The sequence below is a fragment of the Halopseudomonas pelagia CL-AP6 genome (genome assembly GCF_000410875.1).
Taxonomy (GTDB): Bacteria; Pseudomonadota; Gammaproteobacteria; order Pseudomonadales; family Pseudomonadaceae; genus Halopseudomonas; species Halopseudomonas pelagia.
This window is the reverse complement of record NZ_AROI01000008.1, coordinates 55,339-113,009: the sequence shown is the minus strand read 5'-3', so window position 1 is coordinate 113,009 and position 57,671 is coordinate 55,339. Positions and strand designations below refer to the sequence as shown.

34 protein-coding genes (1 of these 34 running past the window's edge) are annotated in these 57,671 nt (G+C 59.3%); 17 read left to right on the top strand and 17 right to left on the bottom strand.

Annotated elements, in window-relative coordinates; translation table 11 throughout:
* On the bottom strand, window positions 1–334 hold the 5' portion of the coding sequence (locus tag K787_RS22460; RefSeq protein ID WP_022962072.1) for an SURF1 family protein. The gene continues 404 nt to the left of window position 1, outside the view; 334 of the gene's 738 nt are visible here — the first part of the coding sequence; it begins with the start codon at window positions 332–334; its stop codon lies off the left edge, out of view.
* Window positions 335–397: 63 nt separating this feature from the next.
* Between K787_RS22460 and K787_RS0106940 the strand changes: the two genes are divergently transcribed.
* Window positions 398–610 carry a twin transmembrane helix small protein gene (locus tag K787_RS0106940; protein WP_022962071.1) on the top strand — a complete coding sequence of 71 codons (213 nt, stop codon included), beginning with the start codon at window positions 398–400 and terminating at the stop codon, window positions 608–610.
* A 30-nt stretch (window positions 611–640) separates the two neighbouring features.
* Here the strand turns inward: K787_RS0106940 and K787_RS0106935 are convergent, their stop codons facing one another.
* Genes K787_RS0106935 through coxB form a run of 4 tightly spaced genes read right to left on the bottom strand, consistent with a single transcriptional unit; the run spans window position 641 to window position 4,863 of the window.
* Window positions 641–1,531: a cytochrome c oxidase subunit 3 gene (locus K787_RS0106935; RefSeq protein ID WP_022962070.1), complete on the bottom strand. Its 891-nt coding sequence runs from the start codon at window positions 1,529–1,531 to the stop codon at window positions 641–643.
* Window positions 1,532–1,561: 30 nt separating this feature from the next.
* Window positions 1,562–2,134, bottom strand: a complete 573-nt coding sequence (locus tag K787_RS0106930) for a cytochrome c oxidase assembly protein (RefSeq protein ID WP_022962069.1) — start codon at window positions 2,132–2,134, stop codon at window positions 1,562–1,564.
* A gap of 11 nt (window positions 2,135–2,145) precedes the next feature.
* On the bottom strand, window positions 2,146–3,729 hold the full coding sequence (gene ctaD / locus K787_RS0106925; RefSeq protein ID WP_022962068.1) for a cytochrome c oxidase subunit I: 1,584 nt from the start codon (window positions 3,727–3,729) through the stop codon (window positions 2,146–2,148).
* A gap of 9 nt (window positions 3,730–3,738) precedes the next feature.
* A complete protein-coding gene (gene coxB / locus K787_RS0106920; RefSeq protein WP_022962067.1) occupies window positions 3,739–4,863 on the bottom strand; it encodes a cytochrome c oxidase subunit II in 1,125 nt (374 codons plus the stop codon).
* A 462-nt stretch (window positions 4,864–5,325) separates the two neighbouring features.
* On the opposite strand from coxB, the gene K787_RS0106915 reads away from it, so the two are divergent.
* Window positions 5,326–5,970, top strand: a complete 645-nt coding sequence (locus tag K787_RS0106915; RefSeq protein WP_022962066.1) for a hypothetical protein — start codon at window positions 5,326–5,328, stop codon at window positions 5,968–5,970.
* Between the two features lie 21 nt (window positions 5,971–5,991).
* Here K787_RS0106915 and K787_RS0106910 read toward each other — a convergent pair whose 3' ends face one another.
* Both K787_RS0106910 and prlC read right to left on the bottom strand, forming a co-directional pair.
* Window positions 5,992–6,255 carry a YheV family putative zinc ribbon protein gene (locus K787_RS0106910; protein WP_022962065.1) on the bottom strand — a complete coding sequence of 88 codons (264 nt, stop codon included), beginning with the start codon at window positions 6,253–6,255 and terminating at the stop codon, window positions 5,992–5,994.
* Complete coding sequence (gene prlC / locus K787_RS0106905; RefSeq protein ID WP_022962064.1) at window positions 6,252–8,300, bottom strand: oligopeptidase A; 2,049 nt, start codon at window positions 8,298–8,300, stop codon at window positions 6,252–6,254. Before prlC ends, K787_RS0106910 begins: the two co-directional genes overlap by 4 nt.
* A 119-nt stretch (window positions 8,301–8,419) precedes the next feature.
* Here prlC and K787_RS0106900 point away from each other — a divergent pair, with 119 nt between their 5' ends.
* The 3 genes from K787_RS0106900 (at window position 8,420) to amt (ending at window position 13,740) form a co-directional block, all read left to right on the top strand.
* Window positions 8,420–8,953 (top strand): gamma carbonic anhydrase family protein, encoded by a 534-nt coding sequence (locus K787_RS0106900; protein WP_022962063.1) that lies wholly within the window; start codon window positions 8,420–8,422, stop codon window positions 8,951–8,953.
* A 157-nt stretch (window positions 8,954–9,110) separates the two neighbouring features.
* Window positions 9,111–10,133 (top strand): NADP-dependent oxidoreductase, encoded by a 1,023-nt coding sequence (locus K787_RS0106895; RefSeq protein WP_022962062.1) that lies wholly within the window; start codon window positions 9,111–9,113, stop codon window positions 10,131–10,133.
* A gap of 220 nt (window positions 10,134–10,353) precedes the next feature.
* Complete coding sequence (amt, locus tag K787_RS0106890; protein ID WP_022962061.1) at window positions 10,354–13,740, top strand: ammonium transporter; 3,387 nt, start codon at window positions 10,354–10,356, stop codon at window positions 13,738–13,740.
* 31 nt (window positions 13,741–13,771) lie between these two features.
* On the opposite strand, the gene K787_RS0106885 is transcribed toward amt, so the two are convergent.
* From K787_RS0106885 to K787_RS0106875, 3 genes are all read right to left on the bottom strand, one after another.
* Window positions 13,772–14,404, bottom strand: coding sequence for a sensor histidine kinase (locus K787_RS0106885; protein WP_052185331.1), 633 nt, complete (start codon window positions 14,402–14,404; stop codon window positions 13,772–13,774).
* A 68-nt stretch (window positions 14,405–14,472) separates the two neighbouring features.
* Entirely contained in the window at window positions 14,473–16,077 is a 1,605-nt protein-coding gene (locus tag K787_RS0106880) for a tetratricopeptide repeat-containing response regulator (RefSeq protein ID WP_022962059.1), read from the bottom strand.
* A gap of 130 nt (window positions 16,078–16,207) precedes the next feature.
* A complete protein-coding gene (locus K787_RS0106875; RefSeq protein WP_022962058.1) occupies window positions 16,208–16,861 on the bottom strand; it encodes a Rossmann-fold NAD(P)-binding domain-containing protein in 654 nt (217 codons plus the stop codon).
* A 131-nt stretch (window positions 16,862–16,992) separates the two neighbouring features.
* Between K787_RS0106875 and K787_RS0106870 the strand changes: the two genes are divergently transcribed.
* Complete coding sequence (locus tag K787_RS0106870) at window positions 16,993–17,703, top strand: tellurite resistance TerB family protein (protein ID WP_022962057.1); 711 nt, start codon at window positions 16,993–16,995, stop codon at window positions 17,701–17,703.
* Between the two features lie 162 nt (window positions 17,704–17,865).
* Entirely contained in the window at window positions 17,866–26,493 is an 8,628-nt protein-coding gene (locus K787_RS0106865) for a glycoside hydrolase family 94 protein (protein ID WP_022962056.1), read from the top strand.
* Between the two features lie 61 nt (window positions 26,494–26,554).
* On the opposite strand, the gene K787_RS0106860 is transcribed toward K787_RS0106865, so the two are convergent.
* From K787_RS0106860 to K787_RS0106850, 3 genes are read right to left on the bottom strand one after another with little or no spacing between them, the layout of a single operon-like run.
* The gene (locus K787_RS0106860) at window positions 26,555–27,958 is read right to left on the bottom strand and encodes an efflux transporter outer membrane subunit (RefSeq protein WP_169337533.1); all 1,404 of its coding nucleotides are present in this window, start codon (window positions 27,956–27,958) and stop codon (window positions 26,555–26,557) included.
* An 11-nt stretch (window positions 27,959–27,969) separates the two neighbouring features.
* Window positions 27,970–31,119, bottom strand: coding sequence for an efflux RND transporter permease subunit (locus K787_RS0106855; protein ID WP_022962054.1), 3,150 nt, complete (start codon window positions 31,117–31,119; stop codon window positions 27,970–27,972).
* A gap of 5 nt (window positions 31,120–31,124) precedes the next feature.
* The gene (locus K787_RS0106850; RefSeq protein WP_022962053.1) at window positions 31,125–32,273 is read right to left on the bottom strand and encodes an efflux RND transporter periplasmic adaptor subunit; all 1,149 of its coding nucleotides are present in this window, start codon (window positions 32,271–32,273) and stop codon (window positions 31,125–31,127) included.
* Window positions 32,274–32,470: 197 nt separating this feature from the next.
* On the opposite strand from K787_RS0106850, the gene K787_RS0106845 reads away from it, so the two are divergent.
* Window positions 32,471–33,106, top strand: a complete 636-nt coding sequence (locus tag K787_RS0106845; RefSeq protein ID WP_022962052.1) for a TetR family transcriptional regulator — start codon at window positions 32,471–32,473, stop codon at window positions 33,104–33,106.
* A 21-nt stretch (window positions 33,107–33,127) separates the two neighbouring features.
* Here K787_RS0106845 and K787_RS0106840 read toward each other — a convergent pair whose 3' ends face one another.
* Both K787_RS0106840 and K787_RS0106835 read right to left on the bottom strand, forming a co-directional pair.
* On the bottom strand, window positions 33,128–33,787 hold the full coding sequence (locus K787_RS0106840; protein WP_022962051.1) for a TetR/AcrR family transcriptional regulator: 660 nt from the start codon (window positions 33,785–33,787) through the stop codon (window positions 33,128–33,130).
* 142 nt (window positions 33,788–33,929) lie between these two features.
* Window positions 33,930–35,339, bottom strand: coding sequence for an APC family permease (locus K787_RS0106835; RefSeq protein ID WP_022962050.1), 1,410 nt, complete (start codon window positions 35,337–35,339; stop codon window positions 33,930–33,932).
* 204 nt (window positions 35,340–35,543) lie between these two features.
* Between K787_RS0106835 and K787_RS22455 the strand changes: the two genes are divergently transcribed.
* The 3 genes from K787_RS22455 to K787_RS22445 all read left to right on the top strand — a co-directional run bounded on the left by K787_RS22455 (window position 35,544) and on the right by K787_RS22445 (window position 39,462).
* On the top strand, window positions 35,544–36,143 hold the full coding sequence (locus K787_RS22455; RefSeq protein ID WP_022962049.1) for an SCO family protein: 600 nt from the start codon (window positions 35,544–35,546) through the stop codon (window positions 36,141–36,143).
* 15 nt (window positions 36,144–36,158) lie between these two features.
* Window positions 36,159–36,803 (top strand): cytochrome c oxidase assembly protein, encoded by a 645-nt coding sequence (locus K787_RS22450; protein WP_040640868.1) that lies wholly within the window; start codon window positions 36,159–36,161, stop codon window positions 36,801–36,803.
* 262 nt (window positions 36,804–37,065) lie between these two features.
* Window positions 37,066–39,462, top strand: a complete 2,397-nt coding sequence (locus tag K787_RS22445) for a hybrid sensor histidine kinase/response regulator (protein WP_235801908.1) — start codon at window positions 37,066–37,068, stop codon at window positions 39,460–39,462.
* Here the strand turns inward: K787_RS22445 and K787_RS0106815 are convergent.
* Window positions 39,459–40,355, bottom strand: coding sequence for a LysR family transcriptional regulator (locus K787_RS0106815; RefSeq protein ID WP_022962046.1), 897 nt, complete (start codon window positions 40,353–40,355; stop codon window positions 39,459–39,461). The two genes, K787_RS22445 and K787_RS0106815, sit on opposite strands and share 4 nt — an antisense overlap.
* 124 nt (window positions 40,356–40,479) lie before the next feature.
* Here K787_RS0106815 and K787_RS0106810 point away from each other — a divergent pair, with 124 nt between their 5' ends.
* The 6 genes from K787_RS0106810 to K787_RS25700 all read left to right on the top strand — a co-directional run bounded on the left by K787_RS0106810 (window position 40,480) and on the right by K787_RS25700 (window position 56,881).
* Window positions 40,480–41,250, top strand: a complete 771-nt coding sequence (locus K787_RS0106810; protein WP_022962045.1) for a response regulator transcription factor — start codon at window positions 40,480–40,482, stop codon at window positions 41,248–41,250.
* On the top strand, window positions 41,237–43,561 hold the full coding sequence (locus tag K787_RS22440; RefSeq protein ID WP_022962044.1) for a TonB-dependent receptor: 2,325 nt from the start codon (window positions 41,237–41,239) through the stop codon (window positions 43,559–43,561). Before K787_RS0106810 ends, K787_RS22440 begins: the two co-directional genes overlap by 14 nt.
* A gap of 440 nt (window positions 43,562–44,001) precedes the next feature.
* The gene (locus K787_RS0106800) at window positions 44,002–51,543 is read left to right on the top strand and encodes an OmpA family protein (protein ID WP_161785940.1); all 7,542 of its coding nucleotides are present in this window, start codon (window positions 44,002–44,004) and stop codon (window positions 51,541–51,543) included.
* On the top strand, window positions 51,543–55,250 hold the full coding sequence (locus tag K787_RS0106795) for a hypothetical protein (RefSeq protein ID WP_022962042.1): 3,708 nt from the start codon (window positions 51,543–51,545) through the stop codon (window positions 55,248–55,250). The genes K787_RS0106800 and K787_RS0106795 overlap by 1 nt, the downstream gene beginning before the upstream one ends.
* Before the next feature lie 144 nt (window positions 55,251–55,394).
* Window positions 55,395–56,420 (top strand): hypothetical protein, encoded by a 1,026-nt coding sequence (locus K787_RS24265; RefSeq protein WP_022962041.1) that lies wholly within the window; start codon window positions 55,395–55,397, stop codon window positions 56,418–56,420.
* Window positions 56,421–56,758: 338 nt separating this feature from the next.
* On the top strand, window positions 56,759–56,881 hold the full coding sequence (locus tag K787_RS25700) for a hypothetical protein (RefSeq protein ID WP_022962040.1): 123 nt from the start codon (window positions 56,759–56,761) through the stop codon (window positions 56,879–56,881).
* A 32-nt stretch (window positions 56,882–56,913) separates the two neighbouring features.
* On the opposite strand, the gene K787_RS22430 is transcribed toward K787_RS25700, so the two are convergent.
* On the bottom strand, window positions 56,914–57,630 hold the full coding sequence (locus K787_RS22430; protein ID WP_022962039.1) for a phosphatase domain-containing protein: 717 nt from the start codon (window positions 57,628–57,630) through the stop codon (window positions 56,914–56,916).
* Window positions 57,631–57,671: the final 41 nt, after the last annotated feature.

The following is a 57,671-nucleotide window of genomic DNA, read 5'->3' as shown; positions in this document are numbered from 1 at the left end:
TCAAGCTGAGCCCTGAGGCCTGATCATCAAAGATCTGCAGCACTTCCACACCGGCCTGGCCACCACGAATGCGGTTGTCCAATAGCCAGATGCGCTCGGGATCAAATTGGCCCTGCAGGTACAGAGGTCGCCAGCTGGGATCGGTTTGCTGTTGCAATTCCAGTAGCGTTTCGGCCACTGCACTGCGGTTGGCGTCCATCTGCGCCTGCATTTGGCGCTTTTCTTCGGCACGCTCAAGTTGCCAGAAGCCGAGGGTGACCAGCAACGGCAAAAAGGCCAGCAGGAATATCCAGAGTGGCCAGCCGGGGGCGAAACGTTTGGCGGAATGAGACATGGCAACCTTGATTAACAACAGGGTCTATAATGCACCAACCCCAACAAGCATGGATATTCAATTATGTGGTTGAAACTGGTCATCTTGGCCTTGCTACTGGCGATCGTCGTCAGCCTGTTCAGCGGCCTGTTCTTTCTGGTCAAGGATACCAACGGATCAGGTCGTCTGGTCACTGCACTGAGTGTGCGAATTGGTCTGACGGTTGCGATAATGCTGCTGATTGCCTACGGCTTCTGGTCCGGTCAGTTTGCCTGGAATACGCCCTGGCTGCACTAAAGCTGGCCCCGGGCGGGGCCAGCCAGTGGGTCAGAAAATATAGACAAAGATAAACAGGCCGACCCAGACTACATCGACGAAGTGCCAGTACCAACTGGCCGCTTCAAAACCGAAATGGTTTTCCGGGGTGAAATGCCCCTTGTGCACCCGCACCAGCATCACCGTGAGTATCAGTGTCCCCATAAACACGTGGGCGCCGTGGAAACCAGTAAGCATAAAGAAGGTCGCGCCATAAATGCCCGAGTTGAGCGTCAGCCCAAGATCCTTGTAGGCATGCACGTACTCGGCAATCTGCAGGCCGAGGAACACCACCGCCAGCACCACTGTCAGCAACAACCAGTTCTTCAGGGCGCCACGTTTGCCGGCACGCAGGGCGTGGTGGGCAAAGGTGACGGTGACACTGGAGCTGATCAGGATAATGGTATTGAGCAGCGGCAGCTGCCAAGGGCTGATGATTTCCTGTGGGCCGGGGAAGGCATTCGGGTCAGGGTTGGTCATCAGCGGCCAAGTATACTGAAAGCCTTCCCAGAGCATGTTGCTGATACCTTTGTCGCCTTCGCCCGACAACCAGGGGCCGGCGAAGGTACGCACATAAAACAGCGCACCAAAGAACGCAGCAAAGAACATCACTTCGGAAAAGATAAACCAGCCCATGCCCATGCGGAAGGAGCGATCCATCTGCGCGCTGTAGAGGCCCTGGTGACTCTCGGTAATAACGTTGCCAAACCAGCCAAAGAACATCCAGGTGATGATCAGTGCGCCGGCCAGCAGGATCAGCAGACCACTCTCGCCATTGGAGTTCATCAACGTGCCGGCACCGAAGACCGATGTCAGCAGGCCGATGGAGCCGACTATCGGCCATTTGCTCTGTGCCGGTACGTAATAGGCTTCATGCGTTGAAGATGTGTCGTGACTCGCCATCTGTTGTTCTCCTTATCAGGCAGTCAAAAGTCAGTTGCTGTGCAGCGCGGCCAGATCGAGATCGAAGCTCGCGGCCATGCGCTCAGTTACGTCAAACAGGGTGTAGGACAGCGTGAGTCTGTGCACCTCGCCGGGCAGGGCGCGGTCTACGATAAAACGCACAGGCATTTCCACGGTTTCACCCGGTTGCAGCATTTGCTGGGTAAAGCAGAAGCATTCGGTTTTGTGAAAATACGCGGCAGCTTTGGACGGCGAGACGCTGGGAATCGCCTGGGCGATCATCGGCTTGCTGGTCGGGTTGTGCGCAGTAAAGATCATCTCGTGGGTTTCGCCAGGGTGCAGTGTCAGCTCATTGGTCTGTGGACCAAATGACCAGACCATGCCTTCAGCGTTGGTAGAAATGAATTGCACACGTACCGATCGGTCGAGGTCGACGCCACCATCACCGCCCTGGTAGGCGCTGGAGTTGGTCTTGCCGTTGATGCCGAAGGCCTCGCACATCACGTCATAGATAGGCACCAGCAGAAAGCCGAAGCCGAACATGCCGACCACCAGAAACAGCAGACGGCTAACCAGACGTTTTGTGCTGATGCCTTCGCTCATGACCTGTCCTCCTACTTCACTTCAGGCGGTGTGCTGAAGGTGTGGTAAGGAGCAGGCGATGCGACTGTCCACTCCAGGCCTTCTGCGCCGTCCCATGGCTTGGCTGCTGCCTTGGGTCCGCCCTTGATGCACTTGATGACGATGAACAAAAACAGCAACTGCGTCGCGCCAAACATGAAGGCGCCGATCGACGAAATCATGTTGAAGTTGGCGAACATCATGTTGTAGTCCGGAATCCGCCGCGGCATGCCGGCCAGCCCGATAAAGTGCATCGGGAAGAACGCCAGGTTCATGCCGACAAAGCTCATCCAGAAATGCGTCTTGGCCAGTACTTCGTCATACATGTGGCCGGTCCATTTCGGCAGCCAGTAGTAGGCCGAGGCAAAGATGCCGAAGATCGCACCGGGCACCAGTACGTAGTGGAAGTGGGCGACCACGAAGTAGGTATCGTGATATTGGAAGTCTGCTGGGGCAATCGCCAGCATCAGCCCGGAGAAGCCACCGATGGTGAACAGAATCACGAAAGCGACGGCAAACAGCATCGGTGCTTCAAAGGTCAGCGAGCCGCGGAACATGGTGCTCACCCAGTTGAAGACCTTGACCCCGGTGGGTACGGCAATCAGCAGCGTGGCATACATGAAAAACAACTCGCCGGTCAGCGGGATGCCCACAGTAAACATGTGGTGAGCCCAGACCACAAAGGACAGGAACGCAATTGCTGCGGTGGCGTAGACCATCGAGGTATAACCGAACAGCGGCTTGCGGCTGAAGGCCGGGATGATCGCACTGACCGCGCCGAAGGCCGGCAGGATCATGATGTACACCTCGGGGTGACCGAAGAACCAGAAAATATGCTGGAACATTACCGGGTCACCACCGCCAGCGGCGCTGAAAAAGCTGGTGCCAAAGTGAATATCCATCAGCATCATGGTCACCACGCCTGCCAGCACCGGCATTACCGCGATTAGCAAGAAGGCAGTGATCAGCCAGGTCCAGACGAACAGCGGCATTTTCATCAGCGTCATACCGGGGGCACGCAGGTTGAGAATGGTCGCGATGATATTGATCGCGCCCATGATCGAGCTGATACCCGCCAAGTGAATGGCGAAAATGAAGAAAGTCACGCTCGGTGGTGCGTAGGTGGTCGACAGCGGTGCGTAGAAGGTCCAGCCGAAATTCGGGCCACCGCCTTCCATGAATAGCGTCGATACCAGCAGACCGAAGGCTGCGGGCAACAACCAGAAACTGAAGTTGTTCATGCGCGGCAGGGCCATATCCGGCGCGCCGATCATCATCGGAATCATCCAGTTGGCCAAGCCGACAAACGCCGGCATAACCGCACCGAAGACCATGATCAGGCCGTGCATGGTCGTCATCTGGTTAAAGAATTCCGGCTGCACCAACTGCAGGCCGGGCTGGAACAATTCGGCGCGGATAACCATGGCCATCGAGCCGCCAAGCAAAAACATGGCGAAACTGAACCACAGGTACATCGAGCCGATGTCCTTGTGGTTAGTGGTCAGTACCCAACGCATCAAACCTTTGGCCGGACCATGGGCATGGTCGGCGTGATGGTGATCGATCACTGCACTCATGATGGTCTCCTATTGGCCGTTTTTGAAGTTGAGGATGTCGAGCGGTGCGACGATCTCGCCGGTGTCATTGCCCCAGGCGTTACGTTCGTAGGTAATAACCGCAGCAATATCCGTTTCAGACAGCTGGGCGCCAAAGGCGGCCATGGATGTACCGGATTTGCCGTTAACGACGATATCGATATGCGCTGGCATATCGGTCAGCGCCATTTCGCTGCCCTTCAAGGCTGGGAACATGGGCGGCAGACCTTCGCCACCTGGTTGGTGACAGGCCGCACAGGCACGGGAATAAACCTGTTCGCCACGCACCATCAACTCTTCAAGCGTCCAATCCTTCTCGCGCAGCTCGGCTTCCTGAGCGGCGGCTTCTTTCTTCTCAGCCAGCCAGATGTCGTAATCTTCCTGGCTCTTGGCTTCCACAACCACCGGCATGAAGCCATGATCACGGCCACATAGCTCAGTGCACTGGCCGCGGAAAATGCCCGGCTCTTCAATGCGCGTCCAAGCTTCGTTGACGAAGCCGGGGATGGCGTCTTTTTTCACCGCCAGGGCCGGAACCCACCAGGAGTGAATGACGTCGGCGGCAGTCACCAGGAAGCGAATTTTCTTGCCCACAGGCACAACCAAAGGTTCATCTACCTCAAGCAGATAGTTTTCATTTTTGGTAGTGAGGTTGTTGATCTCTTCGCGAGGGGTAATCATGTTGCTCATAAAGGCAACATCTTCACCGAGATAGCTGTATTGCCAGCGCCATTGGTAGCCGGTGATCAGAATATCGATGTCCGCTTCTTCAGCGTCATAAATTTCGATCAGGGTTTTGGTCGCAGGGACTGCCATGCCGACAAGAATCAGCAGAGGTATGACGGTCCAGAGTACTTCGACGCCTACGTTCTCGTGGAACTTGGCTGGCACCGCACCTCTGGATTTGCGATGCATGAACATCGACCAGAACATGATGCCGAAGACGATGACGCCAATGACCACACATATCCAGAAGATCAGCATGTGCAGATCAAAGACCGAGCGACTGATCTCAGTCACTCCTCTGGGCATATTAAATGACCATCCGGCGCTTACGGTGCCACTGAGTGCTAGCATAAACAAACCACTCAGCCAGGCGCTTGCTTGTCGCAACATTCCCGGTTCCCCTTTATTTTTTTTATTCAGCACTGGTAGCGGGGGGAAAGGCATTTAAAAAGTCATCAGGACTGGATAAATACGTGGCAATAAGTCGCTTGGCTTGCCCTAACGCAGGCAGCTTCAAGCGCTACTGACCGGCCCCCCAAAAGACTGCCAGACGCTTCGAGTATAGACCTGACAGTTTCTAAGGCAATCCCTGGGAGTCTTTATTTTTTGATATCTGTCAAGACTGCACTTGTAGCCTTGTGTTATTGGGTGCTGCAGCAGAGGGCGGGCGAGGATGCTGGTGAGATCAACTGCATTTCATTTTATTGGCTCAGCCTGAGCCATTTTGACGATATCATAGTGCTCTGCTAGCGTGTGTTCGGGCATTGGTATCTTTGCCGGGGCATGCTTTGTGGCGATAGTTTGCGACGCTAGCTAGTGCTGATGGTTTCTGGCGAAATAGGGGAGTGTTTTATGAATATTGCAGCACTACGCGAGCGTATTCGCGTGGCCGAGTTTCAGGAGCACGAACAGGGCAGCCTGCGCGCGTGGTTAAGTCAGCAATTGCTGCAGCTGCATCCCGCTATTACGCCAGGTGATGATCCGCTGGATACACTGCAGCGGCTGGCTGAAGGTTATATCGCCGAGGTGCCGGATACCCTGGAGGCGGCGCAGGCGGTCGCCGATTCGGCCAATATGCGCGCCCAGCTGTTGCCGGTTCTAAAGGTGGCCGAGGCCTTTTTTTTGCAGCCACCTGATCTGCCCGCGGACCATCAGGGCATGCTCGCCCTGTTGGATGAGGCTTATCTTGTTCACCGGCTGGTCGAAGAAGTCAATGATCGCTACATCGCCCACGGCGGGGAGCCGCTGTTGCCGCTGGACACCACGCGGGCAAATGTCATCGTGCATCAGCTGTTGGGCGATACCTTTGCCAACCAATTGGATCTGGCTGTGAATACGGCGGTAGAAGGCTTGGCGCCGGAAAGCCTGTTCAGCAGCCAAACCTTCGATGATTTTCGCCAGATCATTGCCCAGCGCGGTCGCATAGCGCTGTGGCAGGATTGGCCTTGCCTGTCGCGGCAATTAGGCGTCGAAATACGTTTGCGCGAGACTAACTAGCCTGTCCCGTTGTGCAAGCCATTATTTCTTCTTCAGACGCGGGTTGGGAAAAAACTGCACGGTTTGTGAGGTGGCTGGTGCGGGCTGCTTGACCTTGGTCACCCTGGTCGGCACTTCGCGAGGGACCGAGTTGCCGCGCTCATCCAGCGTATCGGCATAACCGCAACTGACGCATTCACGATTCGGTACGCCATCGACCTCATACATCCGAATGGTGTCCATAGCGCTGCACGCCGGGCAGACAGCCCCGGCGATAAAGCGCTTGGTGGTCGGGGTGCTGGTCATGCGGCCTCCTCGGTCAACCCGCTGTGGCGTAGCAGCGCATCAATGCTTGGCTCGCGGCCACGGAAGGCCACGAACAGCTCCATCGGCTCACGGCTACCACCACGGGCCAGGATGTTGTCGCGGAAGGCTTTGCCGGTGTCAGCGTTCAGTACACCCTCCTCTTCGAAGCGCGAGAAGGCGTCAGCAGAGAGCACTTCAGCCCATTTGTAGCTGTAATAACCGGCCGCGTAACCGCCGGCGAAGATATGCCCGAAACCGTTCTGGAAGCGGTTGAATGCCGGCGGTGGGAATACCGACACTTCTGCACGCACCTGATCGAGTACTTCCTGCACCGTCTGACCGGGCTTTTCCCGCAGATGCAGCAAGAAATCAAACAGCGATAGTTCTACCTGGCGCAGCATGCCCATGCCGGACTGAAAGTTGCGCGCTGCGAGCATCTTGTCCAGCAGATCTTTCGGCAGCGGCTGACCGGATTCGTAATGAGCGGAAATCAGCGCCAGGCCCTCGGGCTCCCAGCACCAGTTTTCCATAAACTGGCTAGGCAGCTCGACCGCATCCCAGGCTACACCATTGATCCCTGATGCAGCCGGGTAGTCAACGCGAGTCAGCAGATGGTGCAGGCCATGGCCGAATTCGTGGAACAGCGTGGTCACTTCATCGTGGGTCAGCAGCGCCGGTTTGTTCCCAACTGCCGGAGTGAAGTTGCACACCAGATAGGCAATCGGTCGCTGCAACTCTCCGCTGGGCAGGCGTCGACGATCACGGCAGCCGTCCATCCAGGCACCGCCGTTCTTGTGGCTGCGGGCGTACAGATCGAGAAAGAAGCGGCCGATGACTTCGCCCTGTTCGATCACTTCAAACAGCCGTGCATCCTTGTGCCAGCGATCAAACTCGCTGACTTCGCGCAGCTGAATGCCATACAGATGCTCGACCACCGAGAACATACCGGTCAATACGGTATCGACCGGGAAGTAAGGTTTGAGCTCTTCCTGGGAGATGGCATAGCGATATTGTTGTAATTGCTCGCTGTAATAGCCGACATCCCAGCTCTGCAGATCATTGCAACCACGCTCGGCAGCGAACTCCCGCAGCGCGGCCAGGTCCTGGCCCGCGAAGTTCTTGCTGCGGCTGCCCAGGTCGCGCAGAAAGCTGACCACTTGATCGGTGCTCTCGGCCATTTTGGTGGCCAGAGACAGCTCGGCAAAATTGGCAAAGCCGAGCAGTTCGGCCAGTTCCTGGCGCAGGGCCAGGATTTCGGTGATCAGCGGGCCGTTATCATACTCGCCAGCCTGTGGGCCGAGTTCTGAGGCGCGCGTGCAATAGGCGGTGTACAGCTCTTCACGCAGGGCGCGGTCGCGCGCATAGGTCATGACGGCGTAGTAGCTAGGGAACTCCAGGGTGATCAGCCAGCCATCCAGCGCTTTGGCTTCGGCAGCCTGCTTGGCCTGGGCCAGTGCTGACTCTGGCAGGCCGTCAAGCTGGGCCACATCAGTGACCTGCTTGGTCCAGGCCTGGGTGGCATCCATCAATTGGTTGGAGAAGGTGCTCTGCAACTCTGACAGGCGCATTTGCAGCTCGCCATAGCGCTTTTGCTGCTCGGCAGGGAGCGCGATGCCGGACAAGCGGAAGTCCCGCAGCGCGTGTTCGATAATGGTCTGCTGTGCCTGATCCAGCTGCTTGAAGGTCTCACCTTCAGCTAATTGCTGATAGGCGGCAAACAGCTTCTGGTTCTGGCCCATCTCGGTGCTGAATTCACTCAGCAGCGGCAGGCAGCTGTTGTAAGCATCGCGCAGTTCGGGGCTGTTCATCACCGCATTCAGGTGCCGAACCGGCGACCAGGCCAGGTCGAGCTGCTCGCCCATGTCGTCCAGCGGTTCGATCAGGTTGGCCCAGCTCCATTGCGCAGGTGGATTGTCCAGCAGTTGGGCTAGCGTCGCGCGGCTGTCTGCCAGAACCTGCTCGATGGCGGGCTTGACGTGCTCGGCACGGATGCTGCTGAACGGAGGCAGGTCGTAGGGTTGCAGAAGCGGATTGGGCGAGGTCATGAAGTTTCCTGAAAAGGTTGACTGAGTCATAGTGTGTATCTTATTGAATATCGAGGCGCTTGGCACGGCCACTGGATTTTATTAATAGTGGCAAGAGCTTTCCTTAATGGAGACAGAGCATGAATGTACGCACCTTAAGCGGTAAGTCGCCGCAGTTGGGTCAGGCGGTATTTGTTGACCCGTCCGCGGTAGTGATCGGCGACGTGGAGCTGGGCGATGACTGCTCGGTCTGGCCGCTGACGGTTATCCGTGGCGACATGCACCATATTCGTATTGGCGCGCGTACCAGCGTGCAGGATGGCAGCGTACTGCACATTACCCACGCTGGGCCGTTCAATCCGGATGGCTATCCATTGCTGGTCGGTGAAGATGTGACCATCGGGCACAAGGTTTTGTTGCACGGCTGCACTATTGGCAGTCGGGTGTTGGTGGGCATGGGCAGTATCGTCATGGACGGCGCCGTGGTCGAAGACGAGGTGATCATCGGCGCAGGCAGCCTGGTGCCAGCGCAGCGCACACTGGAATCGGGCTATCTGTACATGGGTAGCCCAGCCCGGCAGGTCAGACCCTTGACCGATAAGGAGCGCAGCTTCTTTAGTTATACTGCAGCCAATTACGTAAGGCTCAAGAATGAGCATCTGGCCCAGGACTGAGCCGGCTGACCACCTGCGTTTCGGGCGCCCAACTGTCAGGTAATCAGCCCGATGAATAATACCCCGATGTTCCGTGACTTGGCGGCAGCCTGGTTTATGCTCTGTGGGTCAGGGTGTTCTTGCCCCCTTTTCTGTTTTCAACTATTCGAGGCTTTTCATGTCTGCCTACAGCAATCGCAAAGTAGTACTTAACCAACGCCCACAGGGCGAAATCAAGGATGGCGACCTGGTCATCAAGCAGGAGCCGGTGCGTGATCTGAAGGATGGCGAAGTACTGATCAAGACCTTGTGGCTATCTCTGGACCCGTACATGCGCCCGCGCATGAATGACAGCAAGGGCTATATGGATCCGATCGAAATCGGTGCGCCGATTGTTGGTGAAAGTGTCGGCCGTGTGGTCGAGTCCAAGTCGCCTAACTATGCCGTCGGCGATGTGGTCACCAGCTACTCCGGCTGGCAGGAATACAGCATCATCCCCGGCGATGCGCCGATGGTTTACAAAGTGCAAGATCACGGCATTCCGCTGCAGGCTTATCTTGGCGTGGCCGGTATGCCTGGCCGCACCGGCTATTGCGGCCTGACCTATGTCGGCAAGCCCAAGGCTGGCGAAACCGTCGTGGTTTCCGCGGCCTCAGGTCCGGTGGGTACGGTAGTAGGCCAGACCGCTAAACAGCTGGGTTGCCGTGTTGTCGGCGTCGCCGGTGGTGAAGAGAAGTGCCGTTATGTGGTCGAAGAGCTGGGCTTTGACGAGTGCGTCGATTACAAGGCCGGCAACCTCGAGCAGGACCTGAAAGATGCGTGCCCGAACGGTATCGATGTGTACTTCGAGAACGTCGGTGGCGCCGTAACCCGCGCCGTGGCCAAGCTGCTCAACAGCGGTTCGCGCGTACCGATCTGCGGTTACGTCTCGGCTTACAATGCCGAAGACGCGAGCAAGGTCGAGACGCCCTTCCATGTGTTTGGCGCGATGGAAGACAAGCCCGAGCACCGCTTCTTTCTGGTCACCGAGTGGCAGGACCAGCATCAGGAAATCACCGCGCATCTGGCCGAGCAGATCGCCTCGGGCAAGATCAAGTACCGCGAAACCATCGCTGAAGGCCTGGACAATGCAGTAGAGGCATTCAAGGGCATGCTTAAGGGCAAGAACTTTGGCAAGCAGTTGGTCCGCGTCGCCGAGTAATGCGTTGATCCGCCGCCATGCCTTTGTGGCATGGCGGCATCTTCTAGCTCCCGCAACAATCACCCTCCGTTTGGTATAGAAACTGCATCGGTCGCACTGTATTGAGCCGATGAGCCCCGCTTGTTTGTCTTAATGCACCTTTATGCAGCACAAAGGACGGCTTATTCACCGTGCCGCGCCATCATTGTGCCAGTTTGCTCATTGAGTCAGCAGGATGGCCATGCCCGTATCCATGATAGATGTGCTCTGGGTCGTACTTTGCGCCGGCTTGGTGTTTAACATGCAGCTGGGCTTTCTCTGCCTTGAGGCGGGTCTCACCCGCAGTAAGAACACCATCAACGTAGCGGTGAAGAACATGGCTGACCTGAGTGTCGCCATACTGCTTTACTGGCTATTTGGCTTCGGCATCATGTTCGGCGCCAGTGAGCATGGCTGGTTTGGCACGGGCTTTGTCATGCTGTCGTTTCTGGATACCTGGCAGTCGGCGTTCTTTCTGTTCCAGGCTATGTTCTGTACCACCGCCGCGACTATCGTCTCCGGCGCTGCCGCGGAGCGCATGCGCTTCAGCGGCTACCTGCTGGTTACCGTGCTGGCCGCCGGGCTGGTTTACCCCTTCTTCGGTCATTGGGCCTGGGGCGGCAGTTTCAGCGATGGTCAAGGCTGGCTGGCGGCGCAGGGCTTCGTCGATTTTGCCGGCTCCACGGTAGTCCACAGTATTGGTGGCTGGATCGCACTGGCGGTAGTGCTGGTGCTGGGGCCGCGCCAGGATCGTTATGAGCTGGGCCGCCATGGCCGCAGTATGCCCGGCTCCAATCTGCCGATGGCGATGCTTGGCGCCCTGTTGTTGATGTTTGGTTGGTTTGGCTTTAATGGCGGCAGCACCTTCAGTTTCGACAACACCGTGCCCGGCATTATTGCCAACACTGTGCTTGCCGGCGTCGCCGGGATTTTAGGGGGGATGGCGCTGTCCTGGTTGCGCTGGCGGCATGTTGACCCGGTCTACCCGCTTAATGGGCTGATCGCTGGCATGGTGGCCATCACTGCTAGTGCGCATGTGGTCGACTCCGGGGCCGCCTTGCTGATCGGCTTGACCGGCGCCGTGGTCATGTACTTGGCTGACCGGCTGATGTACCGCCTGAAGATCGATGATGCGGTCGGTGCGGTGCCGGTGCACCTGGCCAGTGGTATTTGGGGCACGCTGGCGCTGGCACTGTTTGCTGATATGGAATTGCTCGGGACCGGCTTGAGTCGCTGGCAGCAGTTTCTGGTGCAGGGTCAGGGGGTTCTGGTGGCGGGCCTTTGGGCCTTCGGTTTGACCTGGGCGGTGTTGCGCCTGCTTAACCGAGTAGTGCCGATCCGCGTGAGTCTGGAAGATGAAATGGTCGGTCTGAATGTCTCGGAACATGGCGCGCGCACCGAGCTGGTCGAGTTGCTTGGAGCTATGGCTACCCACCAGCGGGACGGGCATTTCGCCGAGGAGGTGCCTGTCGAGCCGTTTACCGAAGTGGGTCAAATCGCCGGGCAATACAACAAGGTGATCCGGGCGCTACAGGCAGCGGTGGGCACCACCCAGTCGATCATTCGTGACATTCGTGACGGCATTGTCACCTGCTCGCCCGAGGGTGTGCTGGCCAGCTGCAATCCAGGTGCCGAGCGGCTGTTTGGTCTGCAAGCGGCAGACTTGCTCGGTCTATCCCTACAGGGGCTGGTGGCAGAGGATAACTGGAAAGGCTTACCGCAGCCGCTTGCCGGGGGCGAACTGAAACAGGAAGTGGTGTTCAGTCGTCGTGGTCACGAGCAGTTCGTCGCCGAGCTGACGGTCAGTCGCGGGCACGAGGATGAGCAACTGCTGACCTGCATGATCCGCGACATCACTGAGCGCAGGCGCGTGGAGCAGCAATTGTTCCAGGAAAAGGTGCTGGCGCAAGTCACCCTGGCCTCGATTGGCGACGGGGTGATCACCACCGGGCCGGATAGCCGCATTAACTACCTGAATCCGGTCGCCGAAAAGCTGACTGGGTGGAGTGGTGATCAGGCGCGCGGTCGGCCGCTGGAAGATATCTACCGGCTGTTCGACGAGTTTACCGGCGTGTCGCTGGGTAATCCGGTCACCGCGTTGCTGCGCCGCTATCGTCAGGGAATGCAGGGGCGTGAAAGTAACGTGCTGTTGTTGCGCAGGCGCGACGGTAGCGATGTGGCGATTCAAGATGCAGTGGCGCCCATTCGCGATGCCGAAGGCCACATCATTGGTGCGGTGCTGACCTTTCGCGACGTGACCATCAATCGTCGGCTGGCCCGTGAGCTGTCGCATCAGGCCGCCCATGACACTTTGACCGGGCTGACCAATCGGGCCGAATTTGAGCGCCGTTTGCTCGCGCTCTTACTCACTCCCGCGGAGGAACGCGGCGATCAGGTGCTGTGCTATATGGACCTGGACCAGTTCAAGATCGTTAACGATACCTGTGGTCATGCGGCGGGTGACGAATTGCTCCGACAACTGGCCAAGTTGTTTCAAAGCCGCATTCGCAGCAGCGATGTGCTCGCCAGGCTGGGCGGTGATGAGTTCGGACTGCTGTTGGCTGGCTGCCCATTGGCGGAAGCGGTGCCGATTGTCGATGGCATGCGCGCATTGGTTGAGGCGTTTCGCTTCAGTTGGGAGGGCAAGACCTTTGCGGTTGGAGTGAGCATTGGCCTGGTACAGGTTGAGCAGGGCGAAACCTTGGGCAGCTTGCTCAGTGCCGCAGACAGCGCCTGTTACGCCGCCAAAGACGCAGGCCGTAACCGTATTCACATTTACCAGGCCGATGATCAACAGCTGCTCGAGCGGCGTGGCGAAATGCAGTGGGTCAATCGCTTGCGCCAGGCTCTGGACGGCGACTGGCTGCGCCTCTATGTGCAGCCCATCGTCTGCGTCCAGCAGCAGGACGCAACTCCCAGTTATGAAGTGCTGGTGCGCATGCTCACTGACGATGGTCGGATCATTCCACCTGGCGCCTTTATGCCGGCGGCCGAACGTTATGCACTGGCCACCGCCATCGACCGTTGGGTGGTAGGTAACTTTCTTGCCTGGGTCGGTGATTACTCGCGGCGTATGGCTGGCAACCCCGGCAACTATTCCATCAATCTGTCTGCCGCGTCGCTGGGCGAAGAAAGCTTTCTGGAGTTTGTGTTGGCCACCCTGGCGAGGCACCAGGTGCCCGCCGCGTGCATCTGTTTCGAGCTGACCGAAACCAGTGCTATTGCTAACTTGAGCCGTGCGGTGATTTTCATGCAACGGCTCAAAGCCATCGGCTGTCGCTTTGCGCTGGATGACTTTGGCTCGGGGTTATCGTCCTTCGCTTATCTGAAAACCCTGCCGGTAGACATGCTGAAAATCGATGGTGTGTTCGTCAAGGATATAGAAACCGACCCGATTGCCCGCGCGATGGTCGCGTCAATCAACACCATCGGTCATGAAATGGGCCTGATCACAGTGGCGGAGTTTGTTGAAAGTGCAGGGATACTCGAATGCCTGACCGAGATCGGTGTGGACTATGCTCAGGGCTATCATCTAGGCCATCCGCGGCCTTTAAGTGAGCTTGACGGCGTACGCATGATGCCGCGCTAAACCGGTTATGGCGGTTAGCGGCGGGCATTGGTTACGGCAAATAGATCCGAAACTCGCCGCCATCCAGTGGCCCGCCGTTAAGCAGTTGAATATGCCCATGCTGACCGTTGCGCTGGTGCAATTCGGCAATACGTTGGCCGAAATACAGGCCGAGCCCGGTGCTGCCGGTACTCATATTGATACCCAGCACATAATCGGATTGATCCTCGATCATGCTCGGCGGATAGCCCTGGCCGTCGTCGCTGATGGAAATGACCAATTGCTCGTCTTCGGTCCAGGCCTGCAGATGAATGGCCGAGCGGGCATAGCGGATCGAGTTGTTGATCACATTACCGACCACCGAGCCGACCAGTTCGGCATCAAAGAACGCCAATTGCCCGTCCTCCTCCACCTGGTAAGTGCCGATGATACGGCGTGAGGCGAGAATTTCGTCATGCCGGGCCAACTGCGCCTGGAGAAAGTCTTCCACTTCCATCCAGGCCGGGCGCATGGGCAATTGATTGACCCCCAGCTTGTACAGGCTGAGCATCTGCACCAGCATGCCGTTAAGGCGCAGGGATTCATACTCGATCACTCCACGCTCGCGGTTGTCGGTCACGTCGGGGGGCAGGTCGGCGGACCATTGCTGGTAGGCCTGCATCAACATGCCCAGCGAGTTCTTCATGTCGTGCACGGTCGATGCAATCACCGTGGAAAAATCCAGCCCCGCTGGCGAATCCTGAGGATCGTCGCTCACAGACCCGCTACCGTTTTACAGAGTTTTTGATAACGCTCATGCCGAGCATCGCTATCAGGCATGCTGCGCACCTGTTCGAGGCAGTGCAGGCATTGCGCTTTGAGTTCCGGGTCGGGTTGCGCCAGGAGCATGCGCAATAACGATTGGGCCGTGTTCAGAGCGAAGCTGATATTGCGTGGTTGTAACGTCTGAGCCTGGCGGAACAACGGCAGTGCATCGGCGAACTGTTGCTGCTGATAGAGGCGAATGCCCTGCCGGTTCAGCTCCTGCGCGGCCTTGCCACCATTCAGAATCGCCGGATCATCGGTCTGTTGGGCGATCGACGCCATGACGTTGGCGTCGTCACCGTACATTTCTGCGCAGGTGTGCAGGATGTTCTTGGCATGGTCTTCCTGCCCCAGGGCCTTGAGCTGCCCGGCAACCTCCAGTGCCACCTCGGCGGAAAAGAAGGTATCGAGTTCGCTGAACTGGGCCGCAGCCTGCTGGATCAGCTTGTCTGCGCCGAGCCGGTCACCGGTCTTGACCAGCGTGCTGGCTTCAGCCAGCTGCGCGCGTACCTGCAGGTTGGTATCGCCCTTCCAGCTTTTGCCCAAATCGCCGAGCGTCTTGCGAATTTCCAGCAGGGCGCGGGGGTTGGGAGCCTGGTCGCCGGCTTGATCATTCAGGCTTAAGGCCAGCCCAAGATGGCTCTCCGGGTTACGAAATTGCGAATTATGGCCCAGATCCACTGCCTGTCGGTAAGCTCGCACCGCGTTATCAAAGTCGCCGTTGGCCTTGGCCAGCTTGCCTAGGGATTGCTGGCGCTGCAGGCTGTTCGGCGAGATCTTGATGCCCTGCTCGATATACTCCTGCGCCTGTTTCGGCTCGCCCATGGCTTCGAGTACGGCGGCCAGCCCGTCGAACAGCGCTGGTAGCATCGGGAACTGGCTGATGGCCGAACGGAATAGCTCCAGCGCCTGATCCAGCTTGCCTTGCTCTAGCCACAGCTGGCCCAGGGCAATCAACGCCCAAGGCATGGGTCGGTCAGTCAACTGCGCCTGCAGCAGTTTTTCCAGCTCGGCCCGCTGGCCCAGCGCCTTGAGCGCGTTAGCTTGGTAACGCAGGCATTGCGGCGCGAAGCGCTTGTGCTCCAGCGTGACTTTTTCGCAGGCGGCCAGAACGCCGCGGTGATCTTCCCGGGCCAGGGCGTCGAGTATCGGCTTGAGCGCGGTCTTGCGCTCGACCAACTTATCCAGTCGCTGTTGTAGGCTAGCGCGGTTAAAGGGTTTGGTCAGGTAGGCGTCCGGTTCACATTCCAACGCACTCATCACCATCGCCTGACTGCTTTCGGCGGTACACATGACAAAAATGCAGTGCGGGCTGATCAGTTTTAAGTGATGTAGCTCTTCAAGCACCTGCTGGCCGTTCTTGCCAGCGCCCAGATTGTAGTCGTGCAAAATTACGTCGTATTTATTGTTGCGGCATAACGCTATCGCATCCTCGCCGCGTGGCGCGGAGTCCACCTGTTTCACCGCCATCATGCGTAGCATGCCAGCCACGGCTGTGCGGAATTCGGAAAAATCATCGACAACCAGAAAGCGTTTGTTGCTGTAATCAATCATAGAGAGCATCCGAGCAGGGCATGTACAAAAGGGCGAGTGCTAGGGGCAGTATAGCCGGGCATGGTCCGGCGACCCTTAAATACAACATTAAGGCAAAGTGCCACTATATGAAAGCAGGAGTACCGGGCCGTCAACGGATAATGTCATTGGATTCGACTGCGACTATGCCAGGTTTCGCTCCTAGCGCCTGAGCCAGCATGCATTCAGCTACCGCCTGCGTCGATACCGCGCGGTAGCGTGGCGGGATTACGCCTTTCAAGCGCCGCGCCAGCCAGAGTCCGGCGGCCTCGGCGGGGCGCGCGTCAGGTCGCACCCCGCCATCCAGCAGCGAGGGGCGGACGTAGCTCAACGACTGGAATCCCAGCCGCGCCAGGTCGCGCTCGGTTTCGCCCTTGGTGCGCAGGTAGAACGAGCGGGCATTGGCGTCCGCGCCCAAGGAAGAGTTCAGCACAAAGGTCGGTGTACCTGCTTGCCGCGCTAACCGCGCGGCGTCCAGCACATAGTGATAGTCGACTTCGCGGAAAGCCGCTTGGCTGCCCGCTAGCTTCAAGGTGGTGCCCAGCGCACAAAGGACCGCGTCGGTGCGCCACCAGAGCGCTTGCTCAGGCAGATGGGCATAGTCCACTTGCGGATTCAATAATCCGGCCCGTGCCCGCAGGGGGCGTCGCGTGGGGGCTACGACGGTGTCGACCAGCGGGTGATTCAGGGCCGCCTCGACCAATTGGCCGCCTACCAATCCGGTGCCACCCAATATCAATAGCGTGAGAGGCCTGCTGGCTGTCATGTTCTCTCCAGATCAATTCAGGTGGGCGGGAAATACCAAGGTCAAGGTTGAGTTAAGTTTGGGGTGGATAATCGAACTAATATTGTAAAAGTAGCATCTTATCTGGGGTTTTACTTTCGTTAGAGGCGTACATGATTACACGTGGCTTGCTTGACCAGTTGCTCAAATCCGGATCCGACCTGCTTCAAGGCAGCTCCGCCGCCCAGGGCGAAAACGCTCAGCGTCGATCGGCCGGGACAATGGCCGGCTCAACGCTCAGTGGCTTGCTCTCGGGAGCCGGTGGTGGTGCGCTTGGCGCGGGTGCTATTGGCTTGTTATTGGGCAGTAAGAAAGCCCGCAAAATGGGCGGTAAAGTGATTACCTATGGTGGGCTTGCTGCACTGGGCGTGGTTGCTTACAAAGCTTACAGCAACTGGCAAGAGCAAAATGGCTCTCAGCCGCAGCGGCAGATTGAGCCGCAAACCGTGGATCGTCTGCCACCGGCCCAGGCAGAAGAGCATAGCCAGGCAATTTTGCGGGCAGTGATAGGTGCGGCCAAGGCAGACGGACATATAGAAGATCGTGAGCGCGAACTGATCGATGGCGAGGTCGCCAAGCTGATTCAGGATACTGATTTGCAGCGCTGGTTTGATCAGGAGCTGAACAAGCCCCTGGAACCCAGGGATATCGCCAGTTCGGCGACCACGCCGGAAATGGCCGCAGAAATGTATCTGGCCAGCCTGTTGATGGTGGATGAGGAGAACTTTATGGAGCGCTCCTATCTGGAAGAGCTGGCCCGGCAATTGGCGCTGGATCCGGCGTTGAAAGTCGAGCTGGAGAAGCAGGCGCGCGCCACAGCCTGATTTATCACTTACCCGCCCGTGCAGCGGGCCTGCCGCAAACCCCTGACCATCTATACTCGTTGGCGGGGAATTGAATCCGGAACTTACCCAGGCCAGTTTGCGCCATGCCCCATGCAGATTTCTTTGGTCTGAATTATCCTCGCACTATATGGAATGAGTGCCATGTCGAGATTCCAGGACTTTCAGAAGAGCAGTGATGCGGAACTGTTGCGATCCGAACTGTTCAGCATTGAGCAGTTGAAGCGCCACGCATTAATCCTGGCCGGCCAGCATGAGATCGACCCCCGACCAGGAGCGGACAAGCTGTTGCCGCGCCTGAAAGATAACGAAGAGGTGTTGCTGGCCGCTTACGATGTGGTGACTGCTACGGCAACAACCGAGCGTTTTGTTCCCTCGGAAGCCTGGTTACTTGATAACTTCTACCTCATTGAGCAGCAGATCGGGTTGGCAAGAGGGCACTTGCCCCGGGGTTACAGCCAGCAGCTGCCACGCTTGAAAAACGGCCTGTCTGCCGGCTATCCCCGGGTTTATGATCTGGCGCTCGAGCTTATTTGCCACGGCGATGGGCGCCTGGATAGTGAAAACGCAACCCAGTTCCTTGCCTCCTATCAGACCATGACCCCCCTTAAGCTGGGTGAGCTGTGGGCCTTTCCGATCATGTTGCGCCTGGCACTGCTGGAAAATCTGCGTAGGGTTGGAGTCCAGATTGCTCGGCGGCATGAAGAGCGGGAAGTGGCTGTGTCCTGGGCCAATCGGATGCTGGTGACTGCAGAGCAGCAGCCAGGCAAGCTGGTTCATGTGCTGGCGGACTTCGTTCAGGCAGAGGTGCCCCTGACGGCGCCTTTTGTCGAAGAGTTCTACGCTCGGTTGCAGGCTCAGGGGCCAGCCATGGCCTTTGTCCAGACCTGGCTGGAGCACAAATTGTCTGAGCAGGGCGTCACCGCGGCCCAACTGACTGAGGTCGCGGCCCGGACGGCTGCCGCCAACCAGATTTCTATAGCCAACAGTATTGGTAGCCTTCGCTTTATCGGGTCCATGGACTGGAACACCTATGTCGAAACCCTGAGCCTGGTGGAGCAGGCGTTGCAGGGAGACCCGGCACGGACCTACAGGCTTCAGGATTTCGCTACCCGCGACCGGTATCGTCACGTAATCGAGGATGTTGCCCGCGGTAGCCGCTGTTCGGAAGTGAAAGTGGCGCAGACCGCCATCGCATTGGCCCGAACCGCTGCTGCAGAGCTGGGGCAAGAGCACCGCCGTGCCCATGTCGGTTATTACCTCAGGGACCAGGGGCGCCGGCTACTGAACGAAGCCACTGGTTGTGCCCTGCCCTTGCGAATACGACTGAGTCGGGTTCTCTGGCACTGTCGTTTGTGGCTTTACCTGGGCGTCATTTTTACCCTCACTGCTGCAGCCACTGCCGCAGTAGTGGCTTGGTCAGGTTGGGATGCGACGGCAGGCTGGAAGATTGGGCTGATTAGCGTACCGCTGTTCATCGGTTCGTCTGCGCTGGTGGTATCGCTGATTAATATGCTACTGACCTTGCTGTTGCCGCCAAGAGTCCTGCCAAGGCTGGATTTCTCCGAAGGTATTCCCGACGAACACCGGACCATGGTGGTCGTACCGACCCTGCTGGCGAAGGCCAGTGATATCGATGATCTTCTGGAGAATCTGGAGATCCGCTATCTCGGCAACCGCGATGCCAATGTTTTCTTCGCCCTGCTAACGGACTTTCCCGACGCTGACGCAGCCGTGTTGCCTGAAGACGGCGCGCTCATTGACCGTGCGCGGGCAGAAGTAGAGCGGCTCAACCGCACCTACCGTGGCAGTGGCTACGACCCTTTTTACCTGTTCCACCGGCCTCGGGTATGGAATTCTGTGGATCGGGTATGGATGGGCTATGAGCGTAAGCGTGGCAAGTTGGAGCAGTTCAATGCCCTGCTGAGGGGGCAGGCGGAGGGGGCCTTCTCTCACATGGTCGGCGACTGTTCGATTTTGCACTCCATTCGTTACGTCATTACCCTGGATACCGATACCCACCTGCCCCGTGATACGGCCCGTGCCCTGGTGGGTAACATGGCCCATCCCCTTAATCGTCCGGTTTATGATGCTGCCAGGGGGCGAATTGTCGAGGGCTATTCGATTCTTCAGCCGCGCGCTTCCATTAGTCTGAACAGCGCCGGGCGCTCGCGCTTCTCCCGGCTTTATGCCGGTGAATCAGGTATCGATCCGTACACCCGGGAGGTCTCGGATGTCTATCAGGATATTTTTGCGGAAGGCTCGTTTATCGGTAAAGGCATCTACGATGTGGATGCCTTTCGTCTGGCGGTGGACGGACGCTTTCCAGAGAACCTGATCCTCAGCCATGACCTGCTTGAGGGTGGTTACGCCCGGTCGGCACTGATCACCGACGTTGATCTGATTGAGGACTATCCGCCGACCTATGCGATGGATGCTAGCCGTCGCCACCGCTGGATTCGGGGGGACTGGCAACTGCTGTCCTGGCTGTTGCCTTGGGTGCCTGCGGGCGTCTCGGCAACCGGGGCAGATAACGCCGGGGTGCAATCAGGCAAGACGGCGAGCCGATGGCAGCCAAACCCGCTTACCGCTCTCTCGCGCTGGAAGCTACTCGACAACTTGCGGCGCAGTCTGGTTCCGCCTTCGTTGGTCGCCCTGCTTACCGCAGGGTGGGTTCTGGCTATCGGTACGCTCTGGTTGTGGCCACTGTTGATCTTGATGGTGGTGTACCTGCCAGCGGTTGTTCACGCCGCAATTGAACTTGCCCGTAAACCGCCTGAACGGGACTGGATGGTGCACCTGAAGCTGGCGAGCCAGTCGGCGCAGCGCCCTTTGGCCATGGCTGTACTGAATCTGATGCTGCTGCCCTACGAGGCATGGCTTTGCCTTGATGCAATTATGCGTTCCGGATTGAGGATGTTGTTCACCCGCAAGGGGTTACTGATATGGCAACTGCCGTATTACCGAACCCGGAATGCCTGCCAGACATTGACTGATTATGTCAAAGAGCTGTGGGTGGCTCCGGTGCTTGTCGCCGCACTCTGCAGCGTTATGCTTTTATCCGGCGTGACACTCACAGCCTGGTTTTACCTGACCCCGGTGTTCATTCTGTGGCTCTTGTCGCCCGTGGCGGTGTGGTGGGTCAGCCAGCCCGCGGGGTTGCTAGTGAGCGGAGTAAGTCTGCAGCAGCAGGCCTTTTTACGGACCGCAGCGCGAAGGACCTGGCGTTTTTTTGATGAGTTTGTCGGTCCGGCGGACAACTGGCTGCCGCCGGATAATTTTCAGGAATACCCTGAGCCGCTGATCGCGTCGCGAACCTCACCGACTAACATGGGCATGTCCCTGCTGGCAGACCTTGCAGCCAGTGATTTTGGCTACATCACTGCCGGGGAGTGTTTGCAGCGGGTGGGTGCCACGCTTTCATCCATGGAGCACCTGGAGCGTTATCGCGGTCATTTCTATAACTGGTACGACACCCGAACTCTTGAGCCCTTGCGACCGCAGTATGTGTCATCAGTGGACAGCGGCAATCTCATAGGCTGCCTGCTCACGCTGCAGGCCGGGCTGGCTGAGTTCAGGTGCCAGCCGGTGGTATCCATGTTGGCGTTTCAGGGCTTGCAGGATACCTTGCAGGTGCTTGCGGAATACCTGCCTGCGGCGGGTCCGACGGTTCTGGCTGACATTGTTGAGCAACTGCAGGGCAGGCTGACGTCGTCGATGCAGGACGAGACGGCCGTTACACCGGCGGGGGTTCGGGAAGCATTGAGTGTAGTCGCCCCCCTGGCTGCTACCTTGTTCGACGCCCTGCCGCCGGACAGTGAAGAAGAGCTCAGCTACTGGGCGCGCGCACTGGTTCAGCAATGCCGGGGTTTATCCGCGGAGCTCGACCTGTTGCTGCCAGACAATGAATCCTTCGACAGGGTGCCCTCGTTGCTGGAGGCGGCCGATGCGACGGGTGATGCAGGTAGTCAGGCAAGGCAGCGTCTAACGGTTATTAGTGACCTGATAGAGCGTTGTTGCCAGGTGGCGCTGATGGATTTTGACTTTCTTTACGACAGAGCCAGCGGCCTGTTGGCCATTGGCTATGACGTGGATGAGCGTCGCCGCGATCCGTCCTGCTATGACCTTTTGGCCTCCGAAGCCCGGCTGGCTAGTTTTCTGGTGATTGCCCAGGGCCAGGTTCCGCAAAAACACTGGTTCTCTCTGGGCCGCTTGCTCACTAGCCATGGTGCCAACATCAGCCTGATCTCCTGGAGCGGCTCGATGTTTGAGTACCTGATGCCCCAGTTGCTCCTGCCCGGCTTTACCGGCACGCTGCTGGATCAGGCCTGCAAGGCAGCGGTTGCCCGCCAGATTGAATATGGCCTGCAGCGCGAAGTGCCCTGGGGGATCTCAGAGTCCTGCTACAACGCGACCGACCTGCAGCAGGTCTATCAGTACCGGGCTTTTGGTGTGCCGGGGCTGGGTTTCAAGCGTGGCCTGGGCGACGATCTGGTGATAGCCCCCTATGCCAGCGCACTTGCGCTGACCGTCATGCCAGACGAAGCCAGTCGCAATCTACAGGTACTGGCCGACAGCGGTTTTCTCGGCGCATACGGGTTTTATGAGGCCATCGATTACACGCCTGCGCGGGTTCCTCGCGGCAAGACCTTTGCCATTGTCCGCTCCTATATGGCTCACCATCAGGGCATGAGCCTGCTCGCCTACGCTCACGCCCTGCTTAGGCAACCCATGCAGCGACGTTTCATGTCAGACCCCCAGGTCCGTGCCACTGAGTTGCTGTTACAGGAGCGGGTACCGAAACAGGGTGCAACCGTTCACCCCCATGCGGCAGAGGTGTCCGCAGCGGCCCGGCCGCCGGAATTGGATACGGAAGCCGTCATGCGGGTGTTTACCAACCCGCACATGGCGTTGCCAGAAGTTCACCTGTTGTCCAACGGTTCCTATCACCTCATGGTCACCCACAGCGGGGGCAGCTACAGTCGCTGGCGCGACCTTGCTATCACCCGCTGGCGTGAAGATGTCACGGCGGATAACTGGGGCACCTTTGTCTACCTGCGGGACCGGGACACCGGGCTGTACTGGTCCAACGCCTATCAGCCGACCCTGCGCAAAGCCGATCGTTACGAAGCTATATTTGTCCAGGAGCGGGCGGAATATCGGCGCACTGACCAGGATGTTGAAGCTCATACAGAGATCAGTGTGTCGCCGGAAGACGATGTTGAGATACGCCGGATAACGCTGACCAATCAGTCGTCCCGGCCCCGCCGCATTGAAATGACCAGTTATGCTGAAGTAGTACTGGCCCCGCTTAACGCCGACCTGGCCCATCGGGCCTTCAGTAACCTGTTTGTCCAGACTGAAATCCTGCCTGACCACCGAGCCATCCTCTGCACACGTCGGCGTCGGGTTCCGGAAGAATCGGTGCCCTGGATGTTCCACCTGTTTACCGCGCCGGAACGGGCGGCCGGCACGCCCTCCTACGAAACCGATCGCGCTCGTTTCATCGGGCGTGGCAGAACAGTGGCAAACCCCGCCATGCTGGATGCGTTGGCTAGCGCCGATCTCTCCAATAGCGAGGGCTCGGTGCTGGATCCGATCGTTGCTATCCGCAGGACCGTCCGTCTGCCCGCAGACGAGGCCGTTACTGTGCAAGTGATATCAGGGGCGGCAAATACCCGGGAGGAAGCCCTTGCCCTGATAGAAAAATATTCCGACTGGCACTTTGTCGACCGGGCGTTCGAGATGGCCTGGTTGCAGAGCCAGGAAGTGCTATGCCATCTCAACGCGAAAGAGGCGGAAATACAGGTATTTGGGCGCCTGGCTAACTCGGTTATCTATGGCACCGGCCTGCGCCGTGCGCTACCCGGTGTGATCGTGCGCAACCAGTTGGGACAGTCAGGCCTTTGGCGCTTTGGCATCTCGGGGGATCTGCCCATGGTGCTGTTGCAGATTGGAGATATCAACCGTATCGATCTGGTACGGCAAGTGCTTCAGGCGCATGCCTACTGGCGGCTCAAAGGGTTGGTCGTTGATCTGGTGATTATCAATGAAGATTTCTCTGGGTACCGGGCCGAACTGCAGGATCGGATTATCGGCTTGATCAACACCGGGCTGGAGGCTCATGTTCTGAACCGTCAGGGCGGGGTTTTTGTCCGTCGTTCCGAGGAGCTTTCTGAAGACGAACGGGTGCTGCTGCAAACGGTCGCCCGCATCGTCTTCAGTGACAGTACCGACACCCAGATTGAGCAGGTAGAGCGTCGGGCATCAACCCAGCGGATATCCGATCGCCTGCGACCGTTACGCAAACGGGAGCCTGAAACGATAGAACCATTGCCACCCCGTGATCTGCTCTTCGACAACGGGCTGGGTGGTTTTACCCCGGACGGCAGGGAGTACGTCATCAGACTGGAACCGGGTGAAACCACGCCCGCACCCTGGTCCAATGTGATTGCCAGCCCCTACATAGGTACGGTGGTCAGCGAAAGTGGCAGTGCCTATACCTGGGTCGAGAATGCCCACGAGTTCCGCTTGACCACCTGGCACAATGACCCTCTGAGTGATTCCAGTGGTGAGGCGTTTTATGTCCGTGATGAGGAGACGGGAGCCTATTGGTCGCCGACCCCGCTGCCAGCCCGCGGCCGGACCGGTTACATCTGCCGGCATGGCTTTGGCTACAGCGTGTTTGAGCACACAGAAGCCGGCATCAGCTCTGAACTGACCACTTATGTGGCCATGGATGCGCCAGTGAAGTGTGTGGTGGTCCGGTTGCATAATCAGTCGGACCGACCTCGCCATCTGTCCTTGTGCGGATATTGGGAACTGGTGATGGGCGAATGGCGACACACCAATCTGATGCATATTGTCACCGAAACGGACCCCCACAGTGGCGCGGTATTTGCTCGCAATGCCTATGGGCGCGAGTGCGCAGGGCGCGTGGTTTTTGCTCACGCCAGCGCGCGGGATCAAAGCCACTGTGGCAACCGCGGCGAGTTCATCGGGCGCAACGGCTCCCTGCGCAAGCCGGCGGCCATGCGCCGCACTCATTTGTCAGGCGGGACCGGGGCGGGCCTGGATCCCTGTGCGGCGATTCAGACCCGCGTCGATCTGCTGGCAGGTCAGGAAATAGAAATTGTATTTGTCTTCGGGGCAGCCGCAGATGCCGCCGAGGCCCGGGCTTATATCAAGCGCTTTGGTGGTCCCGCTGGCGCTGGCGATGCGCTAGAGGCCGTGAAGGACCATTGGGACCGGACCCTCGGCGCGGTGCAGGTCGAAACGCCGGATCCGGCCTTGAACATCATGGCGAACGGTTGGCTGGTGTACCAGACCCTGTCGTGCCGGTATTGGGGTCGGAGTGGTTATTATCAGTCCGGCGGGGCGTTTGGCTTCCGTGACCAGCTGCAGGACAGTCTGGCGCTGATGCACACCACCCCCTGGATTGTGCGCGAGCAGTTGCTGCGTTGCGCCGGGCACCAGTTTCTCAAAGGTGATGTGCAGCATTGGTGGCATCCACCGAAGGGACAGGGTGTGCGCACCCATTTCTCCGACGATTATCTCTGGCTGCCCTACGTCACTTGCCGCTATGTGGCCGCAACCGGCGATACCGGCGTCCTCGACGAGCAGGTGCACTTCATCGAGGGCCGTGAGCTGAATCTTGATGAAGAGGCCTACTATGACCAGCCGCAGCGCTCACCCATCGCCGCCAGTCTTTACCAGCACTGCGTCAGTGCGCTCAGGTACGGGCTGAAGTTTGGTCCTCACCGCTTGCCGTTGATGGGTTGTGGCGACTGGAATGACGGAATGAACCTGGTCGGCCCAGGGGGGCGGGGGGAGAGCGTCTGGCTGGCATGGTTCCTGTACGACAACCTGCAGGGCTTCGCGGCACTTGCACAGGCCCGCAGTGATGACGAATTTGCCGATGAGTGCCGTACGCAAGCCGAGACCCTGCGTGGCCATGTGGAGTCCAGCGCTTGGGACGGCGCATGGTACCGGCGGGCCTGGTTCGATGACGGGACCCCACTTGGTTCGAGCAGTAATGATGAGTGTCAAATTGACTCCATCAGCCAGAGCTGGTCGATCATTTCCGGGGGCGGCGACCCGATTCGGGCGCGTCAGGCCATGGAGGCGGTCAACACGCGGCTGGTCTGCCGTGAAGCACAGCTGATTCGGCTGCTGGATCCACCATTCGATCTGTCAAAGCTGGAGCCGGGCTACATCAAGGGCTATGTGCCCGGCGTGCGGGAAAATGGCGGCCAATACACCCATGCCGCCATCTGGACGACCATGGCCTTTGCGATGTTGGGCGACGCAGAGCGAGCCTGGGACCTCTATGGCATGCTCAATCCGATTAATCACGGACACACGCCTGAAACCGTCGCCCTGTACAAGGTTGAGCCCTATGTCATGTGTGCCGATATATACGGCTCCCAACCGCATACAGGGCGCGGCGGCTGGACTTGGTACACGGGCGCTTCGGGCTGGATGTACCGCCTTACCATAGAGACCCTGCTTGGCCTCCAACTCGACGTGGATTGCCTGAGGATCACCCCCTGCCTGCCTGCCGGGTGGCCGTCCTATAAAGTCAGTTACCGGTACCGGGAAACGGTTTATCAGATCACCATTCGCCGCACAGGAGAACGGTCACGGGACGTGACCCGGGTGATGCTGGACGGCCAGACCCTGGAACACGCCGGCAGGGCGGGGCCAGAGCGAGGGCGGATTCCCCTGGTGGATGATCTGCAACCTCATGAGGTGGATGTCGAGCTGGGCTGACTGTGCCGGGTTGCGCAGGGGGATGAGGCATTCCCGCGCAATCCGGACAGTAAACAGGCTGTCAGTCGTTTGCCGCTTGGGCTGTTTGACTCGTCCAACCTCCGCCTAATGCGCGAAACAGATCGACCTCGCTGGTCAGCTGATTCAATTGATCGGTGATCAATTGCTGGCGGGCGCTGAAGAGCTGGCGTTGGGCGTCGAGCAGGGTCAGGTAGCTGTCTACACCAATGCGGTAGCGGCGTTCGGCGATCTGGAAGTAGTCCTCGCTGGCATTCAGCAGGCGCTGCTGGGCAGCGACCTGATCCACGTAGGTTTCGCGAGCGGCGAGGCCGTTGGCGACTTCGCTGAAGGCGACCTGAATGGCCTTTTCATACTCAGCCACACGCACATCACGAATCACTTCGGCATAGTTCAGGTTTGCCTGCAGGCGCCCGGCATTGAAGATCGGCAGACTGATGCTGGGCGAGAAGCTCCAGTATTCCGAACCGCTGTCGAACAACCCTGACAGTTGGCTGCTGGCGCTGCCAGCATTGGCTGTCAGGCTGATGCTGGGGAAGAAGGCCGCCCGCGCCGCACCGATATTGGCATTCGCACCGCGTAACTGATACTCGGCCTGGAGAATATCCGGGCGTTGCAGCATGACATCGGAAGGCAAACCGACGGGTAGCTCGGCCAGCAGGGCGGTACCCAGTTGTGGTTGCTCGGCGGGCAGTACCGGTATGCGCTGGCCGAGCAACAGAGCCAAGGCATTGCGATCCTCGGCGATCAGCCGCGTATAGCGCGCCAAACTACTGCGCGCGGTCTCCACGGCGGTGCGGGCCTGGGTCAGCTCTAGCGACGAGGCGATACCCACGTCGAAGCTGCGTTGGGTTAGCCGTAGGCTGTCTTCGTAGGTCTGCAAGGTGTCCTGGGTGGCCTGAAGCAGCGCTTGATCAGCCTGCCACAGCAGGTAGGTATTGGCCACGCTGGCGATCAGGCTAACCTGAACGCTGCGTTGCGCGGCCTCGGTAGCCAGATATTCTTCCAGCGCCTGTTGCTGCAGGCTGCCTACGCGGCCAAACAGATCGACCTCCCAAGCCACGCCCAGTGTCGCGTTGTATTGGCTGGTAATGCCGCTTTGCGCGGCACCGTTGAGATCGGATGGTGTACGCGTGCGGCTACCACCCGCGTCGGCACTCAAGCTGGGAAACCGGTCTGCGCGCTGAATGCGGTACAGTGCGCGGGTGGCCTCCACGTTCAATGCCGCCACGCGCAAGTCGCGGTTGTTCTCCAGTGCCACGTCAATCAGCTGGCGCAGTTGTGGATCGCGAAAGAAGCTTTGCCATACCGGCGGCGCCAGCTGTTCGGCGGAGGCGGCTTGGTAGGTTTCGCCTTGCGACCAGCCATCGGCTACTGGCGAGGCCGGGCGCTCATATTCCGGTATCATTGAGCAGCCAGTCAGCGCCAGAATCAGGCTACTACCCATTAAAATGCGCTTCACAGAGTGACCTCCTTGACGGTCGGCTCAGTGTCGTTGGCCTTGGCTTTTTTGCCACCGAACAACGACGAAATCATCACAAAGAACAGCGGCACCCAGAAGATCGCCAGCGCGGTAGCGGTGATCATCCCGCCGATAACGCCGGTACCGATGGCATGCGAACTGCCAGCGCCAGCTCCGCTGGCCAGGGCCAGGGGCACAACGCCGAGGGTGAAGGCCAGCGAGGTCATGATGATCGGCCGCAGACGCATGCGGCAGGCTTCCACTGCCGCATCGAACAGGCTCATGCCCTGCTCGTGCAGGTCCTTGGCGAACTCGACAATAAGAATCGCGTTTTTCGCCGTCAGACCTACAGTAGTCAGCAATCCGACCTGGAAAAATACGTCATTGGTCAGTCCGCGGCCGAGCGTAGCCATCAAGGCGCCGATGACCCCCAGTGGTACCACGAGCATCACTACTAGCGGAATCGACCAGCTCTCATAGAGCGCGGCCAGGCAGAGGAACACCACCAGCAAGGACAAGGCATAGAGCATGGGCGCCTGGTCGCCGGACATACGCTCCTCGTAGGACAGGCCAGTCCAGGCCACGCCAACCCCTGGCGGTAGCTTTTGGGCAATCTCCTCTATCGCCGCCATCGCGTCGCCAGTGCTGAAACCGGGTGCGGCTTCACCCATGATTTCCATTGCGGCCACACCGTTATAGCGCGACAGCTTGGGCGACCCGTAGATCCACTCACCGCTGGCAATGGCGTTAAATGGCACCATCTCGCCGCTGTCGTTGCGCACAAACCACTTGCCCAGATCCTCCGGGCCCATACGTGCGTTGGCCTCGCCCTGCAGATACACGCGCTTGACCCGGCCGCGGTCGATAAAGTCATTGACGTAGCTTGAGCCCCAGGCGATTGACTGGGTGTTGTTTACTTCACTCAGCGAAACGCCGAGCACGCGGGCCTTCTCGTCGTCTACGGATAGCTGATATTGCGGCTCGTCATCCAAGCCATTGGGGCGCACGGCCATCAGTACCGGATGTTGTGCCGCCATGCCGAGCAGTTGATTGCGCGCCTGCATCAGGGTGTCGTGACCTACCCCGGCATTGTCCTGCAGGTACAGATTGAAGCCGGTTGCGTTACCCAGCTCCATCACCGCTGGCGGCGCGAAGGCGAAGACCATCGCATCGCGATAACTGCGGAACTTCGCTTGGGCCCGCTCGGCCAATGCAAATACGCTTTGCTCCGGCTTCGCGCGCTCGTCCCAGGGCTTGAGACCGATAAAGGCCATGCCCGAGTTCTGCCCGCGACCGGCAAAGTTGAAGCCGGTCACGGTGAACACCGAGTTGACCACATCGCTTTCTTCCTCCAGCAAGTAGTCGCGCATGCTGTCGATTGTCTGCTGGGTGCGCTCGGCGGTAGAACCTGCTGGCGTCTGTACCTGGGCGTAAAGGACGCCCTGGTCTTCGTCCGGCAAAAAGGCGGTAGGGATGCGGGAAAAGAGCACCGCCATGACTGCGACAATAGCGACATACAGCAACAGGTAGGGCGTTTTGCGCTTAAGCATACTGGCCACACCACGCTCGTAGCGGCCCACGCCACGATCGAAGGTGCGGTTGAACCAGCCGAAGAAACCGCGCTTTTCATGCTGGCCGCCTTTAGGGATAGGTTTGAGCATGGTGGCGCACAGCGCCGGGGTAAAGATCATCGCCACCAGTACCGAGAGCGTCATCGCCGAGGCAATAGTGATCGCGAATTGGCGGTAGATCACCCCGGTTGAACCGCCAAAGAAGGCCATGGGAATAAATACCGCCGAGAGCACCAGACCAATCCCTACCAGCGCGCCCTGGATCTGATCCATCGACTTGCGGGTGGCTTCCACCGGCGACAGGCCCTCTTCGGCCATAACGCGTTCGACGTTTTCGACCACGACGATGGCATCATCCACCAGCAAGCCGATCGCCAGCACCATGGCGAACATGGTCAGAATATTAATGGTGAAGCCGAATAACGAGAGCACGCCAAAGGTGCCAAGAATCACCACGGGCACTGCTAGCGTGGGTATCAGTGTGGCGCGGAAGTTCTGCAGGAACAGATACATCACCAGGAACACCAGCACCACGGCTTCCAACAGGGTGTGCACCACTCCGGTGATGGACGCCGAAACAACCGGCGCGGTCTCATAGGGGTATTCGATCTTCAAGCCCTGCGGGAAGAACGGCTCCAGGTCGGCGATGGTCTGCTTGACTGCGGCGGCGGTGTCCAGCGCGTTAGCACCGGTGGCCAGCTTGATCGCCAGGCCGGAGGCCGGCATACCGTTGAACTGGGCCGACACGTTGGCGCTCTGCGCCCCCATCTCGACGCGTGCGACATCCTTCAAACGCACCTGAGAGCCATCCGGGTTGGCCTTGAGCATGATCTCGCGGAACTGCTCGGGGCTTTGCAGCCGGGTCTTGCCGATAATGGTCGCGCTCAGTTGCTGCCCGGGTACAGCCGGCAGACCACCGAACTGGCCGGAAGAAATCTGCACGTTCTGCGCCTGAATTGCGGCGCTAACATCGGTGGGCGTCAGCTTGAAATTGTTCAGCTTGGCCGGGTCCAGCCAGATACGCATTGCGTACGGTGCCCCAAAGACCTGGAAATCACCCACACCATCGGTCCGCGATACCGGGTCCTGCAGGTTGGAGACGATGTAATCAGCCAGGTCATCGCGGTTCATGCTGCCGTCGGTCGACACCACGCCGATGACCATCAGGAAGTTGCGTACCGACTTGGTCACACGGATGCCCTGTTGCTGGACCTCCTGTGGCAGCAGCGGGGTAGCCAGTTGCAGCTTATTCTGCACCTGCACCTGAGCGATGTCTGGGTCCACGCCCTGGTCAAAGGTCACGGTGATTTCCATACTGCCGTCGGAATTGCTGTCCGAGCTGATATAGCGCAGGCCATCAATACCGTTCAGTTGCTGCTCGATGACCTGAACGACGGTGTCCTGCACCGTTTGCGCAGAGGCGCCAGGATAGGTCACGGAAATACCCACCGCTGGCGGCGCGATGCTCGGGTATTGATTGATGGGCAGGCTGAGTACCGACAGGCCCCCTGCCAGCATGATCACCAGGGCAATAACCCAGGCGAAGATTGGACGATCGATAAAGAAACGAGGCATGGGTATTATCCTTCCTGGCCAGCGGCGGACGCGGGCTCAGCCACGTTACCGGCGGGCACCACCCTGACTTCGGCACCGGGTCTGACGAACTGCAGACCTTCGGTTATCAGTTGGTCACCGTCATTCAGCCCGTCGCTGATCAACCAATGATTGCCAACGGTGCGTTCGGTGCGCACTTCACGCAGTTCGACGATATTATCGGCATTGACGACCAAAGCCGTGGCCTGGCCGCGGGGCGTGCGGGTGATGCCCTGCTGCGGCGCCAGAATGGCTTCAGCGCGGGTGCCAGCGACCAGCTGTGCATGTACAAACATGCCCGGCAGTAACACCTTGTCCGGGTTGGGGAATACGGCGCGCAGGGTCACCGAGCTGGTACCGGCGTCCACCGATACTTCAGAGAACTCGAGCTCGCCCTGATGTGGGTAGACGCTGCCGTCCTCCATTTGCAGGGTGACCTGGGCGGCATTGTCGCCAGCCTTCTGCAGGCGGCCTTCTTCCAGGTCACGCCGCAGTGCCAGCAGGTCACGGGCGGGCTGGGTTACGTCTACGTAGATGGGGTCCAGTTGCTGAATGGTGGCCATCGCTGCGGCTTGGCCGTTGTTCACCAGTGCACCTTCACTGACCGCCGAACGGCCGATACGCCCATCGATAGGTGCTCTGACCTGGGTGTAGCGCAGGTCGATTGAGGCACGCTCCAGTGCGGCCTGGGTTTGCAGGCTGGCGGCACGGGCTTCGTCGTATTCCTGGCGACTGACGGACTGGCTTTCGATCAGTTGCTCATAGCGATCGCTCAAGGCCTTGCTCGACAGGTGCGCGGCCTTGGCGCTGTTCAGCGCGGATTGGTAGACCGCTGCATCGATCTGATACAGCTGCTCACCGGCCTTTACCTCGCTGCCTTCGTCAAACAGCCGTTTCTGAATGATGCCGTCCACCTGGGGTCGTACCTCGGCCATGCGAAAGGCCGCAGTGCGGCCCGGCAGGTCGGTCGTCAGCTCAAAGGGTTCAGCCACCAGGGTGACCACCCCCACTTCCACCGTCTGAGCGGTCTCCTGTTGTGCGGCTGAGGGGTTGTCCTGTTGCTGACAGGCGCTCAGTAGCGCAATGACCAGCAACAGGGGAATGAGCGCAGTGCGCGCAGAGATCGGGCCAGGCATGAATAAATCCTCAAAGGATGTAGTACGGGGTTCTGGGCGGCCATCCAGATATCCAAGGGGGCCGTGTTATTGTGTAATATACTTACGTTCATGAATGTTTGTAAATACTTGGGACATTAGTTAACATAAATTTCTTCCGCATCAGTCCTTGTTCGATCAGGCTAGGCGGGTTTCGATATGACTGGATGGCAAAGCAGATGGTGAGGCGGACAAAAGAAGAGGCTCAGGAGACCCGGAATCAGATACTTTCCGCGGCTGAACTATGCTTTTACAGCAAGGGCATTTCCCGGACCTCGCTGGCAGAGATCGCCACAGCTGCCGGCGTCACGCGCGGTGCCATTTATTGGCATTTCGAAGATAAGTCGGAACTGGTGGGAGCCCTGTTCGAACGGGTCAATTTGCCGTTACAGCCGCTCAGTGAAGCAAGTCGCAATCCGAACGAACCCGACCCATTGGGTCGTATGCGTGAACTGCTGGTCACGGTCTTTCGCCGTGCAGCGACCGACCCGGAAGCACGTCGGGTCGGCGAAATCCTTTTTCATAAATGTGAATACACCGAAGATCTAGGTAATTTGCGCCAATGGATGCAGGGCTTTCGCCGTGAGTACAGCCAGGACATCGAAAAGGGCCTGGGCAATGCTGTGGCCAAGGGACAACTGCCCGAAGATCTCGATCTGATCGTCGCTGGTAGTTGCCTGCATGCCTTTATCACCGGTGTACTGGATCAGTGGTTGCTCTTGCCCGACATGATGGATTTGGACGCCAAGGCTGAAACGCTGGCTGACAGTATTCTGGACATGTTGCGTCTGAGCCCTGCGTTGCGAAAGGGCTGATTGCCGGTCGAGTCAATAGCGTTAGTGACCGGTGGCGTGTTGTGCCTCAATGGTTTGCAGGTAAGCGACCATGGCATGGATCAGCTCAGTGCGTAGCACGCGCTCCCGGTACTGGTTATTGTCCTGCAATGACTGCAACGCACCGACTGGAATGTTATAGAGCACGAAGCTGATGGTCTTTAGCAGCTCGGTATCCAGCGCAGGCATGCGCAGCTCAAGCACCTTTTCATAATTCGCATGGATCGATCGTCGCAGCGCAGGCGCGTCTTCTGTTTTGCTGCCTAGCGAGTTGCTGATAATAACCAGCATCTCAGGGTAAGCATCAATATATTGGAAATAGGGCCGAGCCAGGCTCTCAATGACCGCCTGGGTGCTCATGCCGCGCCACTGCTCCAATGAAATCTGATCCAGCTCAAGGGTGATATCGCTCATTGCTGCCAGGTGACGCTGGCACAGCGCATCGATCACGGCGTCCTTGTCCGGAAAGAAATGATACAGGGAGCCGATCGAGGTTTTCGCCCGCTTCGCTAGCTTGTGCATCGTCAGTTCGCCCGGCCCCTCCTCCCAGAGCAAGATCGCGCAGGCGTCCAGCACCGCTTCCACGCGTGCCCGGCCCCGGGTTTGCTGGGGGGTACGGCTGGATTTTACCGGTACTGGGTTGTCGCTAGATACGTGGCTCATGGAAACAGGGCTGCCGATAACGGGGAAATCAGCCCGGAGCATAGAGTATTGGGCAAGCAGCGACCAGTGCGGAAGCGTCGCATGACATGTGCGGTATTCGCTTCCGCGAACGGTCGTAATAGCTCGGATAGCCGGCTCTGCATCACTCCAGCTCGCGGCGCATGGCCGCATCGGAATAAGACACCCCATAACGCTTGCGTGACCAGGCATACATCGTCAAGCCGAGCAGCATCCATCCGCAAAATACCACCCATTCAACGGGGAGTAGCGCAGACGGGCTGCCCGGCATATAGAGCCCGATCATCCCGACGGAGGCGATCAAGGCGATGCCGCCCACCAGCATGCCGGCTGGCACCTTGAAAGGACGCTCCATATTGGGTTCTTTGTGACGCAGCGCCAGGAACGAAAGGGCGACAAAGAAATATGCAATAACGATACCCAGCCCGCCAGCATCCACCAGCCACACCAGCGCCGGGCGGCCAAAGAAGGGTGCGATGCTCGACAACACACCGATCATCAGGATCGCATTGACCGGCGTTTTGTATGTTGGGTGCAGCCTGGCCAGAAAGGCCGGCAGCATGCCGGAGTGCGCCAGGGCATAGATGGCCCTGGATCCGCCGATATAGAACGCATTCCAGCTGGTGATGATGCCGGCAATACCGGCAAATACCATCAGCTTACCGGCCCAGGGCGCGTTGAATACCGCCTGCATGGCATCCGGCACAGCTAGCGAACTTTGCTCGAGGGCGGCCGGAGTGAGCATCATCGACGTGCCGAGAACGATCAGTGCATACCAGAATACCGCCATCAGCACCGAGAGCATCAGTACCCGGCCGATTTCCCGAAACGGCAAATTGATTTCTTCCGCAGCCTGGGGGATGACGTCAAAGCCGACGAACATGAAAGGCACCATAATCATTACCATCATGATCCCGCCGACGATGCCGTTTTCGACGCTGAATAGCGGCTCCATTGTCACAGTGTCACCGGTGAACATGGCGCCAGTAATGAACATGATCCCCACCACCAGAATCAACAGCGTCACAACTTTTTGCACCAACGCAGCCATGCGTATGCCCAGGTAATTGATCCACATCATCACCAACGAGCCCACAACACCCACAGCAACCCAGCTCGCCTGAACATCCCAACCGGCGACGGTCCACAGATAGCCCACCGAATAGTTCGGGAACAGGTGCTCGACCACGGTAGGCAGGGCGACGGCCTCGAAGGACACCACACTGATGTAACCCAGCACAATGCTCCAGGTGCAGAGAAAGGAAGGGAAGTGTCCTAGTGCGCGATAACTGTACACATGCTCACCGCCCACCTGCGGCATCGCCGAGGCCAGTTCTGCGTAGGTCAGACCGACCAGCAGGATCGCTATGCCGCCCACCACAAAGGCAGTGATGGCACCTAAACTGCCGGCAGACTGGATCCAGGATCCCGTCATCACGATCCAGCCCCAACCAATCATCGCGCCAAAAGCAAGGGCGAGAATATCCTTGCGCGCAAGAACGCGCTCGAACTTGACCGCAACGGGATTGCTCATCAGAGAGATCCTCTTTGTTGTATTGCTTTGTTGTGAAAGCGCGCCTGTTATCAGGATAGACTACTTACCTAAGTCAAATGTTCACCTCCGAGGAGATAGCGCCTCGAACCGTTTTCAGCCGGTTCTGCCAGTGTTCGCACCAGGTGTTGAACTAGCCGATTGAGTGCTGGTCAGCTACTCAGCTTTTACCAAGGAAGCCCTGCATTGAAAATAATCCTCATCGGTTGCGGCGTAGCGATACTGGTATTGCTCGCCGGGCTGCCCATCGCTTACCTCAACTGGCCTGCACCTGTCCCTGTATCCGCTGCCATTGAAGAGGGCGCGGAAATAGGTGGGGCGTTCGAGTTACAGGACCATCATGGCCAGACCGTCACCGAAGACACTTTCAAGGGCCGCTGGACGCTGGTGTTTTTTGGCTTCACCCATTGCCCCGATATTTGCCCCACCACGTTGAGTCATGTCGCCAGTTTGCTGGACGGTCTTGGTGACATGGCCGAGCAAGTGCAGCCGCTGTTTATCACGCTGGATCCTGAGCGTGACACGCCAGCGATACTGGCTGAATACACGGCCTTTTTCGACCCGCGTATCCTGGGTCTGGCCGGCAGCGCCGAGCAGACCAGGCAAGTGGCAGACGCCTACAGCGTGTATTTCAAGAAAGTGAATATGGGCGATACTTACACACTGGATCACACCACCACCCTTTATCTAATGAGCCCCGATGGCACATTCAAGCGACACTATTCCGAGCAGATGCCGGCTGACGCCATGGCGCAAGATATCGCTGGGCTGCTGGATGCGGGCTAGATGGGGCGGGCGGCCATGCCTGTGATAACCAGCTCTTTAAGGCAATTATGGCCGTTGTATCTGGGTTTTCTGGTGCTGGCTTTGTGTTGGCTGGGTCCGCTGCCGGCAATGAGCAGAACCGCGTTCTCTGCTCATATGCTGCTGCACCTCGGAGTCACGGCGCTGGCTGCGCCGCTGCTGGCCATTGGGCTGGCGTGCGCAGGGTTGAGGCTGGGCCGTACGGATAGAGTCGGCAGGTGGATGCTGCTGGCCTTCGCCGCTGAGATGGTTGTGGTCTGGGGTTGGCATGTGCCGGCCTTGCATGAAGCCGCAGCGTATAACGTATGGCTTTTCGTTGTGCAGCAGATCTGCTTTCTGGCTGTGGGGCTGGCCATTTGGCTGCTAGGATTCGCCGCACGCTCACGTTTTGACATCGCCGCAGCGATGCTGGGATTTTTTCTCACCTTTGCGCATATGACCATGCTTGGCGTGCTGCTCTTCATGGCGCCGAAACTCATCTACCCCGCTGAGCTGTGCCTGGGTGCCTTCGGCTTCGAACAACTGGAAGATCAGCGCTTTGGCGGCATTCTGATGGCATCCTGGAGCGCTGTTGTCTACCTGGCCGGAACCCTGGCGTTGGGCGTGCGCCTGCTTGATGACAAGCCTGCTGAAGAGGCTTGATTGGAAGCTTGGTCCATGTGCCTCGGCGAGCGGATCTGCCCGTCGTATTTTGTCTTTTCACAGGATTGAAGGTTTGGTCGCATGGTAACAACTGGGCTATGGTAGCCCGGAGAATACGAATGGGAACCATAAAGGACTATATTTTCTATGTCGATTACCACACGAGGGAACGCCGTTGTCATCCCCCAGACCCTCCTGCTTAGTTTCCCCTGATTGTGCGCATGGTCTGACTGGACCCCTGCTGTGGGTCCTATTCCTGTGTTTGTCATTCGCGTCTCTGAACTCCAGGGCTGAGTCACTGACGCTGGGCGACTGCAGTGCCGACAGGATAGTGCTGCAGCCCTGGCTATCTGCTTGGGAGGATGACTCTGGGGGTACCGATCCGCAGGCCGCCCAGGATTTGCCTGCGGCGGCCTGGGAAGCCGTTACGGCACGTCATCTCACCACCGAGCAAAAGTCCTCGGCCCTCTGGTTGCAACTGCAGGTACGCAATGAGGCGGCCGAGGAGTGTCGGTTCTATCTGTTCCCGGGTACCGCCAAGGTCCGGGACATGAGTCTGTATCGGCAAGAGAATGGCGTTTGGAGGGCGCAATACGCCGGTGCAAGTTATCCGCTGGATAAATGGGATAATCCGGTTCGCCTTCCGGCCTTCTCGGTGGTGCTCCCGGCCCAGCAGGAGCAGACCTTGTACCTGCGTATGGCCAGCGAGCTGCGCTTCTCCATGCAGCCGATGCTGCTGTCCCATGATCGGCTGCTGAGCGAACGTATGGCCGAGAGCCTGGCTGATGGTGTGGTATTCGGCATCGTCCTGTTGTTGGTGCTGTTCAGCCTCGCGGCCGGTTATATTCTAAGATTGCCGTTGCTGTTCGCGCATGCCATGTCGGTACTGGCATACGTAGCCGTGGTGACGTTGATTACGGGTTATGGATTCGTCTACCTGTGGCCTGGTAAGCCGCAGCTTGATCTGATTGTTATCGAGCTAGTCTCGGCTCTGGCCCGTATTCTGGCTTTCGTGTACCTGAGCGTCCTGTTGCGCGTGCGTCATCAACCGGCGATCAGTGGCTATCTGGTGATCCTGTGCCAGGTTCTGATTGTTCTGGTTGCGCTGGCCAATCTGCTGTTACCCCCCGGCTCCCTGCTGGCGGAAAGCTTCGCAGATGGAGTGCGTTTGTTGTCCGTGTCGGTACTTATCACTGTGCTTGTTATCGGCGTGCGCCAGGGGTTGCGTTACGACTGGTTTGCCTATCTGGTTACCTCGCTGGTGATCATCCAGTCGCTGGCCTTTCTGGCCTTCCACCGGGGGTTGTTTCCGGTTTCGCCGTACGAGTACAGCTGGTTCTCGGTATCAACCCTGCCCGGCGCAGCTTTGCTCACCTATACCCTGGCAAGCCAGATTGCCTTGAGTCGCCGCCGCGAGAAACAGGCGCTGGAGGATATCGAGCAGCTCAAGCTGACCGAGCAGGAGCGTCTGTCACACCAGGTCGAAAGCCGAACGGCGCAGCTGCGCGAGTCGCTTTCCGCCCAGGGGTTTCTGCTTGCACGCATCAGTCACGACCTGCGCGCGCCAATGCAGGGAGTGGTCAGCAGCGCCCGTCAATTGCGCCAGAGCGGCGTCTCGGCGCAGGAAGCATCGCGTAATATCGAACGCTTCGCTACTCATCAACTTGAGTTGATTGACGAATTGCTGGAGTTTTCCAGCAGCGAGTTGCGGCAGAAGGAGTTGATGATTGCCCCGGGCTATCTGTTCGGTTTTCTTGAAGAAGTGCAGTTGCAGGGGCGGCTGCTGGCGCAGAGCAATGGCAACCACTTCGAGTCGAGCTTCTCCCCGGACCTGCCCACCCTGGTAAACGCTGACTTCCGTCGTGTACGCCAGGTACTGGTTAACCTGTTAGCCAACGCGGCGAAGTTTACCCGCGATGGACAGATACGCTTTAGCGTAGAGCTGGGTTCCAGGAACGCCGCTGGCCAGGTCGCGCTGCGCTTCGGAGTGGAGGACAGCGGCAGAGGCATTGCGGCTGCAGACTGGGAGCGGCTGACACGTGCCTTTGGTCGCGGCGACAATGCCCGCAGTGAGAAGGGCGTGGGCCTGGGTTTGTTTATCGTTCAGCAGATGCTTGAGCGTATGGATTCGCGCCTTGAACTGGTCGAGTCCAGCCTGGGCGGCGCTGGCCTCGCCTTCGAGTTGTTGCTTGACCCGGCTGGGGAGCAGGAGGTGGAGCAGAGCTTTATCGAAAGCTATGAGGCGAGTGGGGTGGCCGATGGTAGCCGCATTCTGGTGGTGGATGACTCGCCCATGGTGCGCGATACCCTGGGCGATCTGCTCGGCGGCTATGGTTATGACCTGATTACCTGTGAAGATGTCGATCAGGCCCTGCAGGCCCTGCAGGAGGACGAGTTCGAGCTGATCATCTGCGATCAATCAATGCCTGACAAAAGTGGTTGGGACCTGCTCGAGCAGGTGCGCGGGCGCTGGCCGCAGTTGCAAATAGTGCTGTATTCAAGTGTGCCGCCAAGGCGACCGGAGCATTTGTCATGCTCGCTGGATTTCGACAGCTACTTGCTTAAACCTGCCACCAGTGGCGATCTACTCGCGCAGATAAAGCAATTGCTGCAAGGCCAGGGCTCTGCCCAGCGTGAGCTGCAGCGGGTCAGGCGCTAGTTCGGTTGAGCTTTGGAGTCAGCGACTGCACGCAGCCGCCGGGAGAGAAAGTCCAGCAGCATGCGAGTTGCCAGGGTGACGCCACGGTGAGGCTGGGTAAAGGCATAGAGTGGGTGGTTGATGGTTTGGTTGTCGACCATCACCAGGCTGCCTTCAGCTATTTCGCGCTCACAGGCGCACAGTGGCAGCACCGCCGGGGCCAGACCGGCCTTGGCCGCTTCACGGGCGATCAGCAGACTACCCGCGCGAATGCCACTCGGACGCATGGGAGCGCTGTTTGCGGCTGGTTTGCGTTTAGCGGCGGTTGCTGCCCCGTGCGTTGCGAGGGTAGCGAATGGCAACTGGACCAGGGTCCGCGAGACAATTTGCAAGCTGTCGGCAGGTGCCTCGCGCAGGCTAAGGGCCAGATCCGTCTGGCTCGCCGCCAAGTCACGCGGATGGTCGTCGGTCAGCAGGTGTAGCTCGATTTGCGGATATTGCCGCCGAAAATCGGCCAGCACCGGTATCAGCCAGTCGGTGAGAATGGTCGGCATGCTCAGCCGAACCTGGCCACCGGGCTCGTTTTGCGCCAGGTGCGCGCACTCGACCGCCGCTTCCACGGCATCGACCATGGCCAGAGCATGGCGGTAAATGGTCTCGCCGGTAGAGGTCAGGCTAAAGCGCCGTGGGCCGCGATGGGCCAGTTGTACGCCAAGGCGCGTCTCGAGTTGGGACAGTCGTCGGCTCAGGCTGGACTTGGAGACACCAAGATGTTGTGCTGCCGCAGAGAGGCTGCCGCCATTCACCGCTTGTAGCAACCAGTACAGATCAACCATGGTATTCGGGAGGTCACGACCCGGTTCGCTGTTCTCTTTATCGAACATAAGGTTGTGGCTGGTGCAACGCTCGCGCATGGGTTTTCTCCAGTGTTGCCATTAAGGTAACGGTTCGATCGGAGTTGCGGTTTTGCCCAGGCGGATATTTATTCTGTTTGCGCGGAACAATCTGTTGTATCCGGCCAAAGGGAAAGTGGGGAACATGAGTAACAACAAGATGGATGCCCATGTGCTGATCATTGATGATCAGCCCGAGGCACTGGCTGGCCTGACTGCGCTGCTACGCGCCGAAGGCGTACGTATATCCATAGCGACCGAGGCGCGCCATGCGCTGGACCGGACCATCGCACTGCGCCCGGATCTGGTGCTGCTGGATGTGCACATGCCGCAGCTGGATGGTTTTGCCCTGTGCCGATTGCTCAGGGAGTCCCCGGCCACACGTGATCTGCCGGTAATCTTTCTGACTGCGGCGGCCTCGGCGGAGGAGCGCTTGAGTGGCTTGAGCCTGGGCAGCGTCGACTATGTCACCAAGCCCTTTCTGCCTGAAGAAGTGCTCGCGCGCATCCGTATTCACCTACAACTGGTCAGGCGCAATCATTCCGCGCCTGCACTCTCTCATGCCCCGCATGATCCTGATCAGGTGATTCTCAACGCCGCGCTGCGGCTTATCGGCAGAGAGCTGGCTGAGCCGCCGTCGCTGACTGAAATGGCACGCCAGGTTGGTACCCATGACAAACGGCTGTCGGCGATTTTTCGCGAGCGCATGGGTACCAGCGTCTTTGCCTTTATAAGGGAGGAGCGCCTGCGTAAAAGTCAGGAGCTACTGACCGACACCGCAATGACCATTCAGGAAATTGCCGACCTTATCGGCTTCAGCAGTGCCGCCAACTTCACCACCGCCTTTCGCGAGCGCCTGGGTGTCACCCCAGGTGCCTTCAGGGCCAGTGCTCGGACCGACCATGCTGAAAATTAAAGCTCCCAAATGCCCGCTCCAAGTCGCGCTGTTCGGCTATGCCTGCAGCGTTTCCCTGGCCGTAGCCGCGGAGCCACTCAAGCTGCCGGATGGCGAGAGTGTTGCGCGTTGGCAGGACCTGGACTGGCCGAGCATTCAAGCGCGTGACCTGCTGTTTGTCGAGGAGACCGGGCCTTTGCCGCCGCAGACCGCTGAGGAGCTTACCCGGCGGGTACCGACACTGCAGTTCGAGGCACCCTCTACCCGGCTGACCAGTTTTTCCATTCGCGGGCTGGGTTCCTCGTCGTTCAACGATGGCCTGGAAAGCAACGTCGGTCTCTGGGTAGACGGTGTTTACCTGGGCCGCCAAGGCATGTTTCCCGCAGACCTGGCTGGTGTGGAGCGCATAGAGGTTTTGCGTGGTCCGCAGGGCACGCTGTATGGGCGCAACAGTAGTGCCGGAGTAGTGCACCTGATCAGCCGCCTGCCGACCTGGCAGCCCACTGGACGGGCCGAGATTCTGGTGGGCGAGAACGGCAAACGCCAGCAACGGGTGGAGCTGGCTGGGCCGCTGGTAGATCAGGTGCTGGCGGGCAGTGTGAGTCTGTACCGGCGCAGCGCCGATGGCGCCCTGGACAATACCCTGGTCGGCGCGGAGGTAAACGACGAGGACCGCAGCGGAGCGCGGGGCCAACTGCTCTGGCTCGGGCCGCCAGGCCTGACTGCCAGGCTGATAGTTGAACAGACGCGCCAGCGTGAGGATTGCTGCGCCTACCCGGTAGCGCGTTACAGCCAGTCCGCGCGCGATAGCGCAGCCTTCGTCGGCTACAGCTTGCCGCCCGCTCGACCCTTCGAGCGTAACGTCGAGCAGGATACGCGTAACCAGGTGAGTACCAGACAGGAGGCTGTCACTCTGCATATAGAGGCGCCGGTTGGTGCAGCCAGCAGGCTGTCATCGATTACCGGCTGGCGCAGTTGGGATCTGGCGTCGAGGGGGGATCTGGATGGCATCGGCTTGCCGATAACACGGGCCGGGGGTGTGGATATTGAACATGCCCAGTACAGCCAGGAATTTCGCCTGACCGGCCCTGTGACCAGTAATCTGGATTATCTGTTGGGCTACCACGGCATGCATCAGCAGATGGATCGCCGCGGCTGGGTGACGTACGGGTCATCTGCGGCGGACTGGTTTGCAGGCAGCGTGCCCTTGGTTCAGCAACTGGGCATTACCCCGCAGATGATTGATGATGGCATCCTCGATGGTGCCGAGTCCGAGTCGCAGGGCCGCCAGACCACTCGCAGCCATGCGGTTTACGCTCAGCTTGATTGGCGCCCCACCGAGATCTATCTGGTCAGCGCTGGCTTGCGTCTGGCTGATGAACGCAAGCACGGCTCAACCCATCGCAGTTCCCGACGCCCGGATTTGGCGCTTGACCCCATTACCCAGTTAGTCGGTCCGGCGTTGCAAGCCGCTACGCTGGGGCAGGATTATCAAAGGCGTGACGCTGTGCGTGATCGGCTGTTCGGCGGACACTTGCGCGCCACCCGCTATGTGTCCGATAACCTGGCCCTGTATGTCGGCGCGGCCAGTGCGTACAAGGCAGGCGGCATCAATGCTGAGCCGATCGGTACTGGCGTCAGCCCCACCTTCGATCCCGAGCGCGCCTACAGCCTTGAGACAGGGGGTTCACTGACCTATGCCGCAGGCCGGGGTAGCACGCATTTCGCGCTCTATCAGACGCAGGTACATGACTACCAGGCCATTACCTATAACCCGCATTCATCCTCGGTCAATCCTCAGCGCAACAACTTGATGAATGTCGGTCGGGTACGCTCGCGGGGTGTGGAGGTGGATAACAACTGGGCTTTCTCCGACAGTCTGGATGGCTATCTGGCAGTGGCTTGGAATGACAGCCGCTACCGGCACTTCAGCAACGCGCCCTGCCCGCCACCGACAGAGCAGCTGTATTGCGACCAGAGTGGCAAGCAGGTCTATGGCGCGCCGCGCTGGAGCGCTGCCACCGGCCTGGATTATCGGCGCGCGGCCTGGCCGGGCCTGGACTGGTTGGTCGGCGGGGGCTACAGCTGGCGTAGCGGTGCCTATGGCACCCTGGAACGCGGTGAGAACACTTACTTATCCTCTCGCGGCACTGCAGACGCTTATCTTGGGCTCGCGGATGCAGATGAGCAGTGGGACCTGACGCTAATCGGCCGCAACCTGGTCGACAAGGAGCATGTGGCGGCCTACTACGCGCTCACCGGGGCTGGCGACTATGGCGCTGCGCTGGGCGCGCCGCGCAGTCTGGCTCTGCGTTTGCGCGTCGGCCTTTGACACCGCAGCCAACCGTCGGTTCCGCCGTTAGTCGCAATCTTTCCCGGGCGGGCGTTCATAGTCCTTCCCTGCAAACAAAAGGCCGGATTCTTCAGGTGCGGTGCTAGTCGCCGCTATCTCACTGCTGAAGGGGTAAGCGGCTTTTGCTCGCGCGTACCAGCGTTCTATTTCTGCAACTTGAATTTCGCCCATGAGCCCTTATACCGCTGCCCCTCCCTTATTAATATCGCGCCCCTATCGGCCATGCTCGATCGTGCCCGGTTTTCAGCGAGTCGGAAGTTATAAGGGGAAGCAACGTGATTCAGACAGGGATCAGGGATGGAAGTCGCAGTGCGAGTTCCGCTGAGCAATACACTGCGAGAAGCCCTCGCCGTACAGTAAAAGGCTGGCTAAAGCAGTGGGGGTTGTTCTGCACAGCGCTGCTTGTTATGGCAGCCCTGATGCCACGCGACGCGATGGCCGACTGTATATTGTCCAACCCGAATTCGCAGGGTCAGCATATCGACGAGGTCTGCTGGCTGCAGTTTGGCGCGGTCAATACACCCTATGCGCCAGGCTACGAAGAGAATAGATCCTTTAATCTGCCGGATGGCTCGAGCATTGAAATGGTCATGCGCGTCAGTGGCACCGGCACCTACGCTGGTCCTGGCGGCCCGCGCATCGAGTCTCGGCAGGCGCCGACCTGGACTGGCTCCAACTTCAGCGGCAACAGTGGTTTTTATCAACTACTGACGCCGAACTCTGCGGCCCTCTACGTGCAGAGTGGTGAGGCTAACCGACTGGTTCTCACCCTCGAGAATATCCGCTTGTTTAGCCCTGCCGGGCTGCCGGTGGATCATGTGCCCTTTGAAATCATCGTGGCTGATGCCGAGCGCCTGAACAACAGCCCCAACCCCGGCGGTGAGCGTCTGGACTTCGGCGTGGTTTCCGGTGGCTCGCCCTGGAACACTCTTGAGTGGCTGGGTAACGGCGGGCCGGATTTTGGTGTTTCGGTCACCCCCATCGGCGGTGACACCGGCGCATCGCCGCCGCCCAGCGCCTGTAACCCAGGCACTTTTATCGACTGTCTGCGCTTGCGCGGCACCAGTAGCGGTGACGCCAGCGCTATCGTGCTGTCCTCTGCACGCGATGTCAGCAATCCGGCCATCCCCTTTACCGTAATGGGTCAGATTCACTCCACCGCCGGCCAGGGCTACGCAGTAGGCGTTCGCTGGGGTGGTGTGCGCTTGAACAAAGCACTGCCCAGCGGCCGCGCGCACCCGGATGACCAGTTCATCTACGAAATAGAGAACGTGGTAGAAAACGTGGTGCAGAGCGCCACTACAACTAATGCAACGGATGCTGGCACTCCCTCCGATTACATCAGCGGGCAGACCATCATGCCCGGTAACGCCCTGACCCTGCGCGAGCTGATGGCGCCAGGCAGTAGCTCAACTCTGGCTCAATACGATCGTACGATCAGCTGTAGCAATCCGGGCAATCCGGGTTCGTCCACCGTACTGCCGAACGACACTTTCGATCCTGCCTCGCCGCCCGTTGTGGATATCCTCGAACTGGGCGACTCGATTGACTGTACTTTCACCAACACCCCCCGTCTGGTCGCGCTGGCGCTAAGCAAGTCAGCCTCCGAGACCAACGTGCTGGCTGGCGAGACTTTCACCTACAGCCTGGACATCACCAATACCGGCACCCACGACGCGACCGGTGCAGTATTTACCGACACCCTGCCAGCAGGCATGCAAGCCACCGCAGGCGATGTGACCTGTGAGGTGATTTCAGGCGGCGCGGTGTGCGGCCCCCTGGGTGTGAGCGTAAGCGGAACGGTAGATGCCGGACTGGTTGTCACCGGCAATATCGCCAGCCTGCCGGGCAGCAATGTGGCTCCCGGTGGTAGCGCGGTACGCATCAATCTACAAGTGATCGCTGGTGGCAGCGGCACCCAGATCAATACCGCACGGGTTGATCTGGGCGGATCGGATGACACTGTTACCGAGCAGGACACCACCGACAACGAAGACACCTTTGACGTCATCGTCGACCCGGGCGCCGATCTGGTTATGCAAAAAACCGTGGATGAAGCCAACCCGGTGGTCGGTGACACGGTCGTGTTCACCCTGACGCTGACCAACAATGGTCCTTCGGATGCGGAAGCAGTGCTGGTTACTGACCAGTTGCCCAGCGGTTATACCTTCGTTTCCTCCGCAGCAAGCGTTGGCAGCTATGACGATGCCAGCGGCGTCTGGACCGTTGGCGATCTGGCCAATGGTGACGGCGCAACTCTGACCATTTCAGCCACGGTCAATGACACTGGTGAGTACCGCAACACTGCGCTGGTTACCTCCAATACCCACGATCCTGACGGCAGTAATGACGAAGACGATGCCATTACCGAACCCCTGGGCCTGATCGATGCAGTCGATGATGACTATGGTCCAGTGAATGGTTATGAAGGCAGCCCGAATGTGGGCGTGGTAAGCGACAATGACACCCTGAACGGCGCCCCGATTGACCTGGCCGATTCAGAGCTGACGCTGGTCGGCGCGCTGCCGCCGGAACTGACCTTCGACCCTGCCACTGGTGTAGTGGGAGTACTGCCCGGCACCCCGGCAGGCCCTTACAGCTTCGACTATGAACTGTGCGAAGTGGCCAACCCGGCGAACTGTGACACCGCTACCGTAACGGTCACCGTCACACCGCCAGACATTGTCGCCACAGATGACGATTATGGCCCGGCCAATGGCTTTGATGGCGACACCAATGTGGGCGTGGTCGGCAGCAATGACACTCTCAACGGCGATCCAATTGATCTGACTGAGGTGGTGCTGACACTGACCGGTGCCCTGCCACCTGAGCTGAGCTTCGACACCAGCACCGGTGTAGTGGGTGTATTGCCGGGCACTCCGGCGGGTCCGTACAGCTTCGACTACGAGCTGTGTGAAGTAGCCAACCCGACCAACTGCGATACCGCCACCGTCACCGTTACTGTCGCTGCCCCAGATATTGTCGCGACCGATGACAACTACGGTCCGGTCAACGGCTTTGATGGCGATACCAACGTCGGCTCGGTGGGTAGCAACGACACCCTGAATGGCGATTCGGTTGACCTGACTCTGGTTGATCTGAGCCTGGTGGGTACCCTGCCACCGGAGCTCACCTTCGATACCGGCACAGGTGTGGTAGGGGTATTGCCGGGCACCTCGGCAGGCCCCTACAACTTCGATTATGAAGTCTGTGAAATAGCCAACCCGACGAACTGCGACACCGCCACCGTAACCGTCACTGTCGGCGCGCCAGATATCGTGGCCACTGACGATAACTACGGTCCGGTCAATGGCTTCGACGGTGATGCCAATGTAGGTGTGGTTGGCGACAACGACAGCCTCAACGGTGACCCCATTGTGCTGAGCGAAGTGGAGCTGAGTCTGGTGGGCGCTCTGCCTCCAGAGCTGACCTTTGACATCAGCACCGGTGTGGTGGGCGTACTGCCAGGAACCCCAGCGGGTCCGTACAGCTTCGACTACGAGCTGTGTGAAGTAGCCAACCCGACCAACTGCGATACCGCCACCGTAACCGTCACCGTGGGCGCGCCGGATATCCTCGCGACCGATGACAACTATGGTCCGGTCAACGGCTTTGATGGCGACACCAACGTCGGCTTGGTCGGCAGTAACGATACGCTGAACGGTGATCCGGTTGACCTGACTCTGGTTGATCTGAGCCTGGTCGGCGTCCTGCCCCCGGAACTCACTTTCGACATCAGCACCGGTGTGGTGGGCGTACTGCCAGGAACCCCAGCGGGTCCCTACAGCTTCGATTACGAGCTGTGTGAAGTAGCCAACCCGACCAACTGCGATACCGCCACCGTAACCGTCATCGTGGGCGCGCCGGATATCCTCGCGACCGATGACAACTATGGTCCGGTCAACGGCTTCGACGGCGACACCAACGTCGGTTCGGTAGGCGGTAATGACACGCTGAACGGCAATCCGGTTGACCTGGCGTTGGTTGACCTGAGCCTGATCGGCGCTCTGCCACCCGAGCTGACCTTCGACACCAGCACCGGGATAGTCGGTGTATTGCCGGGCACTCCGGCAGGTCCGTACAGCTTCGATTACCAACTGTGCGAAACAGCCAACCCTGGGAACTGTGATACCGCAACCGTTACCGTGAACGTCGAAGCAGCTGAAATCGTTGCCACTGACGACACCTACGGTCCGGTTAACGGCTATGATGGTAACGACAACATTGGTGTGGTTGGCGACAACGACACCCTGAATGGCAACCCCATCAGTCTGCCTGAAGTCGAAATCAGCCTGATTGGCACCCTGCCACCCGGACTGACCTTTGATCCGAGCACCGGTATCGTGGGTGTGCCACCAGGTACGCCGGCAGGCCCGTACAGCTTCGATTATCAACTGTGCGAAATAGCCAACCCGACCAACTGCGACACCGCAACCGTCACCGTGGATGTGGAAGCGCCAGAAATTGTGGCGACCGACGACACATTCGGTCCGGTTAACGGCTACGTGGGTAATCCGGATGTGGGCGTGGTTGGCAGCAACGACACCCTCAACGGCTCGCCGATTGATCTGGCCGAGGTGGAGTTGAGTCTGGTCGGTGGCCTGCCGCCGCAACTGACCTTTGCTCCAGGCACCGGCGTGGTAGGCGTGGTTCCGGGTACTCCCGCGGGCCCGTACAGCTTCGAATACCAGCTGTGCGAAATAGCCAATCCGACCAACTGCGATACCGCAACCGTCACCGTAGATGTTGAGGCGCCCGAAATTGTGGCGACCAACGACAGCTTCGGTCCGGTCAACGGCTATGACGGCGGAGACAATATCGGCGTGGTTGGTAACAACGACACGCTGAATGGCAGCCCCATCAGCCTGCCCGAAATCGAAATCAGCCTGATCGGTACGCTGCCGCCCGGCCTGACCTTCGATCCGAGCACTGGTGTCGTGGGTGTACCACCAGGCACACCAGCGGGTCCGTACAGCTTCGACTACCAGTTGTGTGAACGCGCCAACCCGACCAACTGCGATACCGCAACGGTCACCGTGGATGTTGAAGCACCTGAACTAACCGCTACTGACGATACCTTCGGCCCAGTTAACGGTTATGACGGTGACGACAACATTGGTGTGGTTGGCGACAACGACACCCTGAATGGCAGCCCCATTACTCTGCCGGAAATCGAGCTCAGCCTGATCGGCAACCTGCCGCCCGGCCTGACCTTTGATCCGAGCACTGGCGTTGTGGGTGTGCCACCGGGTACTCCGGCCGGTCCATACAGCTTCGACTACCAGTTGTGTGAACGCGCCAACCCGAGCAACTGCGACACCGCGACGGTTACCGTGAATGTCGAGGCGCCTGAACTAACCGCTACTGACGATACCTTCGGTCCAGTTAACGGTTATGACGGTGACGACAACATTGGTGTGGTCGGCAACAACGACACACTGAACGGCAACCCCATCAGTCTGCCGGAGGTAGAACTCAGCCTGATCGGCAATCTGCCGCCCGGCCTGACCTTCGATCCGAGCACCGGCATCGTAGGTGTACCACCAGGTACGCCAGCGGGCCCGTACAGCTTTGAATACCAGCTGTGTGAGCGCGCCAACCCGGCGAACTGCGATACCGCGACGGTTACCGTGAATGTCGAGGTACCAGAAATCGTGGCGACCAACGACAGCTTCGGCCCGGTCAACGGTTATGACGGTAGCGACAATATCGGTGTGGTCGGTAACAACGACACGCTGAATGACAACCCCATTACCCTGCCTGAGGTTGAACTGAGCCTGGCCGGCACCCTGCCGCCGCAGCTCAGTTTTGATCCGGAGACCGGTGTAGTAGGTGTGCTACCGGGTGCCCCAGCAGGCCCGTACAGCTTTGAATACCAGCTGTGTGAACGCGCCAACCCGGCGAACTGCGATATTGCTACTGTGACCCTTGAAGTCATGGCTGCGGTTATCGAAGCGGTGGACGATGACTATCGAGAGGAGTTTGTCAGCGGCGCCAATGGTGGCGTGGCGGGCAATGTACTGGGTAACGATACCCTGAACGGCCAGTCGGCAACCCTCACGAACGTGTCCCTGTCGTTCCTCACTGCCACCCATAGTGGGCTGACGCTGGATGAGAGCACGGGCCAGATCCTCGTCGCGGCGGGCACCCCTGCCGGGCAGTACGAGCTCAACTACCGGATCTGCGACCTGCTCAACCCAGCCAGCTGTGCCGATGCGGTGGTGCTGGTGGTGATCAACGATGACCAGTTGCTGACCTTGCAGAAGCAGGCTACCCCGCAGCAGGTGCGCGTGGGTGATCTGGTGCGCTACACCCTGACAGCAACCAATATGGCGGACATGGCGCTGACCGATGTGATCCTCATCGATACGCCTCCGCCCGGCTTTACCCTGGTCGAAGACTCGTTGCAGGTGACTGATCGCGATGGCAACTCGCGCCTGAACGGCATCAGCCCGATCCGTGTGGAAGACCTCAGTGTCGATGCGGGCGCACGGATCAGCATCAGCTACTTCCTTCGGGTAGGTGCCGGTGCGGCAGCGCGCGGCGACTATGTGAACACCGCGCAACTGGTGCTCAACGGCATGCCGGTGAGTAACCAGGCGCGTGCCACGGTGCGTCGCAGTGCTGACCCACTGTTCGAGGACACGCGCATCTGGGGTACGGTCTTTGATGACCGTGATGGTGACGGCTGGCAGGACAGCGCCTCAGCCGGTGAGGTGAAGGTACAGGGCGGCTTCGCAGCCCAGGCCTATGTGCCCAACTCCACCACAGTTGATCGCGGTGAAGGACCGCAGCCCGAGGCGGACGCCAGTTCACCTCTGCTGCATGGCCTGAACCTGGGTGAACTGCGCGGTCGTCGTAGCACAGTAGAACCGGTCGACAGCCAGCGTATCGTTATCTCGCAGTTGCTTAGCGAGCCACGCTTCACTGACGACTTCGTGCTGACCACCGCCGAAGGCCTGACCCTGCGCATGAACGCCGCAGGCCAGGTCGAAGCAAGCCAGCGCGGTGATATGGCCAAGGGACTGAGCGCACAGGACATCCTGGTTGAGCGCAATGTCTACCCGGCCGCCAATGGTCAGGTGCGTGTCGACTATGTCATCACCAACCGCGGTATCGACGAGCGCGGCATTCCGGGTGTGCGCATCGGTACGGTCGAGGGCATGTTGATTACTACTGACGCCCACGGTCGCTTCCACCTGGAAGGCATTGATGTGTCGCATATCGGTCGCGGCCGCAACTTCATCATGAAGATTGATGAAGCCACCCTGCCCGCAGGCAGCCGCTCCACCACGGGCAACCCGCTGGTTAAGCGTATCACCCAGGGTATGCCGACGCGCTTTGACTTCGGTGTGCAGTTGCCGGAACGCGAGGTTGCCTCGCGCAGCGAGATCGAGGTCGAGCTGGGTGAAGTGTTCTTCTCACCGGGTAGCGCCACCATCCGCGCTGAGCAGATGGGCAACCTGCAGAGCATGCTGGACGCCATCAACCGTCATCGCGGTGGGCATGTCGACATCGTCGGTCACGCCGATGAAGAAGCCCTGGGCGTGCGTCGGGCCGAAGCCCTGCGCGCAGCTCTGCTGGCTGGTCTGACCGGCGACTATGGCGACGCGCTGAGTGTCTCCATCGGGCGGCAGATTCATCTGGTTGGTGACGGCGTACGTCTCGGCGAGGTGCTCTTTGTGACCGACAAGTCTGACGTGCGGCCCGAGCTCCAGCCGGTTGTGCAATCGGTGGCAGCGGTCATCAGCCAGCGACTGGCTGCGGGTCAGCCTACTGTTGGCATCACCATCACCGGTCATGCCGACCGCCGCGGATCGCTGGCTTACAACGAAGCGCTGGGCATGCGTCGTGCCCGCGCCGTATTTGATGCCATCGCCCAGCACCTCAGCGCAGAGGAGCGCCGCCGGGTGCTGGTCGAGGCCGAGGACACAAGCACAGACCAAGGGAGGGTCAACTGATGATCAATTTCAATCGGTCTACCCGCACCTTCATCAGTCATATTCGCCAGGATAAAGCGATGCAACCTAGCGCTTTGAGTGCTGCCGTACTGGCAGCCATTATGGCGAGCCTCAGCGCGACTGCGTTGCAGGCTGCCGAAAATGGAGTTTCATCCTGTAGCGGGGGCGCCTGCGCACAGCAGAGCGATACCCTGCCCGTAGTCATTCGCACACGCGGCAAACTGGACCCGCTGACCGGTAGCAATACCGCCAGCTCGGAGGCACTGCAACCCGACCGCCGGGTAACCATTGATGGCGCGGCCGATCCGGGCAAGGCCGTGGCCACCGGTCACTTCGCTATCGATCTACCCAACGGCGGCATGATCTGGGCCACCGAGGACCCGACCCTGGGTGCCCCGGTACTCAATGTGCAGTCACCATCGGTGGTCGCCTTCGCCGAGGGTCGTTTTGCCGAGCCGCTGCGCTTCCACGCCTACAGCAACTACGCTGGCTTTATCGAGCGTATGGAGCTGGTGCTCTATCGCGGTGCGGATCAGGATCTGGTTACTCCGCTGGCCATCCGCAGTATGGATCCGGCCAACTCCAGCGAACTGGACTGGAACCTGGAATTGCCTGAGGGCGAGTCGCTGCGTGTCGGTGACGAACTGCAATACATTCTCAGAGCCTACGGCAGCGACGGCAGCGTCGATGAGACCTGGCCGCAACGCCTGCAACTGGTGCGCCCGGAAGATCGTCAGCGCAGCCTTGAAAGCCTGCGGCGCACTGCCGATAGCAATCTGCGCGACCTGTCTGCCGTCGAGCTGGAGCGCCGCCGGCTGCTGCAGACCAGTTACGGCCAGGGCAGCAATTTGCGTCAGCAGAACATCGCCATCTACGGCTCTCGGGTGCGCCTGCGCGGTGAAAATGTGCCCGAGGGCTATCGCCTGACGGTCAACGACCAGTCGATTCCGGTAGATGTAAATCGCCGTTTTGTTGCCGAATATCTGCTGCCGGTTGGCACCCATGACTTTGCTGTCAGCGTCGCGGGCGAAGGCCAGCGGATTGAAGAAGTGCTCAGCGTTGATGTCAGCGGCCGCTATATGTTCCTGGTAGCCATTGCTGACGTAACCGCATCGGACAACCGCGTGAGCGGCTCGGTTGAGGCACTGTCGGCCGATGATCGTTACGAGAACTTTCTGGTCGAGGGGCGTCTGGCCTTTTATCTGAAGGGCAAGGTGCAGGGCAAATACTTGATTACCGCTCAGGCCGATACCACGGAACAACGCACCAGCGACCTGTTCACCGGCTTCTTCCGCGCCGATCCGCAGGATGTGTTCCGCCGCCTAGACCCGGATGCCTACTATCCGGTCTATGGTGACGACTCCACAGCTGTGCGTGACGTGGATACCCAGGGCAAGCTCTATGTACGCGTCGACTGGGACCAGAACCAGGCACTCTGGGGCAACTTCCAGACTGGCCTGACTGGCACCGAGCACGCCCAGTATGTGCGTAGTCTTTACGGTGCCGCGCTGAAATGGCGCAGCCGCGAAAGCACACCCCTGGGCGATCCTCGTAGTGAAGTACGGGTGTTTGGTTCCGAAGCGCAAACCGGCCAGGGCCACAGTGAGTTTCTCGGCACCGGCGGTAGCCTCTATTACCTGAAACACACCGACATTCTGCCGGGCTCGGATCAGGTTGTGCTGGAAATGCGCGACCCCACCACCGGCCGGGTCGAAGCCCGGGTGCCACTGGTGCGTGATGTAGATTACCAGGTCGACGAGCTGCAGGGTCGTCTGATCCTGACCCGTCCGCTGATGCAGATCAGCCGTGACAACGCACCGAGCCTAACCCGCGATACGCCCCTGGGCGGCTACCAGAACATTGTGCTGGTGGATTACGAGTACATTTCCCGTGGTCTCGAGTACGGCGATCTGACCGCAGGTGCTCGCGGCAAGCAATGGTTTGGTGATCACCTGGCCATAGGTGCGACCTATGTCGATGAAAAGCGTGACGCCGACGACTATCGCCTGATGGGCGTTGACGCCACCCTGCAGGCCGGTCGCGGTACTTATATCAAGGTCGAGCAGGCCCGTACCGAATCCACGGCGACTTCGGTGTTCCGCTCCGACAACGGCGGTCTGAGCTTTACCCGCATCAACCCCGAAGGCGCGCGTGAAGGCGACGCCTACTCCGCAGAGGCGCGGGCCAACCTGCGTGAACTCGGCTATACCGAGCGCGAGTGGGCTATGGGCGGCTGGTATCGGGATGTGGACCGTGGCTATTCGGTCAGCCGCTTTGACCTCGGCATGCCGATCGTGGAGAAGGGCGCCGAGTTTGCCGGCGAGCTGAGTGACGAGCTGTCGGTCAGCGGCCGTCTGAGCCGCGCCGAGCGGGGTCTTGATGCCTTTGATCAAGCCCAGCTGATGGGTGAGCTGCGTCTGCGTGAAGACGATCGTCTGGCCGCAGAACTGCGTCAGGTCGAGGAAACCCGCGGCGGCAGCAGCGCCGACGGCAGCCTCTTCGCCCTGCGCTATGTTCACCGCCTCAATCCTTCGATTGAGCTGTTTGGTACCGGGCAAACCACGCTGAGCAACAGCGGCGATTACCGCAACAACGACGCGCTGTCTCTGGGTGGTCGTTACCTGTTCGGTGATCTATCCAGCATCGGTGCTGAGGTTACTAACGGCTCGCGTGGTGATGCCGTGGCAGTGGATGGTGAGTACCGGCTGGCCGCCGACCATACGCTATACGGCGGCTACACTTACTCCACCGACCGCTCCGCGGAAACCGACCCGCTGTTTGGCGGCAACCCCGGCGGCCTGACCCTTGGCCAACGCTGGCGCGTATCGAACAAGACCAGCCTGTTCAACGAAAGCCAATGGCTAAAGTCGAACAATGAGCAGGGTATGGCGCATACCTACGGTATGGACTTCTACCCGGTGGATAACTGGTTCTACGGCTTTACCCTGCAGAAAGCCGAGCTGGAAGGCGCCAACGGTGTAGTGGATCGCAACGCAGCCAGCCTGCGCGGTGGCCACAACTCCGCCGACACCTCCTGGACCAGCGCGCTGGAATGGCGCCGCGACACCGGTGCCGAGCGCCGTCGTCAGTGGCTGACCACCAACCGGCTTATGCACAAGCTGAATGATGACTGGCGCATCGCCGGACGCTTCAACTACTCCGACACCCGCGACCAGATCGACCAGTTGCAGGGCGCCAAGTTTATCGAAAGCAACATTGGCTTCGCCTGGCGGCCAGCCGATTCGGTACGCTGGGGCCTGCTCGGCAAGTACACCTACCTGTATGACCGCTCGACCTTCGAGCAGGAGCAGTCCACTGCCTGGTTCGATCAGCGCTCGCATGTGCTGGCTCTGGAAGGCACCTACCGCCTGGATCAGCGCTGGGAGTTTGCCGGTAAGCTGGCTGAGCGTTATGGCGAAGCCCGTGCCGGCCGTGCCAGTGGTGAGTGGTTCGACAGTCGTACACGCTTCATGGCCGGTCAGGCGCGTTACAGCTTGGCTGGCAAGTGGAGTGCGTTGGGCGAATACCGTTGGCTGGATGTCCGCGATGGTGGCACCCGTCAGGGCTGGCTGGCGGGAGTCGACCGGGATGTGGGAGAAAACCTGAGACTCGGTGTGGGTTACAACTTCACCGACTTCAGCGACGACCTGACCCGGCACGACTACCGCTACAAGGGCTGGTACCTGAACATGGTTGGTTTCTACTGAGTTCGGCAACGCTGTAAACAAAAAAGCCCGGCATTTGCTGGGCATTTTTTTGGGACGCGGCAGCGGTTCCCAAGGCGGGCAAAAGAAAGTTCAGGCGCAAGCTCGTTAGTCTGTTGTTAGTTAGAAAAACGCCAAGGAGGCACGATGACCACTACATTGGACGATGCACTGGATCTGCAGGTTTCTGAATGCATGCAAGCGGCCTCACGGGCACTTTGCGACCTCAAGTACCGCATGGATATGGACTCACGCGACCCAGTCCTTCAGGCCTTTCAGGACGACTGGATGGGCACCGCTAACAGTTGTGCCTACTTCGGCTCGTCCTTCCTCGCAGTAGTGGTGCCCTTTCTGGATAGCGAGCGCGATCCAGTCTATCAACCTTTTGAAGCTATGGTGGACTGCCGCCAGGTACTGAGCGCCTCGATCAAAGGCATGCCGCACAACATTCCGCCGGAACGCGTCTCGCAGGTCATCGAGCATTACTCCACACATCACAAGGACTACCTGTCCAAGGCGCAGTACTGGTGGTACCAACCGCTGGGCATTCTGGTGGCCAACGAGGGCAAGCACCGCGTGGCCTTTATGCGCGAGCACGGCGATCTGCCCATCGCGGCCAAGGTCACACCCAAGAGCTACCCGGCCCCCGAGCGTATCAAGTTGGTTGAGGTAACCGGACGCTACTGGCGTTGTTTCGCCCTGCTGGACGGCCGTTACCTGCAGGTGGTGCACAGGCCGCAGGTAACCAAAGCCTACCTCAGCGCTTACGGTGTAGAGACCGTGCTCTGGAGCAGCCTCAAGGACATGCCCAATCTGGATCTGGTTGGCGTAGCCATGCTGGAAACCAAAAGCCAGCGTCTGGATCTGAAAATGCTGCTTGACTTTGAATCCGAGGTCGGCGGGAGGCAACCGGACGAGCCGGTCAATACTCTGGGTCTGGAGGGCTTCGACTTTACCTGGTGGGGCTACCTGACCTGGTCAATCAGTTGCTTTCTGCTGGCGCTTCTCGCTCTGGCCGTCTTTAATATGAGAGGATGGCAAGCCCTTGAGTTGATCGGCATGGGCCTGGGTGGCATAGCCGCAGGTCTGGCGCTAAGCCTGTCCGTTCTGCAGTGGCGCAAGCTGCCAGAGCGCAACTTGCTCGCAGCTTGGTTCCGTCGCGGCCGATTTTAATCTTGCCGCAAACATCATGGCGCGCTCTTTTATGTCAGTGAGGTGTTTCCCCTGGCAGCGCAGACGAAATCGAAGTCCATCTGGGAGCCCCGAATAGGCTAGCTGGGCGGTCCGCGCGAGCAGCCGAGCTGGCGACCGATGAAGCGCTGGCGTATTACGTTGAAGCCTACCGGCACTGTGGTTTTACTGGGGGCATCAACTATTACCGCAACCTCGACGAGAACTGGCGCTGGATGTAGCCGTATCGCTATGCTCCGATTACCTGCCCGGTATGGTTCCTGGTCGGTAGTGCCGACAGCACCATCCGTGGTGCCAGTGAAGAACAGCTCAGAACAAGAATGAACCAGCGTATCAGGGATCTGCAGGTTCTGATGCTGCCGGGCAAGGGTCATTGGATCCAGAGCGAGGCTTATGTGGAGGCGAGTCAAGCATTGCGGGGTTTTACCGTCATGGAGGACTAACCGTTGTGCTTATGTGTCGAGTTCAGGAGAGTCTAGTGGGTACGGGTGGCGGCCACTCGCTCATCCTGTTCTTCAGGCTCCCGCCGCCACCAGTCACTTATATGACACCATGTCAGAGTGCCTGTGCTGCACGCGCCAGAGGCCATGGCCTCACGCATCGCTGCCACATCCACTCGGTCGAGGTACCCGATGGCGTCGCTCATACGCTCTGCTGTACCGAAACCGCCTTCCAGCATCTCAGCCATGGCCTGCTCCTGGCTCCAGCCATCGTAGATTACGCGGTACATAGCGGCCATAACGCCGGTGCGGTTTTGGCCATGCTTACAGTGAATCAATACACCACCGTGCTGCTGTGCGTCGCGGATGGCGCGCAGCACGCGGATTACGTCGGTGTCGGTGATTCGGTCGGCGTGCAGAGGCAGATGCACTGCATCCAGCGGGCTGCCGGTGAGCCAGTCATCTTCGTGCTGGTAGAAGTTGATCACCGTGCTAATGCCCTGCGCCTGCAGCGCCGGCAGGTCTTCGCGGTCGGGCAGCGCACTGCGAAACAGGTGCGACCCCATGCGGTACAGGCGCAGGTCTGGATCTATGAGTGTGGCCCAGTTGGCCGGTCGCGCCTGTCCGGCATGCAGGGTCGGAGCGGGCACATACACCTGATCGCTGCGCAGCAGGTCGGGCCGGGAGAGGGCGACGACCGCCAGCGCGCCAAGTGGCAGGCTTAGCCATAGAAGAAGTCTAAGTGGCTTCAATGTGGTTGCTGCCAGCTCAGCAGTGCCGAGCGAGTGAGAAC

Coding starts and splice junctions, on each gene's coding strand:
- K787_RS0106940 (WP_022962071.1), top strand. CDS start 398: ATGTGGTTGAAACTGGTCATCTTGGCCTTGCTACTGGCGATCGTCGTC.
- K787_RS0106935 (WP_022962070.1), bottom strand. CDS start 1,531: ATGGCGAGTCACGACACATCTTCAACGCATGAAGCCTATTACGTACCG.
- K787_RS0106930 (WP_022962069.1), bottom strand. CDS start 2,134: ATGAGCGAAGGCATCAGCACAAAACGTCTGGTTAGCCGTCTGCTGTTT.
- ctaD (WP_022962068.1), bottom strand. CDS start 3,729: ATGAGTGCAGTGATCGATCACCATCACGCCGACCATGCCCATGGTCCG.
- coxB (WP_022962067.1), bottom strand. CDS start 4,863: ATGTTGCGACAAGCAAGCGCCTGGCTGAGTGGTTTGTTTATGCTAGCA.
- K787_RS0106915 (WP_022962066.1), top strand. CDS start 5,326: ATGAATATTGCAGCACTACGCGAGCGTATTCGCGTGGCCGAGTTTCAG.
- K787_RS0106910 (WP_022962065.1), bottom strand. CDS start 6,255: ATGACCAGCACCCCGACCACCAAGCGCTTTATCGCCGGGGCTGTCTGC.
- prlC (WP_022962064.1), bottom strand. CDS start 8,300: ATGACCTCGCCCAATCCGCTTCTGCAACCCTACGACCTGCCTCCGTTC.
- K787_RS0106900 (WP_022962063.1), top strand. CDS start 8,420: ATGAATGTACGCACCTTAAGCGGTAAGTCGCCGCAGTTGGGTCAGGCG.
- K787_RS0106895 (WP_022962062.1), top strand. CDS start 9,111: ATGTCTGCCTACAGCAATCGCAAAGTAGTACTTAACCAACGCCCACAG.
- amt (WP_022962061.1), top strand. CDS start 10,354: ATGCCCGTATCCATGATAGATGTGCTCTGGGTCGTACTTTGCGCCGGC.
- K787_RS0106885 (WP_052185331.1), bottom strand. CDS start 14,404: ATGAAGAACTCGCTGGGCATGTTGATGCAGGCCTACCAGCAATGGTCC.
- K787_RS0106880 (WP_022962059.1), bottom strand. CDS start 16,077: ATGATTGATTACAGCAACAAACGCTTTCTGGTTGTCGATGATTTTTCC.
- K787_RS0106875 (WP_022962058.1), bottom strand. CDS start 16,861: ATGACAGCCAGCAGGCCTCTCACGCTATTGATATTGGGTGGCACCGGA.
- K787_RS0106870 (WP_022962057.1), top strand. CDS start 16,993: ATGATTACACGTGGCTTGCTTGACCAGTTGCTCAAATCCGGATCCGAC.
- K787_RS0106865 (WP_022962056.1), top strand. CDS start 17,866: ATGTCGAGATTCCAGGACTTTCAGAAGAGCAGTGATGCGGAACTGTTG.
- K787_RS0106860 (WP_169337533.1), bottom strand. CDS start 27,958: ATGGGTAGTAGCCTGATTCTGGCGCTGACTGGCTGCTCAATGATACCG.
- K787_RS0106855 (WP_022962054.1), bottom strand. CDS start 31,119: ATGCCTCGTTTCTTTATCGATCGTCCAATCTTCGCCTGGGTTATTGCC.
- K787_RS0106850 (WP_022962053.1), bottom strand. CDS start 32,273: ATGCCTGGCCCGATCTCTGCGCGCACTGCGCTCATTCCCCTGTTGCTG.
- K787_RS0106845 (WP_022962052.1), top strand. CDS start 32,471: ATGGTGAGGCGGACAAAAGAAGAGGCTCAGGAGACCCGGAATCAGATA.
- K787_RS0106840 (WP_022962051.1), bottom strand. CDS start 33,787: ATGAGCCACGTATCTAGCGACAACCCAGTACCGGTAAAATCCAGCCGT.
- K787_RS0106835 (WP_022962050.1), bottom strand. CDS start 35,339: ATGAGCAATCCCGTTGCGGTCAAGTTCGAGCGCGTTCTTGCGCGCAAG.
- K787_RS22450 (WP_040640868.1), top strand. CDS start 36,159: ATGCCTGTGATAACCAGCTCTTTAAGGCAATTATGGCCGTTGTATCTG.
- K787_RS0106815 (WP_022962046.1), bottom strand. CDS start 40,355: ATGCGCGAGCGTTGCACCAGCCACAACCTTATGTTCGATAAAGAGAAC.
- K787_RS0106810 (WP_022962045.1), top strand. CDS start 40,480: ATGAGTAACAACAAGATGGATGCCCATGTGCTGATCATTGATGATCAG.
- K787_RS22440 (WP_022962044.1), top strand. CDS start 41,237: ATGCTGAAAATTAAAGCTCCCAAATGCCCGCTCCAAGTCGCGCTGTTC.
- K787_RS0106800 (WP_161785940.1), top strand. CDS start 44,002: ATGCCACGCGACGCGATGGCCGACTGTATATTGTCCAACCCGAATTCG.
- K787_RS0106795 (WP_022962042.1), top strand. CDS start 51,543: ATGATCAATTTCAATCGGTCTACCCGCACCTTCATCAGTCATATTCGC.
- K787_RS24265 (WP_022962041.1), top strand. CDS start 55,395: ATGACCACTACATTGGACGATGCACTGGATCTGCAGGTTTCTGAATGC.
- K787_RS25700 (WP_022962040.1), top strand. CDS start 56,759: ATGAACCAGCGTATCAGGGATCTGCAGGTTCTGATGCTGCCGGGCAAG.